Source organism: Paenibacillus lacisediminis, from assembly GCF_046567315.2.
On sequence record NZ_JBKIAX020000001.1, the window covers coordinates 460,817 to 518,487 of the forward strand.

Below are 57,671 nucleotides of genomic sequence, written 5' to 3' on the forward strand. Positions count from 1 at the left end.
CGGGCCGTACGCGGCGATTTCGATATCGTAGTGGCCTGCTACCATGACCAGGGCCATATTCCGATCAAGGTGCTGGGCCTGGAGGAAGGCGTGAACATTACGGTGGGCCTGAAAGGCGGCGTTATCCGCACCTCGGTGGACCATGGGACAGCGTTTGATATTGCCGGACAGAACAAGGCGGATGAAGCAAGCCTGCTGGCCGCCATCCGTTCCGCTGCCGAGCTGGCGCCAAAGCGTGTATAAGCTGAGATAAAGGAGGCAAGTCAGGATGAAAGTAGTTTCCACATCGCCGTCGTTCGGTAAATATTCGGATGAACCGTTCCGATACCTGGAGCAGCATGGCCTTGAACTGGTCCATCTGCCTGCTGATGTCGGGGAAGAGGATTTTATCAGGGAGGCTCAGGGGGCAGCCGCGGCCATCGTTGCTTTTAATACGATTAACGGACATGTACTTGAGCGGATTCCGAGCCTGAAAATTGTATGTAAACACGGCGTAGGTGTCGATAACATCGATCTGGAAGCGGCCAAGGAGCGCCAAGTTTGGGTGACCAACGTTCCGAACGCCAATAAACATGCAGTCGCGGATTTTGCTTTCGGGCTGATGCTGGCGCTTGCCAGGCAGATTCCGGCGGCCGACCAGGGCACCAAGGCAGGCGAGTGGCCGAAAATTTTCGGTACGGACGTTTACGGCAAGACGCTGGGCATCATTGGACTGGGCAGCATCGGGAAAGAGGTGGCGCGCAGGGCGGGCGGATTTGATATGAGCCTGCTTGCGTATGATCCGTTCCCTGACCATAAGTTTGCGGAGCAGTGGAAGGTGCGTCTGGTCGGGCTGGAAGAGCTGCTAAGAGAAAGCGACTTCATTACGCTGCATATGCCACTGATCGAACAAACTCGCAATTTGATTGGAGCGGACCAATTCTCTCTAATGAAAGAAAACGCCTTCCTGGTAAACGCATCCAGAGGCGGCATCGTCAATGAGGAGGCACTGTATCAGGCTTTGAAGGAGAAAAGGATCGCAGGTGCCGCGCTGGACGTATTCGAGCAGGAACCGCTGACCGGGCACCCGCTGTTCGCGCTGCCGAACTTTATCGCCGCTCCGCATATCGCAGGGTATACAGATGGTGCGGTAAACACGCTTGGCATGACCTGTGTCCGCAATATTGTGGACGTCATTGTCCATGAGAAGGCACCGCAGCACGTGGTGAACGGGCTGTAATTATTTTTAACATTGTATCCCGACTTGGGAACAGGGAGGTTTGACAAAATGCAAGCTAATGAACTGACAACTGCCACCGAATCAAAACCTGTCCGCAAAAAGTCCAAAGTCCGCTGGGTCATTGCCTTTCTGATGTGGGCGGCGATTGCCATTAACTATATTGACCGCACGGTGCTTTCGGCTGCCGCTCCATTTCTGACGGATGAGTTCTCGTTAAGCGAAGCGCAAATGGGCATTATCCTGTCCGGCTTCTTCTGGTCCTATGCGCTGCTGCAGATTCCGGCCGGCTGGTTTGCCGACCGTTTCGGCCAAAAGAAGACGCTTGGCTTCGCCGTAATCTGGTGGTCGCTGGCGACGGCGGTGACCGGACTTGCGACAGGCTTCAAGTCACTGCTCGGCTTCCGGGTCGCCTTGGGCGTCGGGGAAGCGGCGGCTTATCCGAGCAATGCGGGAATAGCGTCCAAATGGTTCCCGGACAAGGAAAGAGCGACCGTATCCGGCATTTTTGACAGCGGTTCCAAGTTTGGCGGGGCCATTGCCATGCCGCTGATCGTCTGGCTGATCGCCATGTACGGCTGGAAAATGACCTTTGTCATTATCGGGGTGCTCGGCGTCATATGGGGCATCATCTGGCTCCTCTATTTCAAGGAAACCCCGGAGGAGCACAAGGGAGTTAATGAAGCGGAGCTGCAGCACATCCGCGAAGGCCAGACCAAAAAAGAGGGCGCTGACAGCAAGCAGCCGATGAAATGGTACCATTTGCTGAAGCACAGAAATATTTGGGCCATGTGTATCGGGTTCTTCATGATCAACTATAACTCCTACTTCTTCATTACATGGCTTCCTACGTATCTGGTCAAGGAGCGGGGCATGAATCTGATCGAAATGGGGTTCGTGGCCTCACTGCCGCTGCTGTGTGCGATGGTTGTAGAGGTCGCCGCAGGCTGGTTATCCGACCGGATTTACGCGAGCGGAAAGCTATCCTTGACCGCAACACGCAAGCTCTTTCTGGTTATTGGCCTCCTGATGGCGGCCTGCATCGGTTTTGCCGCATTTGCCGAGTCTGCCGTTCTCGCCGTGGTGCTGCTGTGTATCGCCAAGTCCGGCACAACGGTGGCTGCATCCCAGGTATGGGCGCTTCCGGGCGATGTGGCTCCGAAAAACATGACCTCCGTTGTAGCGGGGATGCAAAACTCCGTCTCCAACATGGGCGGTGTCGTTGGCCCGATCATTACCGGTTTCATCGTAGCCAGCACGGGCTCCTTCGTACCGGCGCTGATTTTCTCCGCGCTGCTAATCGTAATTGCGATTGTGAACTATCTGTTCCTGATGAAAAAGGTAGAGCCGATTCAAGTGAATAACGCCTAACTTTGAAAACTGACTAAGCTGAAAGCGCAGAAGGGGCAGCCCGCTGCGCTTTTCTTGTTTCGCCCTAAATCGATTCCCGCACCTTGCCGGACCCATGTGAAGCGGCGGTGTCGCGGTATTGTCCCGGCGTCATGCCCTCCACTTTACGGAAGGAACGGATGAAGTTCTGCGAGTTGTTGTACCGGAGCTTCGCCGCGATATCCTTGACCGGCATACCCGTTTCCCTCAGCCACTTTTTGGCCATTTTGAACCGGTACATCGTGAGATATTCACTAAAAGAGTACTGCGTCTCCTTGCGGAAAATGCTGCTGATGTAGTTCGCATTGTAATGGAGACGGGAGGCGCATTCCTCCAAGGTCAGGTCGGTGTCGTAATGGTGCTGGATCAAATCGATGATTTTTTCCGAAATATTGTGATACTGCGCGTTTTGCCTGCTGTTGAAAATTTTGATCAGCGGATGGATGACCGTGGTCCAGAACCAGTCCTCGATTTCCGCTTTCGTGTGAAGGTCGAGCATTTCCTCAAACAACGAGCTGTTTGCATAATGGATCTGCTGCAGGGAAATCCCCGATTCCTGCATCATAATCAGCAAATTGTTCAGCAAGCGAGTCAGCGGAATTTGATACTCATGCGGCGAGAGCTCCTGGGCGAACAAGGATTTAAACAGCAACCCGGTAAGTTCCTTGGCTCTGCCCGGTTCAGCCAGCTTGATCGCGTCCATCAGGTCGTTTTCTTTGTGAGTCGGGTAGTTCAAATTCAGCACATGTTTGCCGGAGTTGATGTTCTCGTATTGGATAATCACTCCGGTGCCCAGTTTTATCCGGTATTTCAGCGCTTCAATCCCTTCCCGGTAAGCGAGTGAAATTTTGTGAATGGATTGGAAAGGCAAGCTTAGACCAATGCTGACCTGCAATTTTAGGCACTGACCGATTTCATACTGCAGTTTTTCGGTTAAGGCATAAACGGTCCGGTGAAAGGTTCCGGCATTTCCGTCTGCGCTTCCGATCAAAGTGACGATGGTTTGTTCCATCATGACGGGAGCGAACCTGCTATAAGGCTCCACCAGTTCCTCGATCATATTTTGCGCGGCGAACAGCAGCAGGTTGAGATCCTTTTTCTCGTAGGCCGAATCGTCCGAATAATCGATCGCCATCGTGACGACCGCCATCGTTTGCCATTCCTCGATATGATCTTTGTAACCGTATTGTTCGAGTTTTTCGAGAAGTTCGCGCTTTTTGTATTTCCCCTGGAAAGCTTGGATCAAGGAAAAGGTGCGAACCTGTCTGATATGCTGGCGAATCTCCGTTTCGAGCCGGGATTTCGACTGAAATAATTGGTGGAACTCTTCGCCGATCATTTCGAATTCGCTGGTGTGCCTCTGGCGGACCTCGGTTTTTCGCCGGCCCATCTGGTTAAGGAGCCGTTCGATCGGCGAATACATCCGGCGCGAGCCGAACCAAGCCAGCAAAATGGACAAGATGAGCATGAGCAGACATACATAAAAGGTATACTGCCCGATTTTGCTGGATTCCTTGGTCAAACTCCCGATCGAGGTCACCGACAGGTATACCCAGCCGTTCAATTGAGAGCGCAAATAAGTAACGGAAAAATCCTTTTTGCCGATCAAAGTTTGAAATTGCCCGGAGAGCTTGGCTTCGTCCGCAATTAGGGATACATCGGCAAAACCGGTCTCTCCGAGCGGGCTGCCGATAAACGACGGATCGGGATGCATCAAAATCTGCTGGTGTTCGTCCACCACGATAATGCTGTCCAGCGGCTGCACATCCGTTGTGATACTGTCCTGCAGGCTGCAAGCGGGAATATTCGCCAGAGCCAGCCCGTATTTGTGCAGCTTGGAGACCGGAAGCTTCTTGATCAGGCTGACGCTGTAGCTGCACGGTGCGGAATTGATGTTTTCCTCGCTGTAAAACCACGCCGACGGGGTTAAAATCCACGAGGTACTGTCGGGCGTATCCATCAGCCTTTCGAGCCGCTCGTGATCCTTATACTCGTCCAGCCGGTAGAGGCCCGAATTTTTCACCATCCAATTCTGCTGCATGTTGATCAAAATGACGTCTTCCAGCTTCGTATCGAAGGACTGCATGTTGCGGATTTCGTTGCGCAAATCGTTGTATAATTTGAAATCGCTTTCACCTAACGGGTTGTTAAGTGTCCTTCTAAGTACGGTCGAGTTAACCACTTGATTTAAAGTTTGATTGACAGTCGTCAATTTACGTTCTACATTTGAGTTAATTTGTGAAATCAGTTCAATTTTGCTTTGGTTTACATTTTTTTGGATTTCCCTAGTTGAGGTCAAATAGGAAAAGGTGCCGATAAACAGCACGGGAAGCGTACTGACAACGATCGTAAAAATCATTAGTTTGCTCAAAAAGCTTAATGGTTTCACCAATATCAGCACCTGACCTTATGTGATGAATTACGGCTATAATCAAGTGTATGATGTTTTACAGATAATTACAATAATCATCTTGTGGGGCAATAATCATTTTGTTTCATTTTGCGAATTTTTAGGGGGGAACTACCAATTGTTCAGAAGAATCCGCGGGGTAAAAAGCATGTTGTATACGTTCGCCATTTGCCTGATCGCCGTTTCCTTGCTTGGCGGCTGTATAAACCGGGACGCGAAACGCGCGGCAGCCGGCGAAGACCGCCCGTATATTTCGATTTTGGCGCCGCTGCATTTTCCTCAGCCGCCTTCCAAGGATGTTGTTGCGGAAATCGAGCGGCTGGCCGGCGTTCAGCTTGACCTTCGCTGGGTACCGGAGGGTGTTTATACCGACAAGATGATGACCGGGCTGACGACCAATTCATTGGCCAAAGTCAGTTTTGTGAAATTTTCCGATTACAATCTGGTTAAAAATGCGATTCGCTCGAACGTTTTCTGGGAAATCGGGCCGTTTTTGGAGGAGTTTCCGAACCTGCGCAAGCTTGACAGGGAAATATTTGACCAGACCACGGTGGACGGAAAAATATACGGACTATATACCGAACGTCCCTCTTCGCGACAAGGGGTGATTCTACGCAAGGATTGGCTTGACAACCTCCAATTAAAAGAACCGCAGACACTGGAGGACCTGTATGAGGTGATGAGACAATTTACGTATAATGATCCGGACGGTAACGGAAAGCAGGACACGCTGGGCGTTGTGGACCGCAATGATCTCGTGTACGGCATCTTCAAGACGTTAAGTTCTTATTTCGGAACGCCAAACAATTGGAAAATTGAAGCCGGCCATGTCATTCCGGAATTCATGACGGACGAATACATGGATACGATGAATTTTATGAAAAAGCTGTACGATGAGAAGCTGATCAATCAGGATTTTCCGCTCACGAGCAAAGAAATTCAGCGCGACAAGTTCATTCGTGGCGAGGCGGGCGTATTTATCGGGAGTATGACCGATGTTCAGCGGCTGTCCATTGAAGCCAGGGCGATCCATCCGGACGCCGAATTTACCCTGGTCAACCGGATCAAAGGTCCGTACGGATACAAGGTATGGTCGATTCCGAATTATAACGGTCTTTATTTGTTTTCCAAAAAGGCGATCCCTACGGAGCAAGAACTGCGGGAAGTGCTGGGCTTTTTTGACCGGACCATGGACAAGGATGTCGCCAATCTGATGATGTATGGATTTGAGGGGAGACACTATTATACGGAAAACGGGAAAGTGGTCCTTCCGGAAGAAACTTCACAGCTTCGGGTGTATGAGGTGAACCCGCTGTATTCCCTGCTGATTGCCGACATCAGCAACAAAAATATTATGGAGGTCGCCAAAAAAGAACATCTGACCTACATTGCGGAACAGCTCAGCAAAGACAATGAATCGTTTCTGGTTGAGGATCCGACCGTTCAGCTCAGTTCGCTGACCTTTGATGAAAAAAACGCCGAACTTTCGGCGATTATCGCGGATGCCACATACAATTACATCCTCGGCAACATCGATGCCGAAGGCTTCCGGCAGGAAATCGAGCGCTGGAAACTGAGCGGCGGGGAAATGATCATCAAGGAATTCGAGGCTTCCCTTGCAGGCAAGGGAGTAAAATGATTATGTATGGTTTTTTCAGATGGGAGCCAGATTGTTAGTAGAGCACCAACGTTGCAAATATCAAAGGAGGCAAAAACATGATGAAAATTATTGTTACCAGTGTATTCGTTCAAGATCAAGACAAGGCATTGGCGTTTTATACAGACACGCTGGGTTTTGTAAAAAAGCATGACGTTCCCGCCGGAGAATTTAGGTGGATCACGCTTGTTTCTCCGGATGATCAAGACGGTACCGAGCTTTTGCTCGAACCCAATGACCATCCTGCCGCCAAAGAGTATCAAAAGAAGTTAGTTGCCGATGGCATCCCAGTAACCATGTTTGGCGTTGATGATATTCATAATGAGTACAAAAGATTATTGGATAACGGCGTGAAGTTTACTATGGAGCCGACAAAAATGGGCGATGTTACAATAGCCATCTTCGACGATACCTGCGGCAACCTTATTCAAATCATTCAGAAGTAAAACAGCCAATAGATTTAACAAAGACCTTAGCTTCCGCTTGACGGCGGAACTTAAGGTCTTTTTACTATGTTTCACATCCTTCGATGGCGGCGATTTTGCCCCCCTGCAGGTGACACTATGTGGAAATTGATTGATCCCTTGAACTGAAGGTTTTCAAAGAATTAAGATAGACGGCTGGCAAAATAGAAAAACACTGCTTCGTTTGGTAAAGCGAGAGTGACGAGCTTCTACGATCAGACAAAAGAGGTGTCTTTTGTTGAAAGCTTGAGGATAGGGAAGTGGGGTGGGCGGCAGATCAACACTAACTGTCCGGACGCCTTGCACGATTATCCCGTTTGATCAGGTTAGCAGAGAAACAGACAAGCTCGGGAGAAGAAAATATTTGGTGGAGAAGCAGACAGGCTCGAGATAGCAACGCCCACACCGTTCATGCTAGCTCGCACCAATCAAGTTGATCCGCATTAAGCTAACCCCTACCCATTAAGTTGATCTGCATCAAACTTCCCCACCGTTCCAGAGTCTCGATCAGGCCGCAGTTGCAAGGGGCTGGTTCGGTTGGCGCGCGATCAGCCGGCGGTAAGGGATTGCCGGAATCGGCACACACATGCGCAGCAACTTCTGCCACATCGTTTCTTCCGCTCCGGGCAGGCGCAGCCGGCGGCGTACGGTGTACTCGTTGAGATACGCCTGCAGATGCTTCAGTCCCAAGGCTATATATGTACTCTTCAACGATTCCCACGCCTCTCTCACCACTTTCCGCAAAGGCGCATACAGCCGATAGGCTAGAGGAAACGACTGCACCGCCGATGTACGGACATCTACATGCCCGTTGATGAACACAGCGAGTTCGTGACGGTTTGCTCTTTGTCCGTCTCCTCTTTTATGCGGTACCAGGCGGATTTTGACCTGCTCCGGCTCGCCCGATTCCTTGACCGTGCATCCCGCTATGACCGCCGAGGCATACGGATGTGAAAACTGACACCGGGACGGATTACACCCATACAGATCGCTGTTCACCTTCACGTCTCCGCAGAGCAGCTCCCGGGCATCGAATTCCCCGACGGCATGGCGTATTTTGTGCAGCATCAACCAGGCGGTTTTGTAGGTGACCCGGATCACCTGGCTCAGCCGCATCGCCGAGATGCCGCCCTCAAGCAGGAATAAATCCAGGGCCTCGAACCACTTGAGCAGGGGCAGATGCGTTCGTTCAAAAATCGTGCCGACCAAAGCCGACGTTTGATGCTTGCACTTTCCGCACTCGAACAAGGGGATATGCCGGGAGGTCAAACGACTGCACCGGGTGTGAGCGCAGCGCGGGCAGACGAAGCCGTTCGGCCACTTCATCGCGATCAGCGCCTCCATGCAGGCCTGCTCGCTGTTATAACGGCTGGTGAATGGTTGAAGTTCCGTTCCCGCATTGACCCCCATGTTCGCTCGCCCCCGTATCAAGAATTCACGTACATATGTTCGATTTATTTCATTATACCAAACGTGCGTTCCCTTATCAAGCCGAAAATCTCACCTGCCACATTTTTCCTCATCTCTTTTCTCCTCTCTTTTTTTTGAACTCTTGCCCCTTGCCCCCCCTTGCTCTCTGAACGAAAGGGATAATCGTGCAAAGGCAAGCAGCAGGCAGGAACACCAAGATACCAAGACACGAACCCTAGACAGCCCCCGCACCTGGTGTTGATTTGTGACACTGCTCGAAACGGCTACAGTGCAAAAGGTAGATTCGCTGACCTCGGCGAATCGTGACGCCCTCTTCATCGTTGACGTTTCCATGCTTCCATGTTTGAGCGGAATCGCAGCAAAGCAGTCGAGTTGCTTGCCCGGTTTAGAGATCATGCCACCGGCACGTTTTACAAGGGATCTTCTATGCTCTTGATCAACGAAGCAGCCCAAAAAGCCGGGAAGACACTGTCCGAAGAAGAGATTGCTTCGGCCATGAGAGCTGGCCGTAGTAGGATGGTTCAAAAGTATGAATCTGAAGCTGTACGAGAAGCAACGCATCGTGCGCAAGAACATATTCATCGTACTGATCGTAAAGGGGTCCGAGTATAATCGGGGCTTTCGTTCATTACCACGATAATCATTATTTCAGATATTCCCTGTACGGCGGCCATTATGAGGAAATGATTGTTTCCGGAATGCTCCGGCGGAATGTACTGTGAAGTTGTAACCAATTACATTTCATTGGAGGTCAAAACGGTATGAAAAAAAAGCCTTTCACCCTCTTGTTAATCGCACTTCTATCGCTTAGCGTCATGCTGGTCGGTTGTGGAAGCGGTAACAATGGAGGCGGCGCAGCCGCGACTGAACCCGGTTCGTCCACCGCGGCGAACGGAGAGAACAAACCCGCAGGGGCGGACAAACCGACGGAAATCACGATCATGCTTCCATTGAATACATCCGAGACCCCTCCAGACACGATCAAAACCGAACTCGAGAAACTGACGAACACAAAGCTGACGTATCAGTTTTTCCCGGCGGACACTTATGAGGAAAAGCTGAATACCGCGTTTGCAACAGGCTCTTTGCCGCAAGTGACTTACCTCAAAAATCAGACTACGTTCATTCAAATGAAAGAGGCGATCAAGGACGGGCAGTTCTGGGAAATCGGCCCTTATTTGAGCGAATTCCCGAATCTGAACAAATTGAAGCCGGAAATTCTTGACAACACGAAAGTGGACGGCAAGCTGTACTCGCTTTACATCGGCAGACCGCTTGCCCGCCAAGGCATCATTTACCGCAAAGACTGGGCGGATAAACTAGGGCTTTCCGCGCCGGCCAATGTGGACGAATTGTTCGAAATGGCCAAAGCGTTTACCGAACAGGACCCGGATGGCAACGGCCAGAAGGATACGACGGGGGTCGCCGACCGGAACGAACTGGTATACGGGGCCTTCAAAACGGTATCCTCCTGGTTCGGCACGCCGAACAACTGGGGCGAGAAGGACGGTCAGCTCCAGCCGGAGTTCACGTTCCCGCAATATCTGGATACGATGGACTTTTTCAAAAAGCTTCGTGACAACGGTTACATTAACCAGGATTTCGCGGCCACGAGCAAAACCGATGCCGTCAATATGTTCACCAGCGGCAAGGCCGGACTATATATTGGCGGGTCCATGCAGGATATCGATTCGCTCAACAAGGATTTGATCAAAAACGTTCCGGATGCCGTGCTGGACACGCATAGCATGGTTGCCGGACCGGACGGAAAATTCGCCCAATGGATGATTCCGGGCTATAACAATATCGTACTGTTTCCAAAATCCGCTGTGAAGGATGAAGCGGAGCTCAAGAAGATTTTGGCGTTCTTTGACAAGATGATGACGCCTGAGGTGGCCAATTTGATGTACTGGGGTATCGAAGGTACGCATTACACAGTAGTGGAAGGAAAAGCACAAGCCGCGGAAGACAAGGAATTGATCGAGCGCGAAGTGAAGCCGTTCAAGGACAGCGTTATCGGCGAGTTCGAAACGAACGGCATGTACGAAAGCTACAATACGCTGCCCGGCCGGATTCATGCTGAGGAATTGGTCAAGGAAAATGTGAAGGTAGGCGTGCCGGACCCGACGACGGCTCTCGATTCGCAGACCTATACGGATAAGGGCGTAGAGCTGCAGCAGATCATTACGGATGCCACTTACCAATATATCTATGGTCAAATCGACAAGGCCGGCTTTGAAAAAGCGGTGGAAGATTGGAAGAGCCGCGGCGGCTCGAAAATCATCGAGGAGTATAACGCTGCCAGGTAAAACTTAGGCCGAACAGGCTGTTGATGTCATGATTTCAATAGCCTGTTCGGATGAATTAAGAAGCAGAGAGGAAGAGACACATGCAGGAAGCGACCGCTCCGTCCAATGTCACTCCCAAGATCCAGCCAGGCAGCCGCCGCAAGACCGGTGAGCTCAAGAAGCGGCTGTGGAGAAACAAATGGCTGTATGTCATGCTGCTGCCGGGAGTGCTTTATTTTATCATTTTCAAGTATTTGCCGATGTACGGGCTGATCATTTCTTTTCAGGATTACAAGCCTTATAACGGAATCACGGGCAGTGAATGGGTCGGTATGGAGCATTTCAAGCGGCTGTTTACCGAACCGGATTTCGCGAACATTTTGATGAACACGATCGTTTTGTTTGCCCTCAACCTGTTCATTTATTTTCCGGTGCCGATCATTTTAGCGTTGATGTTGAACGAGCTGCGGGGCAATTTTTTCAAACGGCTGTTTCAGACGCTTGTCTATTTGCCGCACTTCATGTCCTGGGTCATCATCGTTTCGATTACTTATGTCATGGTGACGATGGACGGCGGCATTATCAATGAACTGCTGGTTTATTTCGGATTTGAAAAAATCAACTTTTTGCTGAATCCCAGTTGGTTCAGACCGATGTATATCCTCCAGGTTATTTGGAGGGAAGCGGGTTGGGGCACGATTATTTATCTGGCGGCCATTGCGGCCATCGATCCGGGGCTGTATGAAGCGGCGCGAATCGATGGAGCCGGCAGAATGCGCCAGGTATGGCATATTACGCTTCCGGCGATTCGGGGCGTCATTATCACGCTGTTTATTTTGAAAATCGGTCACGTTCTTGATCTCGGGTTTGAGCACGTCTACCTGTTGCTGAATTCGATGAACCGGCAGGTTGCGGAAATTATCGATACGTACGTATACACCGCCGGCTTGCGGCAGGGGCAATACAGCTACAGTACGGCGATCGGGTTCTTTAAATCCGTGATCGGCCTGATCATGGTCGTGCTGGTCAACAAAGTAGCCAAGAAAATCGGGGAAGAAGGCGTCTATTAGAGCGAGCGAGGTAACTCTTATAGATGCCGTGGGAGGAATCTATATGGTAGAAGACAGATCCATAAGCGGCAGAATATACGCTGCCATTAATTTTACGCTGTTGGCCATTGTTGCCCTTATTACGGTGTTGCCCTTCATCCATGTCGTGGCCGGTTCGTTTACGACCAACGCGGAGCTGGCGGCCAATAAATTTGTGCTGATCCCGAAGGTGTGGAGTTTGGAAGCTTACAAATTTATTTTTTCGACGAATACGATTTTTAGGGCAATGGGCGTTTCGGTTGGCGTTACTTTGATCGGTACGCTGTTCAGCATGCTGCTGACGGCGCTGATGGCTTACGCGCTGGCCCGCAAAGATCTCGACGGCCGCAAAACGCTCAATTTCCTGGTCGTATTTACGATGTTGTTTAACGGCGGCTTGATCCCTACGTTTTTGGTCGTGAAGGAGCTTGGGATGATCGATACGTATGCTTCGCTCATCGTTCCGTCGGCCATCAGCGCTTTTAATATGATCATATTAAAAAACTTTTTTCAAAATATTCCGGAAGGTCTGGAGGAATCGGCGAGAATCGATGGCTGCAGCGACTTCGGCATCCTGTTCAAAATCGTGCTGCCGCTGTCGATGCCCGCGATCGCAACGATTTCCCTGTTTTATGCGGTGACGTACTGGAATACGTACATGTCGGCGATTTTGTACTTGAATGACAGCGTGAAATGGCCGATCCAGGTGCTTCTCCGGCAAATCGTCGTGCTGGCGAGCGGGCTCGATCACAGTTCCTCTTTGGATGGTACGGTGCCGCCGCCGGATCAAACGATCAAGATGGCGGTTATCGTGGTCGCCACGGTGCCGATTCTGCTCGTTTATCCGTTTTTGCAGAAGCACTTCGCCAAAGGGGCCATGCTCGGTTCGATTAAAGGCTGAGGGGTTTATATAGGATGAACTAGAAAATGAGATGCGGCAAAGGGAGTAAAATGATTCCGAAGGGAAAGGAGCTTGGAGATGACAGTTCATCGTCCCGACACACCGATAGAATGGGCGAGGAAGGCCAGCGATTCGCTGATGGACACCTATGCCGCCGGCAGTTTGCCTCCGGCGCACCGCTGGCATTACCATCAAGGCGTTTTCCTGTGCGGTATGGAACTGCTTTGGGAAGCCGTTCAGGAAGAGCGATACATTCAGTATATTCAGGAGTATGTGGATGATCTGGTGGATGAGCAGGGCAATTTTTATTTTGCCAGGGATGAGCTGGACGCCGTGCAGGCGGGGCTGCTGCTGTTTAAGCTGTATGAACGGACCGGAGCGGCGAAATACCGGATCGCGGCAGATAAGCTGAGAAACTTGCTGCTGACTTTGAACAGAACGTCCGAAGGCGGTTATTGGCATAAGGATAAATATCCTTATCAGATGTGGCTTGACGGGCTTTATATGGCGGGGGTGTTCTCGCTAAAATATGCAAATGCGTTCGGGGAAACGGGGCTCAGGGCAGAGGTGCTACGCCAGGAGAAGCTGATGCGCAAACATATGAAGGACGGCCGGACCGGGTTATTGTATCATGCCTGGGACGAGAGCCGCCGGATGCCCTGGGCGAATCCGCAAACCGGATGTTCTCCGGAATTTTGGAGCAGGTCGCTCGGCTGGTATGGCCTGGCCCTGGCGCAATTTCTCGATTTGCTGCCTGATCATGAGCCTGGGAGGAATGAACTTGTTAACGCTTTGCAAGGGTTCGTAAATGCCTTGATCCGGTATCAGGACCGGGAGAGTGGGCTATGGTACCAGGTCGTAGACAAGGGCGATCGTCCGGACAACTGGCTGGAAACATCGGGGTCCTGCCTGTTTGTCTACACCATCATCAAAGCGGTGCAGCGGGGAATCGCCGGTGAAGAAGCCTTAAGCGCCGCCCAAAAAGGGTATGAAGGGCTGACCCACGTCGTGGAGTGGGATGAAGAGGGCCGCCTGGTGCTGCCGGACATCTGTATCGGTACTTCGGCCGGCGATTACGACAACTACGTCACGCGCCCTAAAGTGAAAAATGATCTGCACGGCGTCGGCGCGTTTGTGATGGCTTGCGTTGAAATGGAATCATTATTGAACAGATCGGAGAACAAACAAAATGTGCATGTATAATATCACCGATTATGGAGCGGTCCGGGACAGCGGGGTTTTGGCAACCGGAGCGATCACAGCCGCCATTGCGGCCGCATGCGAAGCCGGGGGAGGCACGGTGGTGGTTCCGGCCGGCACGTTTCTGACCGGTGCCATACTCATGAAAAGCAATATTGAACTTCGGCTTAGTCCTGGCGCGGTGTTATCCTTCAGTACGGACCCGGATGATTATCCGGTCGTGGAGTCCAGATGGGAAGGGGTAACAAGGAAGGTTCACGCCTCCTGCATTTACGGGGAAGATCTTCAAAACGTGTCCGTGACCGGAAGCGGCTGTCTCGACGGAAATGGGGAACCGTGGTGGGATAAGCACAGAAACCGCCCGGAAGAGCTGGCGTTTCCGCGTCCGAAGCTGATCAGCTTTGACCGCTGCCGGAGGGTGACGATCAGGGATGTGACGCTGGTTAACTCGCCCAGTTGGACGGTGAACCCGATTTGCTGCTACGATGTGACGATCGACAATGTGTCGATTCTGAACCCCGCGGATTCGCCGAATACGGACGGCATCAACCCGGAGTCGTGCACGAATGTGCGGATCAGCAACTGCAATATCGATGTAGGGGATGACTGTATCGCCATCAAGGCGGGCACCGAGGATACCAAAGAGCGGATTCCGTGCGAAAATATTACGATCGTGAACTGCACGATGGTGCACGGGCATGGCGGGGTCGTGCTGGGCAGCGAAATGAGCGGAAATATCCGCAATGTGACGATATCGAATTGCGTCTTCAAGCAAACGGACCGCGGCATCCGGCTGAAATCCCGGCGCGGCCGCGGAGGTGTCGTCGAAGATATTCGGATCAGCAATATCGTCATGGAAGACGTGATTTGTCCGTTTATTATGAATCTTTATTATTTCTGCGGACCCCGCGGCAAGGATAAATACGTTTGGGATAAAAATCCGTATCCCGTGACGGAAGAAACGCCGAACTTCCGGCGCATTCATTTTTCCGGGATCACGGCGCGCCAGGTTCACGCTTCCGCCGGGTTTCTGTACGGTCTGGCGGAGCGGTATATCTCCGAAATCACTTTCGATAACATCGACATTTCGCTGGCGGAGGACGCGATTCCCGGACGCCCGGCGATGATGGCCGGCATCAGCGACATGGCGCGGCGCGGGTTCTATTTGGGCAATGTGCGGGACGTGCGGTTCAGCCGGGTAACGATTGAAAACCATGAAGGCCCGGCTTTTTACATTGAAAACGGGGATGACGTGGAAATTACGGATTGCCGCTCGAGAAATACCGCCAAACCGGAAAAATTGGTAGAACAGGTGATAGGGGACGGAATAATTTGACCGGAGGGATTGGCAAACCATGCTCGTAGGAAAAGAATCGTTTTGCGATTACCGGACGATCCGGGAAGCGGTGGAAGCGCTGGAGCAGGATGCTTCCATGAAGCCGGAAACCCTGTACATTTTGGCGGGACGATATGAAGAACAGGTGGTGATTTACCGCTCCCATCTTCGCATTGTCGGCATCGGGGACGTCGAAATCGCGATGAACCGGTATGCCAAAGAGCGGGATGAACACGGCGAGGAAATCGGGACGTTTGCTACGCCGACGTTGTTTTTGGGCGGCAGCCATCTCGTTGTGGAAAATCTGACGATCTCGAATACGGCCGGGCAGGGCGAAAGAATAGGCCAGGCGGTGGCAGTGTATGCGCATTGCGATCAGACGGTGTTCCGAAACTGTACGTTAAAAGGGCATCAGGATACGCTGTTCACGGGCCCGCTCCCCCCGGCGCCGCGGGAAAGAGCCGCATTCGGCGGGATTCCGCTGAGGGAGCAACACGCCGATTACCGCCAGTTTTACCAGAACTGCTATATCGAAGGAACGGTCGATTTCATTTTCGGCGGGGCGACGGCGGTGTTCGAGGCTTGCGAAATCCGCAGCCTCGTTCATGAAGGCGGCGGCGTTGGCTATATCACGGCGGCCTCGACGCCGCTGGGGCAGCAGCACGGTTATGTCTTCCGCGATTGCTTTCTGACAGGGGAACAGGGCGTTCCTAAAGCTTCGGTATATTTGGGACGTCCTTGGCGGGAGTATGCGCAAACCGTGTTTATTCATTGTCTGATGGGTGAACATATTCACCCCGAGGGCTGGGACAACTGGAATAATCCCGCCAATGAGGCGACGGTCCGGTATTTGGAATTGGGGACAAGGAATAAGGATGCCGGCCGACTGCGCTCGTCACGTGTTCCGTGGGCGGAGTGTCTGGAAGACACGGATGGGGAATGCGAGTATCGCACAGAACATGTATTTTCGGGGGCGGATTTTTGGCGGCAAGGGAGGGGCTTTTTGGAAATAAGCGATCCGGATTTATAGGTGAGAGGACGGGGGTTGACCGCCCCCTCCTACGCGATTTGTCATTACCCCAGCAGCCCCAGCCATTGCCAAAACGGGACGCTGATCAGCAGCCCGACGATATTTACCGCCATATAGATGACCGAACCTAGCATGGTTTGTTTAGCGGTCGCCATTTTTCCGTCTATGGCATAATACGTTGTCAGGAAAGGCGGGTTTTGGTATTGCAAAATCCAGATATTGACGGATGTGATCGTTGCAAATGTAATAATGAACGGATTGATCCCCGTGTTTGCCAGCAGCGGAAGCACGATCAGGATGAAAATGGTTACCGCCGCAGACAGAGAAACCAGCAGGAAACGAATGGCGTAAACCAGCAATGCCAATACAACTACCAGAATATAGGGGTTTTGCAGGACCGGTTCGATCACGGGCGTAAGTGTGCTGCCGATCCATTTATCGATGCCGACTTTCGGAAGAACGGTCCCGAGATTCAACGCGCAACCGATAAAAATGACGGCATTCCAAGGTATTTTATTTTTGAAATCGGCGACGGTAATCACCTTAAGGCCAACAAGGATAGAAACCGCGAGTATGGCAATGACGGCCGATGAAATACCGGTTCTTTTTTCCAGCATCCACAAAATAAGTGTGCCGATCAAAATAACAGCCGTCATTTTCTCGTTTTTGCTCATCGCGCCCAGTTCTTTTAACTGGTTTTTAAGAAAATCGCCGGGCAGCTTTGTATCGTTCTTGGGCCCAAAGAAATGCTTAATGGCAAAATAGCTGCCGGCAATAAAGACAACCGACCACGGCAAAGCATACAGGAACCAGTTCCCCCAAGTCAGTTGTTTTTGAACGGATTCGTCCAACAATCCTCTGCCGACATAGTTCATGAATGTGGCGCTCAGAAAGATCGGAGAAGCGCAGACGAAGCCGAAAAACATGGAGAGAAACAAGCCGGCGCTCGCTTTGCTCTTTCTTTCATATCCCATCGTATCGCTGATCGACAAGCTTAGCGGTGCGGCAATCGAGCCTTTGGCATTGGTGCTGGGAATGGTGGGGGAAACGATCAAGCCCGCCAATAACACGGCCAGACTTTGCCCTTTGAACGTCGTCGGGAAAAATTTCATGACATGCAGGGCGATTCGCTTCATCAACCCGGTTCCGCTAACCGCGATGCCGATGCCTAAACCGCCAATGACCATCCACCAGCTGGTTCCGGAAAATTGCGAAAAGGCATCGTTAAACGGAACCACGCCCAGAACGACCCAGGAAGCGCACATGATCAGACTCACCGCAAAATCCGCCATGACGTCCGCAATCCAGAAAATGATGGCGCAAACCAGCGTTCCCAGCACGATCATGGACTTTTGGTCCAGTCCTTCAAAAGGAGGAAGGAGGGCAATCGCGACGGCAAACACAAGTCCGATAATCGCGCCGATAATTTTTTTGGTATTTGGGTTTTTCAACGGGTTCACCTACTTTTCCAGAACTGCCTGATTGACTACGTAAGCAGGCGTTTTGCCAAGATGGTAATCGACAATTGCTTGTGCGGAGCCGACGGAAAGATTCTCAATAGCTTCGGCCGTCGTTCCCGCAATATGAGGTGTGAGAATGACATTTTTAGCCGAAAATAGAGGGTTGTCCAGCTCCGGAGGTTCAACGGAGTACACGTCGACGGCAGCGCCGGCAATCATGTCCTGATTCAGCGCCTCCGCCAGGTCGGCTTCGTTGACGATCCCACCGCGGCTGGCATTAATCAAATAAGCCGTAGGCTTCATTTGTTTCAGCGTCTCAAGGGTTACCAGATTTTTGGTCGTTTCCATAAGCGGCACATTAATGGTGACGAAATCGGAAATCTCGTATAATTCTTTGGCCGTATTTACTTGAATAACGTTCGGATTGTCCGTTTTTACGTATTCATCATACACATATACCGAAACGTGCAGCGATTTCACCAATTCGGCGATGATGCTGCCGATGCTTCCGAACCCGATGATCCCCAGTTTTTTGCCTTTGATTTCGCTGCCGCCCGCTTTATAGCGATTGACCAATCCGGGCAAAGAAGCCCCCGCTTCCGACAGCTTGCCCGTTCTTATTAACCGGTCCGCAGGGAACAAATTTCTTCCGAGCGTCATCATGGAAGCTATAATGTACTCCGCCACAGAGTAAGCGTTGGCATTCAAAACTCTGCTGACCAGGATACCGCGTTCAGTGGCGGCATCCACATCGATATTGTCCACGCCGATTCCGTGACGGGAGATGATGGACAGATTCGAGGCGGATTCGATAACTTCTCGCGGCAAAGGGCTTGTACGAACAATGATGCCGTAGACATCCCGGCTTAGCTTTTTCAAGGTATCCACATCGGTAGAAGGAGAAACGACGACCTCGAATCCGTGCCGCTCCAAAAGGGCCATCCCTTTTTGGTTTATTGCTTCGCATAACAAAATTCTTGTTGACATAAGAACCCTCCGTTACAGTAGAATGGTGACGGCTTTTTCCGCAAAAGTATGTGAAAAAAGTATCAATCCACTGCATTCTAAGGGCTACAGCTACTGTACAGTCAATACTTGCTTAAAAAGATAAAAAAGAAAAAGGAACGAAATCGAATCCCAGCGGATCCAGTCCATTCCTTTTTATGCCTGATTTTAGTATTTTCCATCATCGTTTTTGCGTTTTTCGGCCTTCCTGTACAGTTACTGTACTTTATTTTTAAAGGGAACCCATGCTTCAAAATAGCGGTACCGTTCCTTTTCGTCGTTCGCTTCTTCGAACGTATTGGCGATGGTAACCAATTGCACGTCGCCGTTCAGCTCCAGGCGGTTAGCGATCATAAACTGCTCTACATACTCCAAATAACTCCATTTCACCGAGTCGTACGAATCCACTTTGAAGATCGTATAGATGCAGGGCTGCGGCTCTACAAAAAAGGAGGTGGGAATTCGGTCGAATCCGTAAAATTCGGCATACCTTTTTTCCAAGGTCAAGTCGCAATAAGTGGAGACCGGGTGTTCTTTCGTTTCAATATCCGGTTGTTTGATTCCTAAAGTATGGCGGCATAAAGGCATGGCTTCCATTCCGATTTTTCTGGCTAACGTACCGTTGCCCGTGTTTTCGAGAATATCCTCCCGCAAGTGCAAATGATGCCATCTGGCAGGACGTACCCGGTAAAAACAACGTTTGTAGAATACCGGTATGGATTCTACCAGTTCTTTTAATTGCTTCATTCCTTCCAAACAATACTGCTTCTTCAAAAGTTCCTTTTCATTTTCGGCGATCTTGCTACCCAGGCTTTCCGCCAAATCTTTGATATCATTTTCATTGAAGATTTTTTCCGTTTCTTCAATGGAAAATCCCATATTCTGATATTGTTTTCGGATCATAATCATATATACGTCATAGGATGCGTATAGTCTTTCGTTTTTGTGGTTTTTTTCACCAGGGAGCACGATACCTACCTTGTCATAGTAGCGAATCGTTTGAGGATGCATGCCGAGCATATTTGCGACTTCACCGATCCGATAAGCTGCCATGAATTTCCGGTCTTTTTGTTCCATACGCCGCAACCAACCTTTAAGTATTTTTATAAGCCATTTTATCATTTCTGTGGTTGACGTAACAAGCGGAATGGCAAGGTAAAATCGATAAACAAGCCCAAATCATGTGAAGATGTATATTGACGTTATACAACAGCCATGGTACTATTTGACAAGAAAAAAACTAACATGTTAGTTATGATTATTAACATGTTAGCATGTTAGTTAATGCTGTTTTATTCCTAATTTAGTAGTGCTTCCGACGCCAGTTTTGTATGATGCCATTTATTGAGGAAGCAATGCTCACAAAACTTTAAGGAGGACATTTTGTGGATGCAGTGAATTTTGTAATCGGTTTCATCATGGTGCTGTCATTTTTTGGGCTCGTGTGGTACTGCGTCAAGGGGTATAACCTCATGGTGGGCTTTTTTATCATGTCGGTAATATGGACTGCGGTCGCCTTGATCGGAAACGCCATTTCTCCCACTGGAGCGATGGAGGGGGAAACGTGGGTTTCCGTGCTGACGAATGTCTTTCAAACGGGACCCGAAAACTACGGTAAAGCTATACTTGTAAACGTTTTCTTTGGGGCCTTTTTTGGCCGGATTTTGATTGACACTGGGATCGCCGCCACGTTAATTCGCAAAGTGGTGGAGCTGGGGGGAGACAAACCGAGAGTGACGATGTCGCTCCTCTGTATTGTTACGGCCGTAATTTTCACCTCCATGACCGGAATTGGGCCGGTTATTTCCATTGCCGTCATCGTATTGCCGATCATGCTTTCGCTTGGTATTCCTTCCCCGATCGCCTTATTCTCCTTCATGGGCTCCATCATGGCAGGGATTTTCGGGAATATTGTGAACTTCAAACAGTATCAGGCGATTTTCGCAACCGCCAACGAAAGTTATGCCAGTTATGATTATAACGCCTACTTCGCCTTTGGCATGATTGCGATGGCCGTCTCGCTGATCGTTGTGCTTATTGTGGCTAACCTTTCCATGAACAAGAAGAAGTTATCCCGCGCCTGGGCGGCAACAACGCCTGAAGAAGAAAATAAAGGCGATGCGCCGGCCATTTCCTGGATTTCGATCATTCTTCCGGTCATTGGTGTGGTCGTGTTCAAAATTCCGATTATTTTCGGATTTATTGTTGCCGGCTTGTTCGCCTTGTGGACCTGCGGCAAATTAAAGGGCGGTTTTGCAAGCATTTGCCGCATGCTTTCCAAGCAGTTTGCCGACGGAGCGATCGATGTGGCGCCCATGATCGGCTTTTTGCTCACGCTCGCCATGTTTAACAATGCCGCTACATATGCTTCGCCTTACTTTAAAATCCTGTTTGGCGGATTTATGCCCCAGACGGCATTAATGTTATGTATTGTGTTTGCGGTTTTAACACCGCTGGGCTTCTTCCGCGGGCCGATGAATCTGGTTGGATCCGGGGCGGCCGTGCTGGCTGTGGTTGTATCGACGGCCGCTTGGCCGGTGCAATTTTTGTATCCGTTATTCGCCGTCACCACGGTTGCGCCGCAGCACTTGGACGTGACCCAGTCCTGGGTCGCCTGGGGGTTTGGATATACGAAGGTACCGGCCAGGGATTACATGAAGATGTCCATCCCAACAGGCTGGATCATCGGGGTTATTCTTTGCGCCGTCGTTTTTGTCATGTACGGTAATCTCGTTTAAGTTGGAGGAAAAAATGGACAGAATGATTCGCATGGGGATTGATGTAGGAGGAACGCATACCAAAGCTGTGGCCATTGACAATGAAACCCACGAAATTATCGGCAAATCATCGGTCAAAACAACGCATGACGATGCCAGAGGCGTAGCCGCCGGAGTGGTGAGATGTTTCCAAAACTGCTTGCAGGAAAATAACATCCGGCCGGAGGATGTCGTTTTTGTGGCGCACAGTACGACACAAGCAACCAATGCCTTGATTGAAGGCGATATCGCCCAGGTCGGCATTATTGGGATGGGCAAAGGCGGTATCGAAGGCTTTTTGGCCAAAAGACAGACGAAACTAGCGAACATCGATTTGGGAAACAGCAAAGCGATTCAAATTTTTAACAGCTTTATCAATGTCAAAAAAATGACGGAAGAAACCGTGCTGCAGGTCATCGAAGAACTGGAACGGATGGGAGCGCAGGTCATTGTTCCATCCATGGCTTTTGGCGTCGATAACGGCAGACCCGAGCAACTGGTGTATGAAGAGGCGGAGAAAAAAGGCCTTCCCACCACGATGGCGTCCGACATTACGAAACTGTACGGGCTGACCCGCAGAACCAGAACGGCGGCGATTAACGCCAGCATTCTTCCCAAAATGCTGGATACGGCAAGTTCAACAGAGCGGTCCGTAAGGGAAGCCGGTGTCCACGTGCCTTTAATGATTATGCGCGGCGACGGCGGCGTGATGGAAATCAGTGAAATGAAGAAACGCCCGATTCTTACGATGCTTTCCGGTCCGGCCGCTTCGGTGATGGGGTCTTTGATGTATTTGCGGGCCTCCAACGGCGTGTATTTTGAGGTCGGCGGAACAACAACCAATATCGGTGTGATCAAAAACGGCCGTCCGGCGATCGATTACTCGATCGTCGGCGGTCACCCCACCTATGTCAATTCGCTGGATGTGCGGGTGCTTGGCGTGGCCGGGGGATCGATGGTTCGCGCCGCCAAAACCGGGGTTATCGATGTCGGACCGAGGTCCGCGCACATCGCCGGGCTCGATTATGCGGTATTTACCGACCCGGCCAAAATCAAAGGGGCCAAGGTGGAATTTTTCTCGCCAAAACCCGGCGATCCGGCGGACTATGTGGCAATCCGGCTGGAAAACGGCGAACGGGTGACAATCACGAATTCCTGCGCGGCCAACGTGCTGGGGCTGGTGAAGGAAGAGCATTTTTCCTACGGCAATGTGGAAGCCGCCAGAAAGGCGATGCAGGCATTAGCCGATTATTGCGGGACAACGGTGGAAGATATCGCCGGGCAAATTTTGGAGAAGGCGTACGCCAAAATCGAACCGGTGATTTTGTCGCTGGCGGACAAATACAAGCTGGAGAAAGATCAAATCTCTTTGGTTGGGGTCGGCGGCGGAGCGGCTTCGCTGATCGTGTATTTTGCGGAAAAGATGGGACTTAAGTACAGCATCCCGGAAAATGCCGAGGTCATTTCTTCGATTGGCGTCGCTCTGGCCATGGTCAGGGACGTGGTGGAACGGATCATCCCGTCGCCGTCCAAAGAGGAGATCAGCGCGATTAAAATGGAAGCGATGAATAAAGCAATCCAAAGCGGGGCAACGCCGGAAAGCGTGGAAATCCATATCGATATCGATCCGCAAACCTCCAAGGTGACCGCGATCGCCACCGGTTCTACGGAGGTCAAAACCAATGAGCTGTTAAAGGAATGCAGCGAAGAAGAACTCCAGGAAATCGCCGCAGGCGATATGCGGATTTCCCCCGAACGGACGCAGTTGCTGGAGAAAACCCGATACTTTCATATTTTTGGCGAAAAGGCGGAAAAAGCGGGAGACGCGGGGGCCGTCCGTATCCTGGACAGCAAAGGCTTTATCAAAATTCAACGAGGCCGGGCCATGGCGATCAAGACAACTGCCAGAGAGTATTTGCGGGCCGTGGAAAAACTGTGGGAAGCGATGGCCGTTTATAAGACGGAACTCATCGCCCGGCCGGACTTTTATCTGTGCATCGGCGCGCGTGTCATGGATTTTACCGCATCCGATTTCGAGCAGTTGGAACTGTTGATGGATATTGAAGTGTCCACTTTTGAACCCGATACTGAGATTATCGTGGTCGCCGCCAATATCAAGCAAAGTTGAAATCGGCGGAATACGGAGGAAGCATGCGGGAGCAAAGCAAGTTGGGAGATATGCTCGGGGCGCTGCTCAGGGTGGATGATGAAACGTGGGGACGGTATGCTTTTTCAAGTGATATTTTAAACCAGCGTATACGGCCGGAGCAAAAAGCAGGGATGATTGCGGGGGCGGTTTCTTGCGGCAGGCAGTATGCCAGGCGAATCAGCGAGCAATATGGATGCAGGGACGTACGTTTGCTTGCTGAAAGGTTGAAGCTCCAGATCGAGTTTCAGGAAGTTTCCATGACGGGAAAACGGATTCTGTTTGCCTGCTATACACCGCCGGAGTGCATAACCATCATGGTAGAACCCATGCGCAAGGCGGCTCGGCTGGTGTCTGGGGAAGCTGCGGGCTTGGTTGATCTATTCCGGCAAGATGATATAATGAATACTATCTTGGGGCATGAAATTTTTCATGTTGTGGAAGACCGGTTTGAGCCGGAAATTTATACGCGGACTGAAAAGATTATATTATGGAATTTGCTCGGGCTTAAGCACCGCTCGACGATCCGCGCTTTGAGTGAAATCGGAGCCATGGCGTTTACCCGGGAGCTGAATAAATTAAATTATTCCCCGTTTATTCTGGATTTTCTTTTGTACTTCAGTTACGATTCTTCCGGTGCGGAAGAAATATATCGTGACGTTTTAGGAGTGGGTTCGGGAAGGTGTAGGGAAACCGTTGAAGATTATAAATAACAGCAATTCATTAAATGATGTAACTTACCATAAAATCAAAGAAGACATTATGAACATGACGTTGGAGCCGGGCATGGATGTCAGCGTCCAGAAGCTTTCCGAACGTTATGGCGTCAGCCGGACGCCGGTGCGGGAAGCCGTCGTGCGCCTGCAGCAGTCGGGACTCGTGGAAATCTACCCCCAGCGCAAAACGGTGGTTTCCAAAATCGATTTGCAGCGAGTGCGCGAGGAATGGTTTATTCGGACGTCGCTGGAATCCGCCGTGGTGGATGAATTTATCCGCAAGTGCAGCGAGCTGGTGGCGGATACGCTGCAGGAATTGATCAACAAGCAGAAGAAATATACGGACAAAAAGTATTTTATCGAGTTTTACCACAAGGACAACCGTTTCCATCAGCTTATATTTGAGACGGCGGGGGAATCGCTTGCCTGGTATACGATTGAAGAAGTGGCTTCCCATTTTAATCGCATTTGTTTGCTGCACGGCAAGATGGAAGGCGTCCTAGAATCCCATATCCATCAGCATGAAAACATGGTTGCGGCCATTCGGAGCCGCGACGCGGAAGCCTTGCGCCTAGCCGTGAAGGAGCATTCCGACAGCCTGTTGGAGCAAGTGAACAGCATGGCCAAGCAGTACCCGCAGTTTTTCTGAATGAAGAAACCGCCATTGTATGTGAATGGCGGTTTCTTTAACATTATATTTAAAAACTTCAGGCCTGGTAGAGGCCGTGAGGCAGGTGGAGAGGGTGGAGAAGAGGAGGATGGAGATAGAGATGGAGATGGAGATGAGGATGAAGGCTAAGGGACTCCAGAGGCTCTATCAGCGGAAAAATGGAGGTTTCCAAAATGTAAACGGACACAGATGACGTTATTTACCTCAAATTGGCCTGGATGAACTGGTTTAGAGCGAAATAGGATCATTTGAGTCCGTTAGACTGGGAAATACCCGGGAAATGGGCGGATAAGGTCGCTGGTGTCCGTTAGCGCAGCGTCCACTGGATTAGAAAGTGCTGAAGTACTCGGTGCTGCTGATCATGAAAGAGGGGAAGGGTTCTCGGCGTAAAACCGAAGAGGAAATCTTATACCCACCCCCCTGTGCAACCAGCGTATAGGTCTGCACGCCAAAGGGCCTCCCAAAGGGAACATTTTTCTTAGTTGGTGGGGCCAACTGGCGAAGCAACCGCCCAATCAACTGCCCAATCAACTGCCCAATCAACTGCCCAATCAACTGCAAAAGTACAGTTGATTCCCGGCAAAACTCCCTTTATGAGCGAATGAAGTGCAAAAGTGCATTTGAATTTCAGTGATTTGATAAAAAAGTATCTTTTGAGCGGAAATGAACTGCACTTTTGCATTTGAACTTCCCATTTCGAGAAGTTTCGACGGAATTCGCATGCACTTTTGCGCTTCGTGGGATATTTGGTGCTGGGGCTAAGGCTGGTTCCGGGAACCCCTGGCCCATGAACACGACCGAGCTCCGAAGGGCCCTGCGGTCCCGTTCCATAAACCCGGCTGAGTCCCGAAGGGCCCTGCGGTCCCGTTCCATAAACCCGGCTGAGTCCCGAAGGGCCCTGCGGTCCCGGCCCATAAACCCGGCGAGCCCTTCGGTCCGCGTGCACTTGCCGCCTTCGGTCCGCGTGCACTTGCCGCCTCCGTTCCGCGTACGCCGCCGCCCCTACCGCGCCTCGCTGGCTTTGCGGGCCAGCGCCGCCTTTTTCCCCGCTAACTGCTTCAGGTTGTCCAGGTTGACCAGCGCGATTCCGCCGATAATCGTAATCCCGCCGATCACGGACACGAAGGAAAGCGGCTCATGGTAGAGCAGCACGCCCAGGGTCAGGGCGATCAACGGCGAAATATACAGCCAGGTTGCCGGAAACACGGGGTTCGTCTTGGCGACCAGCCAGTAGAAGATGGTATGACCCATCATGGAACCGGCCACGACCAAGTACAGCAGCGGCAGCAACGCATTTGGCGCCAGCATGGCCCCCATATTGATGTTCTCCGTAAACAGCGACAAAATCATCAGCAGCGCCCCGCCATACATCATTTGCGCCGCGTTCAAGGCGATCGGCGAAGTGTCCGCAAACCGCCGGATGACGCGGCGGGAATAGACGGTGCCGCAAGCGTAGAAAATCTGTCCGAACAAAACGGCGGCGCAGGCGAGCAGCCAAAGTTTGCTGAACGATACCGTTAAGCCGGGGAGAAGGAGCAGAATCAGTCCCGCGAACCCGACAAGGCAGCCGGCCCACGAGCCAAAGGGAAGCTTGCGCCCGGAAATGCGGGTCTCCAGCAGCAAAATCATCAGCGGCGCTGTGGCCGATAAAACCGCGGCAATGCCGGAGCTCAGATACTGCTCCGCCCAATACAACGGGGCAAACACGCCGAAGGTGAGCGCGGCTCCGGTCAGGAACATCTCTTTGCGAAGCAGCAATGACAGCTTCGCTTTCTTTTTCCACGCCATCCACACAAACAGGACGCAGCCCGCCGCAAAAAAACGAATCCCTGCGGAGAAAAAAGGCGGAGCCCCGGCATCAACCCCCACTTTAATGGCCAAAAAAGTCGTTCCGAAGATAAGACACATGACGATGTAATTCAGCAAAACCATGTTCATTCCTCCTGTCATTGTCTCCATCATACAGGAGACTTCATAGAACAGATCGAATATAATAGAACAGATTGGATTTTAAAATTGGAGGAAGGAGGCGGGGTAGAAGTGGAAAACTATAATTTTTCCACAGTTCAAGCGGATAAGCTGTACGAACAGGTTTACGATTATGTGCTGGAGAGAATCCGGCGCGGGAAGTGGCGGGCCGACGAGAAGCTTCCTTCCGTGCGGAAGCTGGCGGCGGAGCTTCAGGTCCATCGGCTTACGGTGTTTAAAGCTTATCAGCTGCTGAAAGCAAACGGAAGTGTGTACGTGAAAGATAAATCCGGCTACTATGTGTCGCCCGGCGGCAGTTTGCCTGCCGAAACGCGGGATGACCCGATTGTTTTGGCCAACGTTCAGGGCAGCAGCCTCTCGGAAATCCATCAGGTCCAGGCCGTCTACCAATATTCCAAAGCGCTGCTTGATCCCAACCTGCTGCCGAACCACTATTTTTCGGAATATGTGAAAAAGGTGTTCGATCTGTACCCTAAAGTTCTGGGCACCTACGGAAGTGTGCAGGGGGATATGGAGCTAAGGGAAGCTTTATGCGGTTATTTAGCCGATCACTATCATTTCCATCTGTCGGCCGATGAACTGCTGATTACCTCGGGGTCGCAGGAAGCCATCGATTTGATCGCCAGAGTTTTGGTCAAACCGCGTGACACCGTTTTAATGGAAAGGCCCACTTACAGCCCGGCGATCGATGTCTTCAGGGGGCAAGGGGCCCAGATCATTCCCATCGATATTTCGGAATCAGGTTATCGGCTGGATGAGGTGGAAAGGCTGATGCAAACCTACAAACCGCGCCTGTTTTACCTCAACCCTACCTTTCATAATCCTACGGGCTACACGGTTCCGGCCGAGCAGCGCAAAAGACTGGTCGAGCTCGCCCAGCAATATCAATGCCTGCTGATCGAGGACGATCCTTACCGGGACATCTATTTTGGCGAAAAACCCCCACTGCCGCTGTTTTCCTATGATACGGAGGGGTGGACGATCTATATTCGCAGCTTCAGCAAATACGTGGCTCCGGGGCTCAGCATCGCCGCTACGGCCTGCCGTCCGCCCGTGATGAAACATGTCTTAAAAGCCAGGTCTTTATCGAACAGCGGCACGCCGCTTCTGAATCAGAAAATTTTTCTGCATTATTTCTTTTCGCAGCGGATGCAGCAGCATTTGGAAAAACTGCGGATCGCGCTGGCGATTCGGCGGGACATCATGGAGGAGGAGCTTGCGGCGGCAGGCTGGAGGTGGTCCAGCCCGGAGGGGGGCTTTAATTTATGGGTCAAGCTGCCGGAGACGGTCTCGATCGACAAGCTGCTCGTCGAAAGCGTCAAACGCTCCATCACCTTTGTGCCCGGCTCGATCTGCGATCCGCTAAGGTCGTATGAATCCTGGATCAGGCTCAGCTATTCTTATCTGAACGAGCAGCAATCGCGGGAAGGGCTGAAACGTTTTGTCGGCTTGTACCATATGCTTGAGCGCGGGGAGTAGCGCTCAAGATGCAAAAATGAAAACGTTGTCAAAAAAGTCTAACTTTCACTAAACAGGGGGGCTGGGGATGCGCGAGCTGTGCAAAATATTGATCGTTGATGATGAAATATTGGTGCGGCAGGGAATCAAACATCATTTGAACTGGGAGCAATATGGCTTTCAAATCGTCGGCGAAGCCTCGAACGGCAAGGAAGCGCTGGCGATGATGAAGCGGTTGTCGCCGCATATCGTCATTACGGACATCGTGATGCCGGTGATGGACGGCGAGGAATTTACCCGTGTCCTGAAAGCACATGATCCTCAGGTCGAAGTGATCGTGCTCAGCAGCTATGGGGAATTTAATTATGTTCGCTCGACATTTCAGAGCGGGGTCGCCGATTATATCCTGAAGCCCAAGCTGGAGACAGAGGAGCTGCTGCAGGTGCTGCAAAAAACGGCGCGGAAAATTCCCGGGCTGCATTATAAGGAACAGGCGGGGGATGGCGGCTTGCCGCTGGAGCAACGGCTGGAGCGGCTGCTGGCCGGCTTTCCGCCGGAGGATGACGAGTGTCTCCAGGAGTTTTTTCCGTACGACACGTTTGTGCTGCTCGGGGCGGACCTCAGCCGGGCCGCCGGGGAGCCGCACCACTATATCGCCGGACTTGCCGCCAGCCTGGAGGCACGTCTGAAGGAGCAGCCTTTTCCGGTCCAGCCGCGGACGATCCCCGTGGACGGCAAGCGGCTGCTGATGCTGGTCAATCTGCCGCGGGAGTACGTCCGCCAGGCCGTTCACACGGTCAAAGAGCTTGCCGCCGGCAAAGCGGAGGCCATGCCCGAAATGGTCTGGGCGATAAGCTCCGGCTTTGCCGACGTGAACCGGCTTGAGGCGGTTTACCGCGAGGAATGGCTGCAGTTGCTCCACTACCGGTTTTATTTTCCGGACCGGGTCTTGATGCTGCAGGATGAACTGCCGCCCGCCCGGGAGCCGGAGGTTTTTGATATGAAGCGGCTGCTGGCCGACTTAAAAAAGGAACGTTATGCCGAGGCGTTTGGCCGCTTGCGCGATGATGCCGCCCGGGCGGCGGGCAATTACCGGACTTCGCCGTTTGAGTTCAAGTCGTTTCTCGGCAACGCCATTTTCAACATGACCGTCGTTATCACGGAAACGAATGAGCGTCTGAAGGAACTGGACGACGTGAAATACGCTTATTTTAAAGCGATCGATGCGGCGAAGGACGCCGGGGAGGCGATAGCGCGGTTGAACGGCTTTTTGGAGGAAGCGGAAAAGCTGACAGCCGCCCAATCCCCGCCGGTAGGCGACGGCAATATGAGGATGCTGCTGGAATATATCGACGAGCATTACGGCGAGCCGCTCACCCTAAGCTCGCTCAGCCGGCATTTTCATTTTAATCCGTCGTATCTTTCCAGCTATTTTTCGGCCCATATTGCCGAAGGGTTCAGCGAATATCTGAACAAAATCCGCATCAACAAGGCGGCCGAGCTGCTGCGCAAAGGCGAGTTGACCATCGCGGAGATCAGCGGGCGGGTGGGCTATTCGGATCACAGTTATTTTACGAAGGTGTTCAAGAAGCAGACGGGGATGTCGCCCAGCCAATACCGCAGACATGATTACGGCAAGAGGGACTGATTTTATGCAAAAAGCGCTTGAAAAACTAAGCCGTGTGCGGCTGTTTACTAAACTGTTCCTGGTGATGACGGTGAGCATCGCCGCCGTCTGTTTGCTGACTTCGCTCATTACGATCCGCATGTCGGAGCGGCTGTTTGCGGAAACGTTCAGCATCACCAACGGCAAGGTGCTGCAGCAAATCAACACCAGTCTCGATTCGTTTAACGATTCGATCGTGAACGCCGCCACCTACGCCGCCCAGAGCGGTACGGTAAAAACCTATTTGACCGGCGGAGAGCTGGACTCGGTTTCGATGTCCAAGGTGTTTTACCGCATGTCGGAGCAGATGGACCAGCTTGCTTCCAATCTGGGTGCCTTTGATGTGGCCGTGACGATTACGGGCATTAACGGCCGCAGCTATTCGACTGACCGGTCCTACTGGCCGGTGACGGGGGAGGAGCTGGCGGCAGATCCGCTGACCGCAAGGACGGCGGCCAATCCCGGGCGCATTTTGTACCAATACGATAACCGGCAAGGCGCGGACGGGGCGGAGGAGGATTTCATCATTGCCAGCAAAGCGCTGGTAGACCGGACCCGCGGACTTCATTACGGCACATTGTACATCGCGATCCGCGAGCGGGAGTTTAAGCAGTTTTTCGAAAGTTTCACCAGCGCCGGCAACGATGTGCTAGTGCTAGATACGAGCGGGGGGGTCGTGTCCGCCAACCGGCCGGAACTGATCGGGACCACTGTCCCAGAACTGCTGGACGATGCTGAAGCGATTGCCCGCAGCCGGCTCGATTACCATAGCGGTACCGTGCTGGGCAGGGAGCGGATTATTTTGTCCCATGCTTTGCCCTCATACAATTTTTACCTCGTGAACCTGATTGACCGCCAGTATACCGCAAGGCAGATCATCAACGTAAAGTCCGTGGCGCTCACCTGCATGATCATCATCGTGTTAGCGATGCTGGTCGTTTTCGTCATGTCGCGCAGGCTGACCGGTTCGCTGACCCGCCTTGTCCGCCAAATGTCCACGATCGCGAAAAAAGATTTCAGCAACTACATAACGGTAAGCGGAGGTTTTGAGGTTAGAGAGCTGGGCAAGGCGTTTAATTACATGCTGGATGAGCTGAACGATTACATCCGCCGGCTGCTGGAGACGCAAAAGGAGCAGCGGAACGCGGAACTGGCAGCCTTGCAGCGGCAGATTAATCCGCATTTCCTGTACAACACATTGGCGTCGATCAAAATGCTGGTGCAAAAAGGGAGTAAGGACACGGCCGCGGAAACGATCAACGCGCTGATTTCGCTGCTGCAAAACACGATCAGCAACGTCAGCGAGACGATCACGATCGAGCAGGAGCTGGAGAACATGAGAAATTACGTATTTATTAACCATGTGCGGTATGGCAACCGGATCAAAGTAAACTATTTTGTCTCGCCGGACTGTCTGCATTACGAGGTGCCAAAGCTGATTATCCAGCCGTTTATCGAAAACGCCTTTTTCCATGCCTTTAACGAAAAAAACGAAGGGACCATTTACATCCTCGTCTCCAAAAACGATGGTTCGCTGGTCTGCGAGGTGGCCGACAACGGCGACGGCATGAAACTGACCGAAGGTACGGGTGCACTGCCTAACGCAAAAAGCAACCGCCAGCTGTTTACCGGCATCGGCATCCAAAACGTCGACAACCGGATCAAGCTGCTGTACGGAGAGTCTTACGGAGTCCATATTTCCAGCGCCAAAGGGGAGGGGACGAAAATCCGCATCGTTTTGCCGCTGGTGGCTGGAGCGGACGAAACTGAAGCGGCATCCAAATAATTTACCAAAATCCAAAAATATGACCAAAACGATGTATGCGCTTTCCCGCAATGAACAATAAAATCACCAATCCGCACAAAGATATTTCTAACCGCCCCAATTGCCGCGATGCTATCATAAAAACGGAAATCGAAAGCGCTTTCCAAACAAACAAGCAGGGGGATGAACAAAGATGAAAAAAAGCTTGATTCTGATGCTTGCCGTTATGCTGTTGATGTTGGCCTTATCCGCTTGCTCGGCGGGTTCGGGCGGATCGGGAAGTTCCAGCGGTTCGGAGGGGGAGGCGAACTCGGGAGCAGGGAATAGTGGCGGCGGTTCCGGCGGCAGTCAGGAAATCACCGTTTGGGCGTGGGACCCGAACTTCAATATCGCCGCGCTTAGAATCGCCAAAGAGAGATATGAAGCGAAGCATCCGGACGTGAAGGTGAACATCGTGGAATATGCGCAGGCCGATATCGTGCAGAAGCTGAATACGGGACTGAATTCGGGTACGACAAAAGGGCTGCCGAACATCGTGCTGATCGAGGACTATCGGGCGCAAAACTTCCTGCAGGCGTATCCCGACGCCTTCCGCGAGATGTCGGACGCAATCAAAGCGGAGGATTTCGCTGAATACAAAATCGGGCCGACCAGCTATAACGGCAAACAATACGGTGTTCCGTTCGATTCCGGCGCCACCGGGCTGTACGTCCGGACGGACTATCTGGAGCAGGCCGGTTATACAGTGGACGATTTGACGAACATCGACTGGAACCAGTACATCGAAATCGGTAAAAAGGTCAAAGAGGCGACCGGGAAAGACATGCTGACCCAGGACCCAAACGACCTCGGCATCATCAGGGTGATGGCGCAGTCAGCCGGTACCTGGTATTTGCAGGAGGACGGCAAAACGCCGAACCTTGCCGACAATCCGGTCATCAAGGAAGCGCTGGAAACGTACAAAGCGATGTTTGACGCCAATATCGTCAAAATGAACGCGGACTGGAGCCAGTTTTTGGCCGCCTTCAACAACGGCGATGTGGCTACGGTGCCGACGGGCAACTGGATCACGCCTTCGGTTAAAGCAGAGGCGACACAATCGGGCAAATGGGCGGTCGTGCCTACGCCGCGCTTGGCGAATAGCGCCGGTTCGGTTAACGCTTCAAGCCTTGGCGGCAGCTCCTGGTACGTCATGAACATGGACGGTCAGGACACCGCGGCGAATTTCCTGGCCGAGACGTTTGGCTCCGATGCGGAGATGTATTCGGAAATGCTGGAAAAAGCCGGGGTCATTGGCTCGCTCAAGGCCGCCTCCAGCGGCGACGCCTATGATAAAGCCGACGAGTATTTCGGCGGGCAGAAGATTTACGCCGACTTCGCAAAATGGACGGAAGAGGTGCCGAAGGTCAATTATGGCCTACACACCTATGCGATCGAAGATATTTTGGTCATTGAAATCCAAAATTACCTGAACGGCAAAGACGTCGACAGCGTTATTCGCGACGCCCAGGCTCAAGCCGAAGCGCAATTGCAGTAAATACCTGCGGTCATAACGGTAAAACCTTGGGCTGTTCCTGGTTCAAGGTTTTACTGTGATCCGGCCGGTTCGCGGGTTGTATCCGAGAAAAAGGAGATGAAACCGAAGATGAGAGCATCCGGCTCCGCCCTGCGCCTCAAAGCTTCCGCCGTCGGCTGGTTGTTTGTGATCCTGGCTGTATTAATGATCGCGGTCTTTTATTTTTACCCGATGATTCAGGCCCTGATCCTGTCGTTCCAGACCGGCACCGGTTCAAACTTAAGCTTCAACGGGCTTGGCAATTATAAACGCCTGTTCACCGATACAATGTTCATCACCGCGGTCAAAAATACGTTCATTTATCTGCTCGTGCAGGTGCCGCTTATGGTGCTGCTGGCTTTATTTGTTTCCGTACTGCTGAACGACCGCCATTTGAAGTGGAAAGGCTTTTTCCGGACGGCGATTTTCCTGCCTTGCATCACCTCGCTGGTGGCGTATTCGGTTATTTTCAAATATTTGTTTGCGGATGGCGGGCTGGTTAATTCGTTGTTAATGAGCTTGCATGTCGTGGGAGAACCGATACATTGGATCACCGATCCGTTTTGGGCGAAGATGACGATCATCATCGCCATTACGTGGCGCTGGACCGGGTATAATATGATTTTTTACTTGTCAGGCATGCAAAATATCGATCCGTCGATCTATGAGGCGGCGAGAATCGACGGGGCTTCGGCGGTGAAGCAGTTTTTCCGCATTACGGTCCCGATGCTGAAGCCGATCATTTTGTTCACCTCGATCACCTCGACGATCGGCACGCTGCAGCTGTTCGATGAGGTGATGAACATTACGAAAGGCGGACCGGGCAACGCCACGACCTCGATTTCGCAGTACATTTACAATTTGTCGTTCAAATATTCGGCGGATTTTGGGTACGCGGCTACCGTTTCGTATTCGATCGTGATCATGATCATCGTGCTGTCGATCCTTCAATTTAAAGTGGCAGGTGACCGCAATGCTTAAAGTCAAAAGAATGTCGATGTATCTGTTTCTCGCCGTGGCGGCGTTCGTGTCCATTTTTCCGTTTTTGTGGATCATCGTCAGTTCGACGAATCCGTCTGTCGATGTTACCCGGGGGCGGCTGCTGCCGGGAGCTTATTTCATGGCCAATCTGCGTAATTTGCTGGATTCCGTCGATATCGTGAACGCTTTGAAAAATTCCTTGATCGTCTCCGTGTCGACGACGCTGCTGGCGCTGCTGATCGCCTCGCTGGCCGGTTACGGCTTCGAAATTTACCGCAGCAAGGCGAAGGATATTGTGTTTAATATTTTGCTGCTGTCGATGATGATCCCGTTTGCGGCGATGATGGTGCCGTTGTACCGGATGTTCGGGAAAATCACCAACCTGATCCCGCTGATCGGCATCGATACGCTGGCCGCGGTGGTGCTGCCGGCGATGACGACGGCGTTTCTAATTTTCTTTTTCCGGCAGAGCACGAAAATGTTCCCGAAAGAGCTGCTGGAAGCGGGACGGATCGATGGCTTGTCCGAGCTGGGGTTGTTCTTCCGCGTGTATGTACCCACGATGAAAACGACGTACGCGGCGGCCGCGATCATCACGTTCATGAGCAGCTGGAACAACTACATGTGGCCGCTGATCGTGCTGCAAACGCCGGAGAAGCAGACGGTGCCGCTGCTGATTTCGACGCTCGGTTCCAGCTACGCGCCGGATTACGGACTGATCATGCTGGCGATCGTCATATCGACAGTGCCGACGGCGCTCGTATTCTTTGTGATGCAGAAGCATTTCGTCGCCGGGATGATCGGTTCGGTGAAGTGATATTACACTCTGGGCGGCGGCCGGCCACTGAAGCGACCACCCGTCGACTTCAAAATAGCGGCACTTTATGTACCTATTATCCGGGGGCCTGACTAGTTCACCCTCATTAGCGGATTTTTTTTGTACTTATTTTCCGATGAATGGTCCAAGAGCGCGGGTATTTCCTTGCAACTTGGGATAATAGCGACATTAATTTCCCTTATTTCACTTTCAGAGGGGGATATCGCCGGAATAACGCCATTTTTTGTCCTTTTTTTGCTGGAGAATGACGGAGAATTGGCCGCATCCTAAAAGAGGAATGCGGCTCTTTCACACTATTCTTGGACAATCGTCAGTAACCCGTCAAATATCAATTTTACTATTGATTTCCAGAGGTAATCATGGTATTTTTGTTTCAAGGTTAACAATATTTAATTAAAATTTGTATGTAGTACCAATATCATGAAGAAGGTGGGAAGGATATGGGGATTAAACACGAGGCTCTTTTGCCGAAGCATAAAGAGTTCATTCAGCGTCAGCATCTTTTCTTTGTCGGCTCGGCACCATTGTCGGAGGAAGGACATGTGAATCTTTCGCCCAAAGGTTATCGTTCCTTTTGCATTCTGTCGGACAATCAGGTGGCTTATCTGGATATGTCGGGCTCGGGCAACGAGACATGCGCGCATATTTTGGAAAATGGCAGAGTGACCCTGATGTTCTGCGCGTTCGAGGGGCCGCCCTCTATTGTCCGGCTTTACGGCACGGGGACGGTCGCGCTGCCCGGCTCAAGCCGGTGGGAGGAACTGTATCCGCTGTTTGACCCGCTTCCGGGCGCAAGACAAATGATTGTCGTTGACGTTCATAAGGTGCAGGACTCATGCGGCTTTGGGGTCCCGTTCATGAAATATGAGGGCGACCGGAATAAGCTCAAGGAAATATCGCTGAAATTTAGCAAAGAACAGCTTGAATCGTACTGGCACAAGGCGAATGCAGCAAGCATTGACGGCTTGCCGACGGCTTTTGGTTTGCCTGATTTGCAAGAAAACGAGCGCCTGCTAAAATAGAATAATGCAGATATAGGAAGAAAGGGGGGCGAAAGTGAATACGTCCGAAAGGCTAAAGCAGCTGGTTTACGGGCAGTTTCTCCGTTTTTCGCATATGATGGAGCAGTCGTTCGACATGGAGTTGGACGAATTCGCCGATCAGGCGCGAGAAATGGGGCTTGACTCGCTGCCGAACAATCTGACGAGCGTTCATGTGCTCGACTGCATCGGCAACCACGAGCCGATCAACAATACTTCCATTGCCGACAAGCTGAATTTATCGAAAGCGAGTATTACTAAAATCAGCGCCAAGCTGCTAACGGAAGGTTATGTTAAGCGCGGCCAACTGAACGACAATAAGAAAGAAGTGTACTTCAGCCTGACGCCCAAAGGCAGGCGGATTTTCGAAGCGCATGAAGCGATGCACCAAGTGATGGAACGTAAGTTTTTGGACGCCTTTGACTCGTTTGCCGAAGCCGAGCTGCTGGCGGTGCTGAAGTTCTTCCAAACGATGGCCGACTATCTGAACGAAAGGCAAGCGGCGGGGATCAAGTAACGGCAAAAAAGATATTTTCTTGGCTTGACTCCCCAAAACATTCGTGATAATATATATTTCGTTGCTGCAAAACAATGCACCGACGAAATATGCGGTCGTGGCGGAATTGGCAGACGCGCACGGTTCAGGTCCGTGTGGGCTAACCCCCCGTGGAGGTTCGAGTCCTCTCGACCGCATCAACATTACAAAGAACAAGCTCTTGAATTTCCTTTTATGGAGATTCAGGAGCTTTTTGCATATTCGGAATTTGCGAGGTATTGCTCATTACTTGAGCCGAAGAAAGCTACGCACAATGATATCTAAAATGACGTAAGCAACGATATTCCGATTGTCAGCATCGACAGACATTTCAATTAAGAAAATTACCTGGGCAGCGTCACTTCCGTTTTCAGCGAAACGATGAATCGGGAGGTTTATCGTCTTCCGGTTATATTTAGACAAGGCAAGACGACTTGATTACGGTTCAAGATCATGAGAAAAACATCATTTGCACGGCGGTTTCACGTTGCGAGTTGCCGGTTTGACGTTTTTCTTCTGATAAATTGGAAACGTTTCAACTGATTAATTCAATCCAAGCGAGATATATTTCACCTCTAAATAATCCTCAATCCCGTAGTGGCCGCCTTCGCGTCCCAATCCGCTTTCTTTAAAACCGCCAAATGGTGCTTGGGCAGCGGAGGGAGAACCATCATTTAAACCGATGATCCCATAGTCCAATGCTTCCGAAATGACAACTGCCTCATTGATATTCTCTGTGAACACATAAGCAGCCAAGCCGTACGGAGTGTTATTGGCACGCTCGATTGCTTCTTCAATCGTTTTAAAGGATGTAATCGGGGCCAGTGGTCCAAAGGTTTCTTCATGCATACAAATCATGTCATCCGTAACGTTTGTTAATACCGTTGGCTCTATAAAAAATCCAGATTCTGTTTTCAGTGGGCTGCCCCCTGCCAGAAGGTGTGCGCCTTTTTCCACAGCATCCTCAATATGCTCCATCACTTTCTGAACTGCTCGATCATTAATAAGTGGACCAATGGAAACATTTTCCTCGAATCCATTTCCTACCTTTAAGTTTGCGACTTTTTCAGCAAATTTTTGAGAGAATTCATCCGCAATCGATTCCTCAACGTAAATTCGGTTAGTACAAACACATGTCTGTCCGGCGTTTCGAAATTTAGAAGAGATAGCGCCTTCCACGGCTTTGTCCATATTTGCATTGGCGGTAACAATCAGCGGTGCGTGTCCGCCCAGTTCAAGAGATAATTTTTTTACCGTATCGGCAGCACCGCGCATTAAAATTTTCCCTACACGTGTGGATCCGGTAAAAGTCAGCTTCCGAACACGGTCATCCCTTAGCCAGACGGATGCAATAGGTTCGGGAGCCCCTGTTACCACATTAATTACACCTTTGGGAATTCCTGCTTGCTGAGAGAGCTCGGCAAGCTTTAATGCAGTAAAGGGAGTCTCTTCAGATGGTTTTAAAACGATTGTACAGCCAGCAGCAAGGGCTGGTGCGACTTTTCTCGTAATCATCGCAGCCGGAAAGTTCCATGGGGTAATCGCTGCCACCACACCGACAGGTTGTCTTTTCACGATGATACGTTTGGCAGGGGAGGAAGCTGGGATCGTTTCGCCGTAAATTCGTTTTCCTTCTTCTGCAAACCAAGCAATATAATTGTTTGCATAATCAATTTCACCTTTTGCTTCTGCAAAAGGTTTGCCCTGTTCCGTTGTCATTATTTCTGCCAGTTCATCCCGGTGTTCTTCAATCAGCCGATGCCATGCGAATAAAAGCCTGCTCCGTTCATCAGCTGTTTTTTTCGACCAGCTTTTAAAAGCGGTATAGGCGGCATCTACTGCCAATTTGGCTTCTTTTTCTCCGCCATTTGGAATGGTACCGATCACATTTCTTGTAGCTGGGTTCATGACTTGGAGCGATTCTTGGGTATCAAGCCATTCTTCGTTAATATAAAGTTTATTTGGGAACATAGAATTTTCCTCCTAAGCAAGTATGTGAAAAATCTATATCAACGTAAGATTAAACCTCTGTCTTGAAATCCGGATAAATTCGGACATGGCTGCAGTTTCATAAGTATCTTTACGACGTATGAATAGTGTCGGGGTTTTATAGAACTCTTCCGAGATTGCTTGAGATCGCAAGTTATATTGAACCATGGCTCTTTCAACCACAGAGCGAGGTAAAAGGGATACTCCGAGACCAGCATGAATACATCCAAGGATTCCTTCCAATGTTCCGAACTCCATGATCTTAGCAGGAATAATTCCTTGCAAATGCAACCAATCCTCGAGTTTTCGCCGGTATGAACACCCAACACGAAATACCAGTAAAGTCAGATTTCGCAATTGTGCAGGCTGGTCTATTGAGGGGAACTGTCCTCCCGATATGAACGCAAGTTCCTCAACCCCTATCTCCGTAATCTCGAGCTCAGCATGATCAACTGGCGCAGCTACGAAAGCTCCGTCCAACTCGTATTTCAAGACGAAATGAATGAGTTCTTCCGTTGTTCCAGTTTTTAATGCCAAATCCACCTCTGGGTAAGATTTATGGTAATCGGCGAGAATAGACGGCAGCCGAATCGCTGCTGTAGTTTCGGGCGATCCGATCCGAAGCGGCCCTCTTGCAATTGAGTTATCTGCTACGACTCGTTCCGCCTCTTGAGTAAGGAAAATAATTTTCTCGGCATAGGTTTTGAGTGCCTCTCCGGATGTTGTGAGCCGAACCCCTTGCCGCATACGACGAAATAGCGCTGTTTTCAACTCTTTTTCAAGCTGCTGGATACGGATGCTTATACTCGACTGAACATATTCCATTTTTTCGGCTGCTTTGGTAATGCTTCCTTCGTTCGCAACCGCCAGAAAAATCTGCAAGTCCCGGATATCCAACGTCATTCCTCCATCTAATTATTGATAATTTTAATACTACAAATCATTTAAATTCATTTTACACGATATTTGTGGGGGGATACAATTAGTTTAATAAGCGGCAGGTCTTATGAAGAAAACAGGAGGTTGCTCTCGCCGCGGCTCGTATGTCTAGACCATCCAGTGGTAATAAAGCAATTGCTTTGATGACGGGCTTTTTTGGTATTGGGCAAATAATCGGTCCAATCGGAGCCGGAATCGTTTTGGAAGTGGCGCATAATTACAGCCTATCGCTTCTTTTGGCCACATTGGTGCTTGTTGCTGCTGCTATAATATTGCTGTTTGATGCAGTCATTTCAAGTCAAAAAGCAGCGATGGGAAATTTAAACCATGCTCGTATTCATCCTGATCAAGAGCTTAGTTAGATCCTCAAGCGCAGCATATCTATATATGATTTAACTAATATGAAACTGTTGTTTTAGGATGCACTCATTTTTCTTACTATAAAGATAATAATCAGCGCTTGACAGGGAAGGCTGGTGGTTGGTCGGCAGATCAATATCCGCTGTCTGGACGCTTTGCACGATTATCCCGTTTGATCCGGAAACAGAGAGAAAGATAAATTCAGGAGAAGAAATATGTTTGGGAGAAGCAGAAATGTTCGAGATCGTTAGGCAGGTTTGTGAGAAGGAGGTTTAGGAGAAGTGAAGCAGACCTGACGGAAGGAATGGGGCAAGGCACCGGGAAAAATGGAAGGACCATGATTAGCCCCTACCCTCTCCCCTCTGAACAAAAGGGATAATCGTGCAAGGCAGCATCAGGGATACCAAGATACAAACGCTATAATTTAAGGAGGCTTTTAAAAGTGTTCGAGACTGAATTGACGCGTACTCTTAAAATTCGATACCCGATCTTTCAAGCGCCAATGGCTGGTGGCGTTTCGACACCCGAATTGGTAGCGGCTGTTTCAAATGCCGGTGGGCTAGGCAACCTGGGGGGCGGATACTTAATGCCGGAGCAACTCCGTAGCGAGATCCAAAAGATCAGGCAACAAACGGACCAGCCTTTCGGAGTAAATTTGTTTGTGCCTGAACAATCAGAAGAGTCGGAAGAAGTAATTTACCGGATGACAAATTATCTGAATAAATACCGTATCGAACTTGGCACTGCTCAAAATCCATCGATTATGAAGTTTTCAGAATCATTTGAGGAGCAGGTACAGGTACTTTTGGAGGAGTGTGTACCCGTATTTAGTTTCACTTTTGGCATACCATCTCAAGACGTGATCCAATCCATGAAACAGCATGGAATATTCATTATTGGAACGGCAACAACTGTTGATGAAGCCAAGCAATTGGAAGCGGCTGGTGCAGAAGCTATTGTGGCTCAGGGGAGCGAAGCAGGAGGGCATAGGGGGACCTTCATGAAAGATCCTTCTCACGCTTTGATAGGCACCATGGCTATTGTTCCGCAGATCGTTGACCATGTGTCGATCCCGGTCATCGCAGCGGGGGGAATTATGGATGGACGGGGACTTGCAGCAAGCCTTGCCTTAGGAGCCGCTGCCGTACAGATGGGCACGGCGTTTCTTGCCTGCCCCGAGAGCGGCGCCCACGAAACGTACAAACAGAAAATCCTTTCGACAAATGAGGACTCCACTGAAATTACTCGTGCATACTCCGGAAAAGCTTCAAGAGGCATTCAAACCAAATTTATGATTGACATGCATCAGTACCCAGGAACAATCCCGGCTTACCCCATTCAAAACGCGATGACCCGGGACATTCGCCAGGCGGCTGTAAAAGCGAACAACCCCGAGTATATGTCACTTTGGGCGGGCCAGGGTCTGCGGTTAGCAGGCGACCAACCTGCCGCATCAATTGTAAAACAAACCATTGACCAAGCCAGTGTTCTTGTCCGGAAACTTTCTTTTAACTGCTGAATTTTGAATATTTGCTTATTGATGTTGCACGCTATACAGAAGAAGAACTTCTGTCTTTGTCGAATACGATAGGCTCCGTTTTCTTGCTCGATAAGACAGAAGACGTGTGGGCCGACCCCTCCGTGGAGGTTCGGTTCCTCTCGATCGCATCAACTTGACAATGAATGAGCTCTTGAATTTCCTTTTATGGAGATTCAGGAGCTTTTTGCATACTCATGATATTATAATGTATTGATCCTCACATGAGTAGAAGGCTAAAATTAGGATGGGCATAAATATTCGCGGTATTTTCTAAAGGCTACACTAAAGAGACAGGCAACAGCAGGTTGTTGCAATATCATGTGAACGCTATATTTCTTCTAAATCTTTCAATGGAAAGGATGGTCCATGACCGACTATTCATCGGATGCTGTAAATGAAACTAGATTCTTTTATATTCCCGGTTTCAGTCGCTTTATTCACAGTACTTAGAATTGGGTCACGGAGCCTAAGAACAAAAAGAAGAAGAAAGTTCCCTTCTTACTTTAAAAGCTTGTACAATCCTACATGATCTAAAACGGCCGCTATGCCTAGTGAAACAATAATTTCAGTCGTTTCACTGGTCAGCTGGTCATTTTTTTACCCCCTCGATAACTTGCTATGTTAGATGTACCACAAATGCGGCTAGCGATAGCGATTCGGGAGATGAATCCACACCATTAAATCTTAACATTAAGCTTTTAAGTAGGGAAGCTTGCTGTTATTGCTATTTTGTGATTACATATGAATCCAACGATTGGAATTTTTTTGATTTTATGGTTATATTCTATTGACTAATGGTGTTATTTGTATGATAATAGAGTAAAATTATTCAATAAAATGTAATTTTATGGATTTATATGTGTGTGAGTTGTGGTCTAAACTCATAATTTTAGCGAATCCTGAAGACCGTGCATTCGTTGGATATTGCCCTCCCTCTAAACTCTTGTCAACCTATTTGTGATTAATATCACAAAATGATCATATTTAAATCTCTTCATAAGACTTCGTTTTAATTTATCTAAAAATTACTATAAATCTCCAGATTTATAGTAATAATAAATTCATTTATTCCTGTTGGAAAAATGAGAAGAAAGGAGGGGTGAAAATGGAAAACCCTACAATTACACCAACTGAATTTGGATGTTATTCATGTGTGGCATGTGCATCCTGTGCTTGGTGTGGTCCCGTAATTGCATTAATAGGTGTGATAGGAGCAATCACAAGTGCTTCACTGTAGGCTAAACACACTATTACGTCATATTATTTGGTTATTACATTTTTTTGAAAACGAATTTTCCCTGTCTATACAACAGGGAAAATTCGTTTTCAAAGGAGGGAATCTAATGAAAAAATACTTATATCTAAGGCCAGTAGCAGGAATCAAAGAATATAAGTCATCAACTTTAACCTTGTATTATTTATCTTCTCCAGAATTGCTTCAGCAGAACTATATGCATGATAAGAAACAATTTATGATAAATAAAACCGCCGTGGAAATAATTTCCATGCTGAATGGGTTAAAGACATTTGATGAGATTATACAGTGTCTTGCTGCTAAATATTCAGAGTCATTCCATTCCATTGAAAGCAAAGTTAAACCATTTATGGATCAACTTACAAAACAATATGGATATTCAATAATGAAGCAATCAGAGCCAATTATGCAAGAAGTAATAATATCTAGTTATTCAAATTACTATCCGTCAGTAGCCAGCATTGAATTGACAAATCGGTGTAATATACGTTGTAGACATTGTTATGGTAAGTATGGTGGCGTAGAAAATCAAAAGATACTATCGTTGAAAGATTTATATTTTATTCTTGATTCGTTAAATGAAATTGGAATATCTATATTAGAATTAACTGGTGGCGACCCTACTATGAATCCATATAGTTCTGAAGCCATAGAAAAGGCTTATGAAGTTGGAATTTCAACTGTAATGTTCTTAACAAATGGTATATATTTTGACAAAAAGCTCCTAGACACAATTATAAAAAACAAACATAGATTATACATTCAAATTGATTTGCATAGCTTAAATGAAGAATACTATGATTGGTTTACAAATTCAAAAAATAAACTACAAAAAGTAAAGAATAATATAGACTATTTAATAAATAATGGGGTGCGCGTTCGCGTTTGCGCTATAATTACACCAGGGAATGTACATGAACTTGCAGATATAGGTGAATGGGCATACTACCATGGTGCTGTATCGTACGCACCTGCCGTTGTTACTCCCTTAGGCCGGGCGACAATGGGCGATACTAGTTTAATTTTTCCAGATGAAGAAGGTTTGATGGAATTTAAGAAACAACATGATTTGGTCCTTGAAAAACATCCGGGATTTATTCAGGATATAACAGAGATAAAAGAAGTTACAAGAAAGAACTGTGGTGCTATTTGTTCGCAGGTTAGTATCAATGTGAACGGTGATGTTAAGTTATGTAATATGGATAGTGGAGATTATTTCAAATTAAATATGGGTAATATAACTACCCAATCCATAAAAAAAGTTTTTGATAACAATAAGGATTTTTTAAAAGAATTAATGAATACTGAGCTGCCTATGTTGGATAGTGATAATTGTAAAGACTGTGAACAGAATTTATTTTGCACCAATTGTTTACTAAGAGGTTTTATTGGGGCTCGAAACATGCATGAAATAAATAAAACGTGTGAATGGTATCAAAAAATACACCCAATTGTTAAGGAAAGATTTCCGCTTTATTCTTGACTGAGTGAGAAATTTGGTGAATTTATGAACCTACTTTGTAAGCTATTTCTCGCATCCGAAGAAATGTCCATAGAGGGGAGAAAATACACTATTATAAAAGTGTATTATGGATAAAAATGAACCATATTGTTGATATCTCTAATCTAACGAAAAACTATTCGAGTTTCAAACTAGATAATATAAATTTGCAAATACCGTATGGTAGAATAGTTGGGCTAATAGGTGAGAATGGTGCAGGTAAAACAACTCTTATAAGTTTAATATTAAATCAAATAAAAAGGGATAGTGGGTCTATAAAGATTTTTGATGAAGATAACATCAAAGAAGAAAATAAAATCAAACAAAAAATAGGTTTTTTGATTGATGAATGTTGTTTTCACTCTTGTCTTAATGCAAAAGATATTCGAAAAATTATGCGTTCTATATACACACAATGGAACGATGCCGAATTCAATTCCCTGCTCATACAACTCAATGTAGACTCTTCAAAAAAAATTTCAGAACTGTCCAAAGGAATGAAAAATAAATTAATGTTGGCAGTGGCGATGTCCCATAATCCCTCACTTTTAATATTGGATGAAGTAACATCAGGACTTGATCCAGTGGTACGTGATGAGATTCTATTGCTATTAAAAGGTTATGTACAGCAAAGACAAACTACAGTGTTTTTTTCAACTCATATTACCAGTGATTTAGATAAGATAGCTGATGATATTGCTTTTATTCATAATGGTAAGCTTATTTTTTATGAACCGCTTCAAAAACTCCAAGAAGACTATATATTCTTAAAATGCTCAAAGGATGAGTATCAAAGGATAAACCCAAAAGATATTTTTATTACATCTTGTAGAGAAAATGAATATTCACTGTTAATCAAGAGCGACTCAAAGTATTCCGATAATATAGGCTGTATTAGTACTCCTACCATTGATGACATAATGTTATTATATATAAAGGGAGACTTAATTCATGATAGGGTTAATTAAAAAAGACTTTATGCTTATTGTGAAAAGTATTAGCCCTGTATATCTCATTGCAGTGGCAGCTCCATCATTTGTTGTGACACAAAATCCACAGTACTTTTTGCCCATATTGACTTTGGTAATCGCTTTTATGTTCGCCGTGCAGGTTACTACTACTATGTCATTAGATGAAAATGTTAAATGGAGGAAAAGTGTAACCGCAATGCCTATTACGCCGTTCCAAGAAGCCGCAAGTAAATATGTTTTAACATTATTGCTTGCAATTATGTCGTCATTAATTGTGCTGGTAATAGGAATTACAATTGGTGCCACACTTTTTTCATTAGACATTGATACTATAATCATGTATACCTTTTTTTGTTTTAGCATATCACTGTTATATAATACAATAGTGATACCGGCTGCATATAAATATGGAACAGCCAAGAGCAGATATTTCCTTATGTTATCTATGGTTATTGCTATGTCAATACCTTATTTGGGGAATCTTTTTGGTTTAAATATGGATATGGTTAGAAGCACGGATATGAGTGGATTTTGGTTAATAACAAGGTTGGTGATTTTTGTTATTATTTTATTATCAATGTCATTATTGTTGTCAATAAAAATAATAAGAAATCTGAGTTGACAGAAGATTTATCCTATTCTTGAAAAATGACTGATCATCACACTGCATACCATTAAGCTTAAACAGCAAGCTTTTCAAGTCCAAAGTTTGCTGTTTTTTATCATTGTCTGCTTGGTTCGGGATACGCTGAGAGAAGAGGAGATGGAGTCAAATATCGTAATTGTGGAGTCTGTCGTTAACAACGCGGACGACGAGATCACTGGCTGGTTCCTGCCGGATGGCATTATGATCTCTCCCCATAGATAGCGTGGAGGATGCTGTAATGGAGCAGTTCCGATAAACTAAGGACCAGGGCAGCGTCATCTCTAGAAAGCAATTTTTTTATGATATCTATCATCTGATCAATTCAGGGTGTAGGGCATGGCCGATTGCTTGGGCTGAATATTTGACGATGCATACCGTCAAAACAGGAGATGGAGCGCTTAAGATGGCCCTATGGAGCGTTTTATTCTATTTTAGCCTTCATGGACTCCGGAAGCCATGATTTTGGAGCCATAAAGATATGAGTTGGTGGAAAGTTGGGATCTTGTACGATGAGCAGAAATCGAGTGAACATTTCGTAGAGATTGGAATGGCAGCAGGCCATGAGGATAAGCGATTTACAACACTGGGAGTCGGTTATGTGCTGTAAATCCCAAAAGCTATGCGTTTCAGGGATTCGTCGTTGTCTCCACGATTAGGGTTAGAATTTTGGGGTTGACTCTCTTATAATTCATTTAATTTTATATTCATTGCTGTAGAATGCTGTATCAGCGAAATGCGCGGTCGTGGCGGAACTGGCAGACGCGCACGTTCAGGTCAGTGGGCTCTCCCCCTCGTGGAGCCTCGAGTCCTCTCGATCGAATCACTTCACCAATGACAGGTTTCTGATCTGCATTTTCCGGCAGAGCAGGTATTCAGCGTACCCAGAGGCACGCATCTTCTAACCGATGAAAGTCCGGTCTGGGAGGGGCCGAGTCCCCGTGTAGCTAGGATGCCTACGTATGGCTAAATCTGTACGTAGAAGCGCATCGACGATAGTACCGAGACAGTGGGAGCAACAGACCAGGCCGTAACATGAAGTGAATCCTGTCGCGTCGTCAAAAAGGCCTCGTGAGGAGGGAAATAGGAAGCCGAGTCCCGTGAATATGAACGAAGGCTACGAAAACTTGCGGCGGTAGTGAAGAATCCTCCGGCATATGGGGAGCGGCATGGTATGAAAGAGGATGCAGTGAACAGGGGAGACCCTCTCCTGCACAGAAAAAAACTGTACTTGCTCCTTGTCAACGATTGCATTGGCTTAAATGCATCTTCGGACTTTATTAATGAATAAGCTCCTGAATTGTCCTTGTGACGGTTCAGAAGCTTTTTTACATATTAGTATAGAAGAAGTTCTAAGCAATAAAAAACGCAACAACCGATAACACAATAGAAGTAATTAACATCGCAATGAGCGGTCTAAAAGCTTTTGCTCGGAGGTCGCGCAGATTTACATTCAATCCAAGCCCAACCATGGCGGATGTGAGAATAAAGGTCGTCAGATTGGAAACTCCGTTCATAACACCCTGGGAAATAGGAATCGAATGGCCTAAACAGTAGCTGCCAAATAGACTCATTAGAATAAAACCGATAAGGAACCACGGAAATTCAAGTTTCGTACCGCCGGTGTTTCCGGAATTTTTCCGTTTCATCCAAAATATCAATATAAAGCATAAAGGAACTAACAGCAGTACTCTGCCTAATTTGGCCAGCAGGGCAATCGCCAGTGCATCCTGTCCTGCCGGGGCCCCCGCCAATGCAACGTGGGCAATTTCATGAAGGCTGATTCCGCTCCAAATTCCATAATGGATATCCGAAATGGGCAATAAAGGCCGAAGAAGGGTATAAACAACTGAAAAAACGGTCCCTACTAGTGCTATAATGCCCACTCCAATGGCTGTGTCCTCGTCATCGGCTTTCAATATTGGCGCTACGGAGGCAATAGCAGCAGCACCGCAGACACCAGTTCCTACCCCAAGGAGCAATGATAATGAGGGCTCTGCTTTCAAAACTTTTCCCAGCCAAACGGTTGCCAAAATCGCAAATCCGATTACTGCCATATCACGGATAAGCAGGTCAAGCCCCTGGTGAAGAACCGTATTTATGTTTAACTTCAGACCATATAAGATAATCGCAAAACGTAAAAAACGCTTGGCTGAAAATTGAATCCCTGACCGTAATGCCTCCGGATAACCGAAAAATTGCCGGTAAATCACTGCGATCACAATCGCACAGGCCAGCGGGCCGACATGATCGAACCCGGGAACCTGTGATAAAGCAAACCCCATTGCCGCAATAACAACGGTGAAGGCAATACCTGAAAACAACAACCCCACGGAAGCTTTCTTTTTTGGCTTAGCACAATGGATTTCCATATCATCACCCCAAATTAATTTCGGCAAATCCAGTGTACCTCTGTGTTATCTATAAGGAAAATAATGATATATAATATGGATGATAAGTGAATCTGTATAAATCAAGAAAATCAAAATGAGTGGAAGTGTCCAATGTGGATCAATATTTAGAGGTATTTATGAAGGTTGTGGAAAAAGAAAATTTTACGAAAGCCGCAGAGGAACTGCATATGACACAGCCGGCCGTCAGCCAACACATTAGAACATTGGAGCGGTTGGTAGGGACCAGATTATTGGAGCGGAACAATAAACACGTGCGGATGAATAAAGCCGGGGAGATTGTCTATCACCATGCCAAAGAGATCCTAGCACTCTATACAAGAATGCAATATTTAGTGGATGATTTGGCGGGCAATGCCAGCGGCCCGATTGCCATTGGCGCGAGCTATACATTTGGTGAATATATTTTGCCGCATGTTATCGCCAAGCTGAAAAAAGAGTACCCGCTTATCAAGCCATCCATCATCATTCACAACACGAAAGAAATCATTGACTTGGTGAATTCATACCAATTGGATATTGGGATTGTCGAGGGCTTTTTCAACGATCCTCAATTACATTCAGAATTCGTTTCGGAGGATCATATGGTCATCGTTGCTTCGCCGTCGCATCCTTTATTAAAAAAAAACGGCGAATTGCACCTTTCAGACTTAGCGGATGAAACCTGGATTCTTCGGGAACAAGGCTCCGGTACAAGACAGGCGGCAGACAATTTCTTTGAAAAACATCAATTTACTCCGAAAACGATCATGGAATTCGGAAGTACACAGGTGATCAAGGAGTCGGTTGAGGCTGGATTGGGGATCAGTCTGCTGTCAGGGTGGGCAATTGTTAAAGAGCTAACGAACGGATACATCGGCACGATCAAAGTAGAGGGTCTTCCGTTTAAGCGGGAGTTTACCATCGTCACCAGGTCGATATACCTGACCAAAGCTCTGAGTACGTTTATTGAAACACTTAAGGAGTATTTGAAGTAAGATGGAGGAGCGATGACGCTACTGCTCGTTTTGGCGTTGTTGTCCGATGTGTTTGGAATTTAAACATGATTTATGTATAAGAAGACAAAGCTCGTAAATATCCGCTTATGGAGATTCACGAGCTTTAAAATAGTGGAAAATCTTATGTGCTACGGATATCGCCGGAATAACGACATAATTTGTCCTTAACCATCACGTTGGAAGCTGAATGGGTTAGGATGTGCGCCTGATGGTTTAGTCCTGCGCCGTTTTTGGTCTTGAGCCCTATTTTATGGCAAGCTTTTTGGACTTATCACGGAACTAACGGCATTTTTCCAGCCGGAATAATTGCTTTCCCGGAGTTGCTCGTTCATGGCGGGCTGAAAGGTCTCGTAAAACTCCTTATCCGCGGCGATCTGCTGCAAATCGGGCCACAAACCGATCGCCATGCCGCCGAGATATACGGAACCCATGGCCGATAATTCGGGACATGTGGAACGTGTCACCGCATGGCCGAGAATATCGGCTTGAAATTGCATCAGCCAAGGGTTGGATGATGCGCCGCCGTCCGTGCGCAAGCCGCGCAGCGGCATGGCGGATCTCTCCTCCATAAACTCCACGGCGTCGCGCACCTGATAAGCGATGCTTTCCAGCGCGGCGCGAAGGATATGGGCCTTGCCCGTTCCCCGGTTCATGCCGACAATGGCCGCCCGTGCGGAAGGGTCCCAGTAGGGGACGCCCAACCCGACAAATGCGGGGATTAGGTAAACGCCTTCATTGGACGAAAGCCCATTGATCAACTGCTGCATTTCCTCAAAGGTCGAAAATAATCCCAGATTGTCCCGGGCCCACTTGATGCTGTCTCCGGACGAACGGATGACCGCTTCCAGGGCATACGTAACCTTTCCTCCGGCTCCCCAGGCTATGGCCGTTACGAGCCCCTCGCCGCCGTCAACGGGTTTTTCCCCAACGTTCATCAGAACCGAGGTTCCCGTGCCGTACGTGGCTTTCGCCGTTCCGGGCTCGAAGCACAAATGGCCAAACAACGCGCCTTGCGAGTCGCCGATTATGCCGGCGATGGGTACGGGATGGGCAAAGAGGCTATCGTCGCCGGCATAACCTACGACGGCATCCGAGGCTTTAACCTCGGGGAGCAGAGAAGCAGGCACCCCGAACAAAGCGGTCATTTCCTCATCCCATTGCAAAGTGTGAATGTTGAACAGGGACGTGCGGCTGGCGTTGGTGTAATCGGTAGCGTGCACTTTGCCGCCGGTCAGCTTCCATACCAGCCAACTGTCCATGGTACCCGCAAGCAGCCTGCCTTCCTGCAATAGGAGGGGGACTTCCTCCACATGGTCAAGTATCCATTTAAATTTGGCCGCAGAGAAATAAGGGTCCAGCAGGAGTCCGGTTTTGGAGCGAACCCGCTCTTCATGGCCTTCGTCCTTCAACCGCTCGCAAGTCTCGGCCGTTCGTTGGCACTGCCAGACGATCGCGTTGTAGACCGGACGCCCGGTAACGCTATCCCACATCACAGCGGTTTCGCGCTGGTTTGTAACGGTCAGGACCGCGAGTTCCGCGGCGGTAACATTAGTTTGCCGCAGAACTTCGCGAATGCAGGCTTTTACGTTCTCGTAAATTTCCAGCGGATCGTGTTCCACCCAACCGGGACGGGGATAGATTTGTCTGTGCTCCAAAGAGGAGCGGGCGGTCACTTCCCCCTGCCGGTCGACCAATAAAGCTTTTGTACCCGAGGTGCTTTGGTCCACCGCCAAAATATATTTTTGCTTCGCTTCCATCGGCCTCACCTTATCTTTTACTAATCAATTCAAGCGCAACTTGTTTAATGTTGTCCCCGGTGATGCCATAGTGCCGGAACACTTCGGCCGTCTTGCCGGCAATCGCCGGTTCGTCGGGAATGCCGAGCACCTTCATCGGAACGGGGCGGTTCTGCACGACGACTTCGGCGACGGCTGCGCCAAGCCCACCATAGACGCTGTGCTCTTCAACCGTGATGATCGCTCCCGTTTCTTTCGCCGCCGCAATAATCGCTGCTTCATCCAGCGGTTTGATGGTGTGCATATTGAGCACGCGGCAGGAGACACCTTCCGCGGCCAATGCTTCGGCGGCGTCCAAGGCGACGCGCACCGTTTCTCCGGCGGCGATGATCGTGATGTCCTTGCCGTCTTTCATGGTCACGGCCTTTCCGATCTCGAACGGGTAGTCGTCCGTTTCGTAAACGTCCTCGACCGCGTTGCGGCCGATGCGGACATAAACGCCGCCGTCGTATTTCACCAACGCTTCGGTCAATTTCTTCGTTTCGTGGCGGTCGGCGGGAAGCACGATGGCCAGCCCGGGAATGGCCCGGGCGACGGCGATGTCCTGCACGGAATGGTGGGACATGCCTAGCGCGCCGTAGCTGATGCCGCCGCTGATCCCGATCAGTTTGACGTTGGTGCGGGAGTAAGCGACGTCTACCTTGACTTGTTCAATGCTGCGCATGCTGAGGAAGCAGGCCGGCGAAGTGACGAACGGCTTTTTGCCGCTGTGGGCCAGACCGGCCGCCATGCCAACGATATTTTGCTCGGCAATGCCGACCTCGACGAACTGCTCAGGGAAAGTATTTGCAAAAGGGGCCATGGCCGCCGAGCCGCGGGAATCGCTCGCGAGCACCATAATATCGTGGTCCTCTTTGGCCAGTTCCAGCAGCGTCTCGCAAATCACCTGACGATTCGGAATTGTGTTCATCATTCATGCACCGTTCCTTTCTGCGTTAATTCTTCGATGTGCGCCTGCAGTTCGGCATGAGCCAAGCGAAGCTGCTCGTCGTTTGGCACATGGTGATGCCATGCCGGTACGTTTTCCGCAAAGGAAACGCCTTTTCCCTTGACCGTATTGGCCATGACGAGGGTTGGCTTGCCCGTGACTTCGGGAGCGGAACGCAGCGTGCGGACGAGTTCATCCATATCGTTGCCATCGATGGAAACGACGTGCCAGCCAAAGGCGGCCCATTTTTCTTCCAAAGGTTCAAGCCCCATGACGTCCTCGGTGGAGCCGCTGATCTGCAGCCGGTTGCGGTCGATGATCCCGACGAGATTATCCAGCTTGTAATGGGCCCCGGCCATGGCCGCTTCCCAGTTCGATCCTTCGGCCTGTTCGCCGTCGCCCATCAGGCAGAATACGCGATAGGAGCGTCCGTCCCGTTTGGCGGCGAGCGCCATGCCGACCGAAATCGGCAAGCCATGACCCAAGGCGCCGGTATTCATTTCGATGCCAGGCACCTTATTGTTGGGGTGGCCGATCAGGCGGGTGCCGAATTGGCTGTAGGTTAGAAGCTCTTCTTTCGGGAAAAAGCCGAGATCAGCCAAAATGCACCAGAGCGATTCCACGGAATGGCCTTTGCTGGCGATAAAGCGGTCGCGTTCTTCCCATTTCGGATTCGCCGGATCGATTTTCATAATTTCATAATAAAGGGCGGTCAAAATGTCGGTGTTGCTGAGCGATCCGCCGGTATGGCCGGTTTTGGCCCGGTGAATGATGGTCAGAAGGTCCATCCGGATTTGCGCGGCTTTGATTTTCAGTTCTTGAATGTTCATGGTTTCCTTATGTCCTCCTTGAAATGGATTGTCCGGCGCTGTCGTACATCATCTCAATTGGGAATGCCGGCAGACTTCTTTTGCGCCAGGTCGGACCCGCGGAGCCAACGCTGAATTTCTTGTTCCGTAGGGTCTACGGGATCGGCGGTCAGGCCGGGAATATAATTGCAGGCCTCATAAATGGCCGGGATAACGTTGGCGTGGATGCCGACGGAATGATGCACATACGGTCCTTTGACCAGCTTTTCTTCCCACAGCGGCCAGTCGTTGACTTCAACCCATACATAGGAGCCGCGGGTGTATGGACCGGAAATACCGCGAGCCTTGCCGAGGAAAATGGAGTAATCCCCGTGGTCTCCGTCGAAGCGCGCGATCGTCATCCCGCCGCCGCGAATTTCGCCTTCATGTGTTCCGGGCGAATGATCGTCGAATAAAAAGTGCTTTCTAAGCTTCGGTTTGTCCTCCACAGAGAGCGATACCGGGAAGTTGCCGCAGTGGAACAGCAGCTCGCCGTTTTCGTTCTCGGGATGGCGTACGGTAATATCCGCAAAGAAGGTAGGGGCCGTGTTCATCGCCGCCGCCTGCACCATAACCGAAGTGATCGCTCCGTGAATATCCGTTTCGCAAGTGACTGGAATCTGCTCGTCGGTCAAAATGGCGTTGGCCAGGCAAGGCATAATCCCCATGGCATCCTGCAGCGAGGACCAGCATTGGATGGCGATCGCGCTGCTGCCGGTTTCCCGGGCGAACGATTTCATGGCGACTTTAAGGGCGGCAATCCGCCGGACATCGTCTTCGGTCACTTCGCTGTAGTCCAGGGTTGCTTTAATGTAATCGATCGTTTCCAGCAGTTCCGCGCTATTTCCGGCGGCGATTTTTTTGCTGCGAAGCTGAATATCGACCAGGGTGATCGGATGAATTTCAATGCCGAATCTTTCGAGCAATTCTCCCTCATTGCAGATCATCGTCCAGAAAGAGGAGGGGCGGGGGCCAATCTGCAGAATGCGCAGGCTCTGGAACTGGCGCACCACATTGGCGGCGGCGATAAAGTTGGTGAAGCCGCGTTCGAACACGGGCTCGGTCACCCAACTGTTGGTGACATACGTAAACGGGACGTTGAAGCGGCGAAGCACTTTCCCCGTGGCGAAAATCCCGCATTGGGTGTCGCGCAGGCGCATGCCGTCAGCCAGCGGCGCTTCGTCGCGAGGGCCCCATAGCAGGACGGGCTTGCCCAATGCCTTGCCGACGCGGGCAACGGTATCTTCGGTGCCGAAGTTACAGTGCGGGAAAAAGACAGCGTCAACCTCCTCATCCTTGAAGCGTTTGGCGATCTGTTCCGCGTTAATATGATCATCGTAGAGCAGCCCTTCCTCATTAAGGCCCTCAAGATCGACGATATCGATATCCATGCCGAAGCTTTCGATCTGTTTGCGGATTTCCACCTTATACTTAAAGGCATCTTCAGCGCTGAAAGTGAAGCGCCGGGTAGGGGCGTAGCCCAACTTTAGTTTTTTCATAACCTGCATCTCCTCTCAAGCTTTAAATAAACTAAGGGATAATAATAATAAAATTAACTAAACTAATAATAGGGATTGAGAGATATTTTATCTCTATACCGTCATGTTAACACCGAAAGAAAGCGGAGTCAATGAATGTTTTAGTTAAAAACGGCTTAAATTTATGGTTATTAATAATTAGTTAAGTTTAGTTTAGGTTATGTGTGTTCTCGATCGTGTGGGGAGCATCATTTGGTGCTTGGAATGTAAGGAGGGGGGAGCCGCTTTTTGCCGGGGATAGCGGTAATTTATGGCGTTATTTTTGTAACTTTGCCCCTCGCTCGCAAAATAGCGGAACTTTTTGGTCCTATTTTCATGTCAGGCTCGGAATGGACCTCTTTTTTCTCCTATATGATGAAGATAGCGGAAAAAAATTCCTCTATTTTGGCTTAACCCCTTCTTTACCGAGAATAGCGCCTTTTTTTACCGTTATTTTCGCCAGTCCCCGCAAACGTAAAAAAAGGGAAGCAAATACTTTGCTTCCCCAAAACTTGACTATTTTATGAATAACAACGGATCGCCCGGGTTTACATGCCCGTATTCCTTGGCGCTAATTTCCGCATAATCGGCAGTGTTGGAGACGAGGACGGATGTCGTTACATCGTATCCGGCGCTGTGGATCGCTTCGAGATCGAACTCGACCAGCTTGTCGCCTTTTTTGACGGTGTCTCCTTCCTTAACAAAAGCGGTGAAATGCTCACCCTTTAATTTGACGGTGTTAATGCCGATGTGAATCAGGATTTCGACGCCTTCTTGCGAAATCATGCCGATGGCGTGTTTCGTTTTGAACACCGTGTGCACGGTTCCGGAGAAAGGGGCGTAAGCGGCGCCGGCCGTTGGGATGATCGCCGCGCCTTTACCCATCGCTCCGCTGGAGAAAGCTTCATCCTGCACTTCGGTTAACGGAATCCACTCGCCATCCAATGGACTGAAAACAGTCATTTCACTCGTTCCTTGCTCCTTTTGGGCAGAGGCGTCCGCCGCATGGCGCCCGCTATCGGCTTGAGCCGGAGCGGCGTTTTTATATCCGAACAGATAAGTTAAGATAAAACCGCCGACAAAAGCCACAACTATGGAAATCAGAAGTCCGATGAACCCCTTGTCCACGCCTTCCGGGCCGATAAACATCGGGATGCCAAAGACACCGCCTCCCGCAATACTGTAGTAATTATTGGTACCGAACATGCCCGCGACGGCGCCGCCGAGACCACCGGCGATGGAGGCCAGGATAAAAGGCTTTTTCGTCGGCAGAGTAACGCCGTAAATGGCCGGTTCCGTAATCCCCATAAACCCGGCAATCGTTGCCGAGGTGGCGATTGGTTTCAGACGTTTGTCTTTCGTTTTCAAAGCAATAGCGAATGTGGCTCCCGTCTGGGCGAAGATGGTGCAAAACAGCATGCCGTTGATCGGATCGAATCCTTTGTTCATGATGTTATTGATCAGAATCGGAATAAACGCCCAGTGCAGCCCGAAGATGATGATGGATTGCCAGAATCCGGCCAGCAGGAGGCCGGCGATGAGCGGGCTCAAACCATAAACCCACAAGCTGCCGGCAGCCAGCTGGTCGCTGACAAACGTAGACACGGGTCCGACGGCCAGAAAGACAACCGGCGTGACGATAATTAAAGTTAACAGCGGTACAAAAAACAATTTCATCGATGAAGGCATATACTTGTTGATAAACCTTTCGACAACTGCCGCCAAATAAGCCCCGATAATAATCGGAATGACCGATGAAGTGTAATTGAGCAGAACCACCGGTATATTCAAGAAGGTTAATGCCGTGCCTTCATTAAATGCCGCAACCATGGTCGGGTATACGAGAGCGCCCCCGATCAACGCCGACAAGTAAGGATTTCCGCCGAATTTCTTGCCTGCTGAGAAGCCGAGAAAGATCGGGAAGAAATAAAACAAAGCATCGGCTGTCGCATACAAAATTTTGTAGGTGCCCATGTCCGCGGTCAACCAATGGAAAGTCACGAACAAGGAGAGCAGACCTTTAAGGATACCAACCGCCGCCAGCACGCCAACCACCGGCATGAACACACCCGAGATAATATCGACAAAACGGCTGAATAAATTTCCTTTCTTTTCTTCTTCGACAGGTTCGGAATCCGCCGATATTCCCGGAAATTTCGTCAACTCGGCGTAGACTTTGGGCACATCATTGCCGATAACGACCTGGAATTGTCCGCCGCTGTCAAGGGCGGTGATAACCCCGTCGATCTGTTTGACCTGTTCCTTATTTGGCAGGGAACTGTCTTTAAGCTTGAAGCGCAAACGGGTCATGCAGTGGATGACGCTGTTTACGTTGTCCGCTCCGCCAACCGCTTTGAGAACCTCTTTTGCTGTTTTTTCGTAATTCACTTTGCTCACTCCTTGTCATAATGATGCTTACCCGAACTGTATGCGCTTCCCATGAGATAAAAAAAGGAAGCGCTTTATTTGCGTTTGCCGATGACAACGACATCTTTATCAAAACGATGCAGCGGAATCACGGTTTTCCCATCCTTGGTGACAACCTCCGTAACGGCAAATCTTCTCTTTTCCAGATCAATCGTTGTAAAAGCATAGCCGCTAACGTCCATATTTAAGCGGACCTTGGTGTTCACCGGGATATACAAAACGATCGTTTCGTCATCCGCGGCGGCGCGTATTTCCGCAGTGTCATTCAGTACGATGCCGGCCGGCGGGAGACCTGCCAGGTTATAGCTTTCGAACAGGTATTTGATAAAAGAGTAATCCCAGGCGCCTTCAAACCGCAGCGCATCTCTCCAGTCATATGGAGCGTCAAAGCCTTCGCCTTCGACGATGCCGAACTTTTTGCCTCGTTTATGCCAGCTCCAGATTCCGTGCGCGCCGTAGGTGATTCCTGCGCCACCGCCAGCCAGCAAGCTTTGCCAAGCGGCTTTTCTGGCATCGAACGTGGAGTACCTGCCGTACACGTTGCGGCTGTAGCTGATT

General features: G+C 49.5%; 46 protein-coding genes, 1 tRNA gene and 2 pseudogenes (2 of these 49 running past the window's edge). 34 read left to right on the forward strand and 15 right to left on the reverse strand.

Features of this window, described 5'->3' with window-relative positions; genetic code table 11:
- The 3 genes in view from pdxA to ACLD72_RS01970 are tightly spaced (at most 48 nt apart) and all read left to right on the forward strand, a layout consistent with a single transcriptional unit that may run on beyond the window.
- Positions 1 to 243, forward strand: the 3' portion of a protein-coding gene (pdxA, locus tag ACLD72_RS01960) for a 4-hydroxythreonine-4-phosphate dehydrogenase PdxA (protein ID WP_411003783.1). Its footprint begins 756 nt before the window's first position; 243 of the gene's 999 nt are visible here — the last part of the coding sequence; its start codon lies off the left edge, out of view; its stop codon occupies positions 241 to 243.
- Positions 244 to 268: 25 nt separating this feature from the next.
- Complete coding sequence (locus ACLD72_RS01965) at positions 269 to 1,219, forward strand: phosphoglycerate dehydrogenase (RefSeq protein WP_411003782.1); 951 nt, start codon at positions 269 to 271, stop codon at positions 1,217 to 1,219.
- A 48-nt stretch (positions 1,220 to 1,267) separates the two neighbouring features.
- Entirely contained in the window at positions 1,268 to 2,587 is a 1,320-nt protein-coding gene (locus ACLD72_RS01970) for an MFS transporter (protein WP_411003781.1), read from the forward strand.
- 64 nt (positions 2,588 to 2,651) lie between these two features.
- On the opposite strand, the gene ACLD72_RS01975 is transcribed toward ACLD72_RS01970, so the two are convergent.
- Positions 2,652 to 4,976 (reverse strand): AraC family transcriptional regulator, encoded by a 2,325-nt coding sequence (locus ACLD72_RS01975; RefSeq protein ID WP_458475501.1) that lies wholly within the window; start codon positions 4,974 to 4,976, stop codon positions 2,652 to 2,654.
- A 157-nt stretch (positions 4,977 to 5,133) separates the two neighbouring features.
- On the opposite strand from ACLD72_RS01975, the gene ACLD72_RS01980 reads away from it, so the two are divergent.
- Together ACLD72_RS01980 and ACLD72_RS01985 are read left to right on the forward strand one after the other, a co-directional pair.
- The gene (locus ACLD72_RS01980; RefSeq protein WP_411003779.1) at positions 5,134 to 6,654 is read left to right on the forward strand and encodes an extracellular solute-binding protein; all 1,521 of its coding nucleotides are present in this window, start codon (positions 5,134 to 5,136) and stop codon (positions 6,652 to 6,654) included.
- Positions 6,655 to 6,734: 80 nt separating this feature from the next.
- Complete coding sequence (locus ACLD72_RS01985; RefSeq protein WP_411003797.1) at positions 6,735 to 7,118, forward strand: VOC family protein; 384 nt, start codon at positions 6,735 to 6,737, stop codon at positions 7,116 to 7,118.
- A 525-nt stretch (positions 7,119 to 7,643) separates the two neighbouring features.
- Here ACLD72_RS01985 and ACLD72_RS01990 read toward each other — a convergent pair.
- Positions 7,644 to 8,546 carry a transposase gene (locus ACLD72_RS01990; protein ID WP_458475502.1) on the reverse strand — a complete coding sequence of 301 codons (903 nt, stop codon included), beginning with the start codon at positions 8,544 to 8,546 and terminating at the stop codon, positions 7,644 to 7,646.
- Positions 8,547 to 8,808: 262 nt separating this feature from the next.
- Between ACLD72_RS01990 and ACLD72_RS01995 the strand changes: the two are divergent.
- From ACLD72_RS01995 to ACLD72_RS02025, 7 genes and pseudogenes are all read left to right on the forward strand, one after another.
- A pseudogene (locus ACLD72_RS01995) lies at positions 8,809 to 8,999 on the forward strand (IS4 family transposase); the annotation flags it as partial.
- Between the two features lie 329 nt (positions 9,000 to 9,328).
- Positions 9,329 to 10,876, forward strand: a complete 1,548-nt coding sequence (locus ACLD72_RS02000; RefSeq protein WP_410998332.1) for an extracellular solute-binding protein — start codon at positions 9,329 to 9,331, stop codon at positions 10,874 to 10,876.
- An 80-nt stretch (positions 10,877 to 10,956) separates the two neighbouring features.
- Positions 10,957 to 11,925 carry an ABC transporter permease gene (locus ACLD72_RS02005; protein WP_410998330.1) on the forward strand — a complete coding sequence of 323 codons (969 nt, stop codon included), beginning with the start codon at positions 10,957 to 10,959 and terminating at the stop codon, positions 11,923 to 11,925.
- Between the two features lie 43 nt (positions 11,926 to 11,968).
- Positions 11,969 to 12,844, forward strand: coding sequence for a carbohydrate ABC transporter permease (locus ACLD72_RS02010; protein ID WP_251589289.1), 876 nt, complete (start codon positions 11,969 to 11,971; stop codon positions 12,842 to 12,844).
- A 78-nt stretch (positions 12,845 to 12,922) separates the two neighbouring features.
- Complete coding sequence (locus ACLD72_RS02015) at positions 12,923 to 14,047, forward strand: glycoside hydrolase family 105 protein (protein ID WP_410998328.1); 1,125 nt, start codon at positions 12,923 to 12,925, stop codon at positions 14,045 to 14,047.
- Positions 14,034 to 15,380: a glycoside hydrolase family 28 protein gene (locus ACLD72_RS02020; RefSeq protein ID WP_410998326.1), complete on the forward strand. Its 1,347-nt coding sequence runs from the start codon at positions 14,034 to 14,036 to the stop codon at positions 15,378 to 15,380. Before ACLD72_RS02015 ends, ACLD72_RS02020 begins: the two co-directional genes overlap by 14 nt.
- Before the next feature lie 19 nt (positions 15,381 to 15,399).
- Complete coding sequence (locus ACLD72_RS02025; protein ID WP_410998324.1) at positions 15,400 to 16,410, forward strand: pectinesterase family protein; 1,011 nt, start codon at positions 15,400 to 15,402, stop codon at positions 16,408 to 16,410.
- A gap of 44 nt (positions 16,411 to 16,454) precedes the next feature.
- Here the strand turns inward: ACLD72_RS02025 and ACLD72_RS02030 are convergent, their stop codons facing one another.
- The 3 genes from ACLD72_RS02030 to ACLD72_RS02040 form a co-directional block, all read right to left on the reverse strand.
- Positions 16,455 to 17,861: an SLC13 family permease gene (locus ACLD72_RS02030; protein ID WP_410998322.1), complete on the reverse strand. Its 1,407-nt coding sequence runs from the start codon at positions 17,859 to 17,861 to the stop codon at positions 16,455 to 16,457.
- A 9-nt stretch (positions 17,862 to 17,870) separates the two neighbouring features.
- On the reverse strand, positions 17,871 to 18,857 hold the full coding sequence (locus ACLD72_RS02035) for a hydroxyacid dehydrogenase (protein ID WP_410998320.1): 987 nt from the start codon (positions 18,855 to 18,857) through the stop codon (positions 17,871 to 17,873).
- 234 nt (positions 18,858 to 19,091) lie between these two features.
- Positions 19,092 to 19,928, reverse strand: a complete 837-nt coding sequence (locus ACLD72_RS02040; protein WP_458475504.1) for a MerR family transcriptional regulator — start codon at positions 19,926 to 19,928, stop codon at positions 19,092 to 19,094.
- Between the two features lie 332 nt (positions 19,929 to 20,260).
- Here ACLD72_RS02040 and ACLD72_RS02045 point away from each other — a divergent pair, with 332 nt between their 5' ends.
- From ACLD72_RS02045 to ACLD72_RS02065, 5 genes are read left to right on the forward strand one after another with little or no spacing between them, the layout of a single operon-like run.
- The gene (locus ACLD72_RS02045) at positions 20,261 to 21,613 is read left to right on the forward strand and encodes a citrate transporter (RefSeq protein WP_410998316.1); all 1,353 of its coding nucleotides are present in this window, start codon (positions 20,261 to 20,263) and stop codon (positions 21,611 to 21,613) included.
- 13 nt (positions 21,614 to 21,626) lie between these two features.
- Complete coding sequence (locus ACLD72_RS02050) at positions 21,627 to 23,759, forward strand: hydantoinase/oxoprolinase family protein (RefSeq protein WP_410998314.1); 2,133 nt, start codon at positions 21,627 to 21,629, stop codon at positions 23,757 to 23,759.
- Between the two features lie 23 nt (positions 23,760 to 23,782).
- A complete protein-coding gene (locus ACLD72_RS02055; protein WP_410998312.1) occupies positions 23,783 to 24,490 on the forward strand; it encodes a hypothetical protein in 708 nt (235 codons plus the stop codon).
- Positions 24,474 to 25,142, forward strand: coding sequence for a GntR family transcriptional regulator (locus ACLD72_RS02060; protein WP_410998310.1), 669 nt, complete (start codon positions 24,474 to 24,476; stop codon positions 25,140 to 25,142). The genes ACLD72_RS02055 and ACLD72_RS02060 overlap by 17 nt, the downstream gene beginning before the upstream one ends.
- A 25-nt stretch (positions 25,143 to 25,167) precedes the next feature.
- On the forward strand, positions 25,168 to 25,356 hold the full coding sequence (locus ACLD72_RS02065) for a hypothetical protein (protein WP_458475505.1): 189 nt from the start codon (positions 25,168 to 25,170) through the stop codon (positions 25,354 to 25,356).
- A gap of 809 nt (positions 25,357 to 26,165) precedes the next feature.
- On the opposite strand, the gene ACLD72_RS02070 is transcribed toward ACLD72_RS02065, so the two are convergent.
- A complete protein-coding gene (locus ACLD72_RS02070; protein ID WP_410998306.1) occupies positions 26,166 to 27,095 on the reverse strand; it encodes a DMT family transporter in 930 nt (309 codons plus the stop codon).
- Positions 27,096 to 27,203: 108 nt separating this feature from the next.
- Here ACLD72_RS02070 and ACLD72_RS02075 point away from each other — a divergent pair, with 108 nt between their 5' ends.
- The 9 genes from ACLD72_RS02075 to ACLD72_RS02115 all read left to right on the forward strand — a co-directional run bounded on the left by ACLD72_RS02075 (position 27,204) and on the right by ACLD72_RS02115 (position 37,148).
- Entirely contained in the window at positions 27,204 to 28,631 is a 1,428-nt protein-coding gene (locus ACLD72_RS02075; protein ID WP_410998304.1) for a PLP-dependent aminotransferase family protein, read from the forward strand.
- Between the two features lie 67 nt (positions 28,632 to 28,698).
- Entirely contained in the window at positions 28,699 to 30,258 is a 1,560-nt protein-coding gene (locus ACLD72_RS02080; RefSeq protein ID WP_410998302.1) for a response regulator, read from the forward strand.
- A gap of 4 nt (positions 30,259 to 30,262) precedes the next feature.
- Positions 30,263 to 32,062 carry a sensor histidine kinase gene (locus ACLD72_RS02085; RefSeq protein ID WP_410998300.1) on the forward strand — a complete coding sequence of 600 codons (1,800 nt, stop codon included), beginning with the start codon at positions 30,263 to 30,265 and terminating at the stop codon, positions 32,060 to 32,062.
- A 172-nt stretch (positions 32,063 to 32,234) separates the two neighbouring features.
- Entirely contained in the window at positions 32,235 to 33,578 is a 1,344-nt protein-coding gene (locus tag ACLD72_RS02090; RefSeq protein WP_410998298.1) for an ABC transporter substrate-binding protein, read from the forward strand.
- A 108-nt stretch (positions 33,579 to 33,686) separates the two neighbouring features.
- Complete coding sequence (locus tag ACLD72_RS02095) at positions 33,687 to 34,577, forward strand: carbohydrate ABC transporter permease (protein WP_410998296.1); 891 nt, start codon at positions 33,687 to 33,689, stop codon at positions 34,575 to 34,577.
- Complete coding sequence (locus tag ACLD72_RS02100) at positions 34,570 to 35,394, forward strand: carbohydrate ABC transporter permease (RefSeq protein ID WP_410998286.1); 825 nt, start codon at positions 34,570 to 34,572, stop codon at positions 35,392 to 35,394. Before ACLD72_RS02095 ends, ACLD72_RS02100 begins: the two co-directional genes overlap by 8 nt.
- 461 nt (positions 35,395 to 35,855) lie before the next feature.
- Complete coding sequence (locus tag ACLD72_RS02105; protein WP_410998285.1) at positions 35,856 to 36,437, forward strand: pyridoxamine 5'-phosphate oxidase family protein; 582 nt, start codon at positions 35,856 to 35,858, stop codon at positions 36,435 to 36,437.
- Positions 36,438 to 36,471: 34 nt separating this feature from the next.
- On the forward strand, positions 36,472 to 36,972 hold the full coding sequence (locus tag ACLD72_RS02110) for a MarR family transcriptional regulator (protein WP_410998283.1): 501 nt from the start codon (positions 36,472 to 36,474) through the stop codon (positions 36,970 to 36,972).
- 91 nt (positions 36,973 to 37,063) lie between these two features.
- Positions 37,064 to 37,148: transfer RNA gene (locus ACLD72_RS02115), tRNA-Leu, on the forward strand.
- 385 nt (positions 37,149 to 37,533) lie between these two features.
- Here ACLD72_RS02115 and ACLD72_RS02120 read toward each other — a convergent pair.
- Positions 37,534 to 38,961 (reverse strand): NAD-dependent succinate-semialdehyde dehydrogenase, encoded by a 1,428-nt coding sequence (locus ACLD72_RS02120; protein WP_410998281.1) that lies wholly within the window; start codon positions 38,959 to 38,961, stop codon positions 37,534 to 37,536.
- Positions 38,962 to 38,994: 33 nt separating this feature from the next.
- Positions 38,995 to 39,876: a LysR family transcriptional regulator gene (locus ACLD72_RS02125; protein WP_410998279.1), complete on the reverse strand. Its 882-nt coding sequence runs from the start codon at positions 39,874 to 39,876 to the stop codon at positions 38,995 to 38,997.
- A 140-nt stretch (positions 39,877 to 40,016) separates the two neighbouring features.
- Here ACLD72_RS02125 and ACLD72_RS02130 point away from each other — a divergent pair.
- The 7 genes and pseudogenes from ACLD72_RS02130 to ACLD72_RS02160 form a co-directional block, all read left to right on the forward strand.
- A pseudogene (locus tag ACLD72_RS02130) lies at positions 40,017 to 40,280 on the forward strand (YbfB/YjiJ family MFS transporter); the annotation flags it as partial.
- A gap of 440 nt (positions 40,281 to 40,720) precedes the next feature.
- Complete coding sequence (locus ACLD72_RS02135; protein WP_410998278.1) at positions 40,721 to 41,797, forward strand: NAD(P)H-dependent flavin oxidoreductase; 1,077 nt, start codon at positions 40,721 to 40,723, stop codon at positions 41,795 to 41,797.
- 1,364 nt (positions 41,798 to 43,161) lie between these two features.
- On the forward strand, positions 43,162 to 44,556 hold the full coding sequence (locus tag ACLD72_RS02140) for a PqqD family peptide modification chaperone (RefSeq protein WP_410998276.1): 1,395 nt from the start codon (positions 43,162 to 43,164) through the stop codon (positions 44,554 to 44,556).
- Positions 44,557 to 44,672: 116 nt separating this feature from the next.
- Positions 44,673 to 45,542, forward strand: coding sequence for an ABC transporter ATP-binding protein (locus tag ACLD72_RS02145; protein ID WP_410998274.1), 870 nt, complete (start codon positions 44,673 to 44,675; stop codon positions 45,540 to 45,542).
- Positions 45,526 to 46,167, forward strand: coding sequence for an ABC-2 transporter permease (locus tag ACLD72_RS02150; RefSeq protein ID WP_251589263.1), 642 nt, complete (start codon positions 45,526 to 45,528; stop codon positions 46,165 to 46,167). The genes ACLD72_RS02145 and ACLD72_RS02150 overlap by 17 nt, the downstream gene beginning before the upstream one ends.
- Before the next feature lie 87 nt (positions 46,168 to 46,254).
- On the forward strand, positions 46,255 to 46,413 hold the full coding sequence (locus tag ACLD72_RS02155) for a hypothetical protein (protein WP_458475506.1): 159 nt from the start codon (positions 46,255 to 46,257) through the stop codon (positions 46,411 to 46,413).
- A gap of 256 nt (positions 46,414 to 46,669) precedes the next feature.
- On the forward strand, positions 46,670 to 46,798 hold the full coding sequence (locus tag ACLD72_RS02160) for a hypothetical protein (protein ID WP_410998272.1): 129 nt from the start codon (positions 46,670 to 46,672) through the stop codon (positions 46,796 to 46,798).
- Positions 46,799 to 47,540: 742 nt separating this feature from the next.
- On the opposite strand, the gene ACLD72_RS02165 is transcribed toward ACLD72_RS02160, so the two are convergent.
- Positions 47,541 to 48,560, reverse strand: a complete 1,020-nt coding sequence (locus ACLD72_RS02165) for a YeiH family protein (protein WP_251590205.1) — start codon at positions 48,558 to 48,560, stop codon at positions 47,541 to 47,543.
- Between the two features lie 134 nt (positions 48,561 to 48,694).
- Between ACLD72_RS02165 and ACLD72_RS02170 the strand changes: the two genes are divergently transcribed.
- The gene (locus tag ACLD72_RS02170; protein ID WP_410998270.1) at positions 48,695 to 49,576 is read left to right on the forward strand and encodes a LysR family transcriptional regulator; all 882 of its coding nucleotides are present in this window, start codon (positions 48,695 to 48,697) and stop codon (positions 49,574 to 49,576) included.
- Between the two features lie 269 nt (positions 49,577 to 49,845).
- Here ACLD72_RS02170 and glpK read toward each other — a convergent pair whose 3' ends face one another.
- From glpK to ACLD72_RS02200, 6 genes are all read right to left on the reverse strand, one after another.
- Positions 49,846 to 51,354: a glycerol kinase GlpK gene (gene glpK, locus ACLD72_RS02175; protein ID WP_410998268.1), complete on the reverse strand. Its 1,509-nt coding sequence runs from the start codon at positions 51,352 to 51,354 to the stop codon at positions 49,846 to 49,848.
- A gap of 10 nt (positions 51,355 to 51,364) precedes the next feature.
- Positions 51,365 to 52,303 carry a transketolase family protein gene (locus ACLD72_RS02180; protein WP_410998368.1) on the reverse strand — a complete coding sequence of 313 codons (939 nt, stop codon included), beginning with the start codon at positions 52,301 to 52,303 and terminating at the stop codon, positions 51,365 to 51,367.
- Positions 52,303 to 53,151 carry a transketolase gene (locus ACLD72_RS02185; protein WP_410998266.1) on the reverse strand — a complete coding sequence of 283 codons (849 nt, stop codon included), beginning with the start codon at positions 53,149 to 53,151 and terminating at the stop codon, positions 52,303 to 52,305. The genes ACLD72_RS02180 and ACLD72_RS02185 overlap by 1 nt, the downstream gene beginning before the upstream one ends.
- A 53-nt stretch (positions 53,152 to 53,204) precedes the next feature.
- Positions 53,205 to 54,668, reverse strand: coding sequence for an L-fucose/L-arabinose isomerase family protein (locus ACLD72_RS02190; protein WP_410998264.1), 1,464 nt, complete (start codon positions 54,666 to 54,668; stop codon positions 53,205 to 53,207).
- A gap of 534 nt (positions 54,669 to 55,202) precedes the next feature.
- Positions 55,203 to 57,074 (reverse strand): beta-glucoside-specific PTS transporter subunit IIABC, encoded by a 1,872-nt coding sequence (locus ACLD72_RS02195; RefSeq protein WP_410998260.1) that lies wholly within the window; start codon positions 57,072 to 57,074, stop codon positions 55,203 to 55,205.
- 74 nt (positions 57,075 to 57,148) lie between these two features.
- A protein-coding gene (locus tag ACLD72_RS02200; protein ID WP_410998258.1) for an apiosidase-like domain-containing protein crosses the window boundary here: on the reverse strand, positions 57,149 to 57,671 show its final stretch. It continues 752 nt past the right edge of the window; only the last 523 of its 1,275 coding nucleotides appear in the window; its start codon lies off the right edge, out of view; its stop codon occupies positions 57,149 to 57,151.

Excerpts from the sequence above, each read along its gene's own strand:
- glpK (WP_410998268.1), bottom strand. The coding sequence starts at position 51,354 with ATGGAAGCGAAGCAAAAATATATTTTGGCGGTGGACCAAAGCACCTCG.
- ACLD72_RS02190 (WP_410998264.1), bottom strand. The coding sequence starts at position 54,668 with ATGAAAAAACTAAAGTTGGGCTACGCCCCTACCCGGCGCTTCACTTTC.
- ACLD72_RS02105 (WP_410998285.1), top strand. The coding sequence starts at position 35,856 with ATGGGGATTAAACACGAGGCTCTTTTGCCGAAGCATAAAGAGTTCATT.
- ACLD72_RS02095 (WP_410998296.1), top strand. The coding sequence starts at position 33,687 with ATGAGAGCATCCGGCTCCGCCCTGCGCCTCAAAGCTTCCGCCGTCGGC.
- ACLD72_RS02145 (WP_410998274.1), top strand. The coding sequence starts at position 44,673 with ATGAACCATATTGTTGATATCTCTAATCTAACGAAAAACTATTCGAGT.
- ACLD72_RS02120 (WP_410998281.1), bottom strand. The coding sequence starts at position 38,961 with ATGTTCCCAAATAAACTTTATATTAACGAAGAATGGCTTGATACCCAA.
- ACLD72_RS02055 (WP_410998312.1), top strand. The coding sequence starts at position 23,783 with ATGCGGGAGCAAAGCAAGTTGGGAGATATGCTCGGGGCGCTGCTCAGG.
- ACLD72_RS02065 (WP_458475505.1), top strand. The coding sequence starts at position 25,168 with ATGGCGGTTTCTTTAACATTATATTTAAAAACTTCAGGCCTGGTAGAG.
- ACLD72_RS02040 (WP_458475504.1), bottom strand. The coding sequence starts at position 19,928 with ATGGCAGCTTATCGGATCGGTGAAGTCGCAAATATGCTCGGCATGCAT.
- ACLD72_RS02185 (WP_410998266.1), bottom strand. The coding sequence starts at position 53,151 with ATGAACATTCAAGAACTGAAAATCAAAGCCGCGCAAATCCGGATGGAC.
- ACLD72_RS02180 (WP_410998368.1), bottom strand. The coding sequence starts at position 52,303 with ATGAACACAATTCCGAATCGTCAGGTGATTTGCGAGACGCTGCTGGAA.
- ACLD72_RS02035 (WP_410998320.1), bottom strand. The coding sequence starts at position 18,857 with ATGTCAACAAGAATTTTGTTATGCGAAGCAATAAACCAAAAAGGGATG.
- ACLD72_RS01990 (WP_458475502.1), bottom strand. The coding sequence starts at position 8,546 with ATGGGGGTCAATGCGGGAACGGAACTTCAACCATTCACCAGCCGTTAT.
- ACLD72_RS02000 (WP_410998332.1), top strand. The coding sequence starts at position 9,329 with ATGAAAAAAAAGCCTTTCACCCTCTTGTTAATCGCACTTCTATCGCTT.
- ACLD72_RS01970 (WP_411003781.1), top strand. The coding sequence starts at position 1,268 with ATGCAAGCTAATGAACTGACAACTGCCACCGAATCAAAACCTGTCCGC.
- ACLD72_RS02150 (WP_251589263.1), top strand. The coding sequence starts at position 45,526 with ATGATAGGGTTAATTAAAAAAGACTTTATGCTTATTGTGAAAAGTATT.
- ACLD72_RS02080 (WP_410998302.1), top strand. The coding sequence starts at position 28,699 with ATGCGCGAGCTGTGCAAAATATTGATCGTTGATGATGAAATATTGGTG.
- ACLD72_RS02100 (WP_410998286.1), top strand. The coding sequence starts at position 34,570 with ATGCTTAAAGTCAAAAGAATGTCGATGTATCTGTTTCTCGCCGTGGCG.
- ACLD72_RS02015 (WP_410998328.1), top strand. The coding sequence starts at position 12,923 with ATGACAGTTCATCGTCCCGACACACCGATAGAATGGGCGAGGAAGGCC.
- ACLD72_RS02020 (WP_410998326.1), top strand. The coding sequence starts at position 14,034 with ATGTGCATGTATAATATCACCGATTATGGAGCGGTCCGGGACAGCGGG.
- ACLD72_RS02090 (WP_410998298.1), top strand. The coding sequence starts at position 32,235 with ATGAAAAAAAGCTTGATTCTGATGCTTGCCGTTATGCTGTTGATGTTG.
- ACLD72_RS02165 (WP_251590205.1), bottom strand. The coding sequence starts at position 48,560 with ATGGAAATCCATTGTGCTAAGCCAAAAAAGAAAGCTTCCGTGGGGTTG.
- ACLD72_RS02160 (WP_410998272.1), top strand. The coding sequence starts at position 46,670 with ATGAGTTGGTGGAAAGTTGGGATCTTGTACGATGAGCAGAAATCGAGT.
- ACLD72_RS01985 (WP_411003797.1), top strand. The coding sequence starts at position 6,735 with ATGAAAATTATTGTTACCAGTGTATTCGTTCAAGATCAAGACAAGGCA.
- ACLD72_RS02070 (WP_410998306.1), bottom strand. The coding sequence starts at position 27,095 with ATGGTTTTGCTGAATTACATCGTCATGTGTCTTATCTTCGGAACGACT.
- ACLD72_RS02050 (WP_410998314.1), top strand. The coding sequence starts at position 21,627 with ATGGACAGAATGATTCGCATGGGGATTGATGTAGGAGGAACGCATACC.
- ACLD72_RS01965 (WP_411003782.1), top strand. The coding sequence starts at position 269 with ATGAAAGTAGTTTCCACATCGCCGTCGTTCGGTAAATATTCGGATGAA.
- ACLD72_RS02005 (WP_410998330.1), top strand. The coding sequence starts at position 10,957 with ATGCAGGAAGCGACCGCTCCGTCCAATGTCACTCCCAAGATCCAGCCA.
- ACLD72_RS02010 (WP_251589289.1), top strand. The coding sequence starts at position 11,969 with ATGGTAGAAGACAGATCCATAAGCGGCAGAATATACGCTGCCATTAAT.
- ACLD72_RS02140 (WP_410998276.1), top strand. The coding sequence starts at position 43,162 with ATGAAAAAATACTTATATCTAAGGCCAGTAGCAGGAATCAAAGAATAT.
- ACLD72_RS02085 (WP_410998300.1), top strand. The coding sequence starts at position 30,263 with ATGCAAAAAGCGCTTGAAAAACTAAGCCGTGTGCGGCTGTTTACTAAA.
- ACLD72_RS02025 (WP_410998324.1), top strand. The coding sequence starts at position 15,400 with ATGCTCGTAGGAAAAGAATCGTTTTGCGATTACCGGACGATCCGGGAA.